This is a genomic window from Aeromonas genomosp. paramedia (assembly GCF_023093515.1).
Taxonomy (GTDB): domain Bacteria; phylum Pseudomonadota; class Gammaproteobacteria; order Enterobacterales; family Aeromonadaceae; genus Aeromonas.
In genome coordinates, this window is record NZ_JAAROG010000011.1 from 115,343 (window position 1) to 171,529 (window position 56,187).

Annotated in this window: 56 protein-coding genes and 1 pseudogene (2 of these 57 only partly in view); 21 read left to right on the plus strand and 36 right to left on the minus strand. The window is 62.9% G+C overall.

Translation table 11 applies throughout. The features are described from left to right. The 4 genes from rplT to thrS all read right to left on the minus strand — a co-directional run. Positions 1–29, minus strand: the 5' end (the start) of a protein-coding gene (gene rplT / locus HB860_RS07035) for a 50S ribosomal protein L20 (protein ID WP_010674800.1). 328 nt of this gene lie to the left of the window's left edge; 29 of the gene's 357 nt are visible here — the first part of the coding sequence; it begins with the start codon at positions 27–29; its stop codon lies beyond the left edge, outside the window. 14 nt (positions 30–43) lie between these two features. Then, positions 44–241, minus strand: a complete 198-nt coding sequence (gene rpmI / locus HB860_RS07040; RefSeq protein ID WP_005315535.1) for a 50S ribosomal protein L35 — start codon at positions 239–241, stop codon at positions 44–46. Between the two features lie 85 nt (positions 242–326). Further along, positions 327–875 carry a translation initiation factor IF-3 gene (gene infC / locus HB860_RS07045; protein WP_041204270.1) on the minus strand — a complete coding sequence of 183 codons (549 nt, stop codon included), beginning with the start codon at positions 873–875 and terminating at the stop codon, positions 327–329. 3 nt (positions 876–878) lie between these two features. Continuing rightward, complete coding sequence (thrS, locus tag HB860_RS07050; RefSeq protein WP_247626172.1) at positions 879–2,807, minus strand: threonine--tRNA ligase; 1,929 nt, start codon at positions 2,805–2,807, stop codon at positions 879–881. A gap of 373 nt (positions 2,808–3,180) precedes the next feature. On the opposite strand from thrS, the gene HB860_RS07055 reads away from it, so the two are divergent. After that, positions 3,181–3,396 carry a hypothetical protein gene (locus HB860_RS07055; RefSeq protein ID WP_139434406.1) on the plus strand — a complete coding sequence of 72 codons (216 nt, stop codon included), beginning with the start codon at positions 3,181–3,183 and terminating at the stop codon, positions 3,394–3,396. A gap of 4 nt (positions 3,397–3,400) precedes the next feature. On the opposite strand, the gene HB860_RS07060 is transcribed toward HB860_RS07055, so the two are convergent. Next, positions 3,401–3,991, minus strand: coding sequence for a tetratricopeptide repeat protein (locus tag HB860_RS07060; protein WP_247626173.1), 591 nt, complete (start codon positions 3,989–3,991; stop codon positions 3,401–3,403). Between the two features lie 175 nt (positions 3,992–4,166). On the opposite strand from HB860_RS07060, the gene HB860_RS07065 reads away from it, so the two are divergent. Further along, entirely contained in the window at positions 4,167–5,222 is a 1,056-nt protein-coding gene (locus HB860_RS07065) for a PA0069 family radical SAM protein (protein WP_202043642.1), read from the plus strand. A 19-nt stretch (positions 5,223–5,241) separates the two neighbouring features. Here the strand turns inward: HB860_RS07065 and HB860_RS07070 are convergent, their stop codons facing one another. Both HB860_RS07070 and gyrA read right to left on the minus strand, forming a co-directional pair. After that, positions 5,242–5,415, minus strand: coding sequence for a hypothetical protein (locus HB860_RS07070; RefSeq protein WP_247626174.1), 174 nt, complete (start codon positions 5,413–5,415; stop codon positions 5,242–5,244). A 281-nt stretch (positions 5,416–5,696) separates the two neighbouring features. Beyond that, positions 5,697–8,495: a DNA topoisomerase (ATP-hydrolyzing) subunit A gene (gene gyrA / locus HB860_RS07075; protein ID WP_247626175.1), complete on the minus strand. Its 2,799-nt coding sequence runs from the start codon at positions 8,493–8,495 to the stop codon at positions 5,697–5,699. A 199-nt stretch (positions 8,496–8,694) separates the two neighbouring features. Between gyrA and ubiG the strand changes: the two genes are divergently transcribed. The 5 genes from ubiG to yfaE all read left to right on the plus strand — a co-directional run bounded on the left by ubiG (position 8,695) and on the right by yfaE (position 14,641). Continuing rightward, the gene (ubiG, locus tag HB860_RS07080) at positions 8,695–9,411 is read left to right on the plus strand and encodes a bifunctional 2-polyprenyl-6-hydroxyphenol methylase/3-demethylubiquinol 3-O-methyltransferase UbiG (protein WP_202045796.1); all 717 of its coding nucleotides are present in this window, start codon (positions 8,695–8,697) and stop codon (positions 9,409–9,411) included. After that, the gene (locus HB860_RS07085; protein WP_247626176.1) at positions 9,411–10,094 is read left to right on the plus strand and encodes an HAD family hydrolase; all 684 of its coding nucleotides are present in this window, start codon (positions 9,411–9,413) and stop codon (positions 10,092–10,094) included. Before ubiG ends, HB860_RS07085 begins: the two co-directional genes overlap by 1 nt. Before the next feature lie 668 nt (positions 10,095–10,762). Continuing rightward, positions 10,763–13,030, plus strand: coding sequence for a class 1a ribonucleoside-diphosphate reductase subunit alpha (nrdA, locus tag HB860_RS07090; protein WP_162519121.1), 2,268 nt, complete (start codon positions 10,763–10,765; stop codon positions 13,028–13,030). Between the two features lie 83 nt (positions 13,031–13,113). Next, complete coding sequence (gene nrdB, locus HB860_RS07095) at positions 13,114–14,247, plus strand: class Ia ribonucleoside-diphosphate reductase subunit beta (RefSeq protein WP_247626177.1); 1,134 nt, start codon at positions 13,114–13,116, stop codon at positions 14,245–14,247. Between the two features lie 73 nt (positions 14,248–14,320). After that, complete coding sequence (yfaE, locus tag HB860_RS07100; protein WP_247626178.1) at positions 14,321–14,641, plus strand: class I ribonucleotide reductase maintenance protein YfaE; 321 nt, start codon at positions 14,321–14,323, stop codon at positions 14,639–14,641. Positions 14,642–14,752: 111 nt separating this feature from the next. Here the strand turns inward: yfaE and mltA are convergent, their stop codons facing one another. Then, the gene (mltA, locus tag HB860_RS07105; RefSeq protein WP_202045800.1) at positions 14,753–15,904 is read right to left on the minus strand and encodes a murein transglycosylase A; all 1,152 of its coding nucleotides are present in this window, start codon (positions 15,902–15,904) and stop codon (positions 14,753–14,755) included. Between the two features lie 150 nt (positions 15,905–16,054). On the opposite strand from mltA, the gene HB860_RS07110 reads away from it, so the two are divergent. Continuing rightward, complete coding sequence (locus HB860_RS07110; RefSeq protein ID WP_139434392.1) at positions 16,055–16,306, plus strand: DUF1289 domain-containing protein; 252 nt, start codon at positions 16,055–16,057, stop codon at positions 16,304–16,306. Positions 16,307–16,385: 79 nt separating this feature from the next. On the opposite strand, the gene fruA is transcribed toward HB860_RS07110, so the two are convergent. Genes fruA through fruB form a run of 3 tightly spaced genes read right to left on the minus strand, consistent with a single transcriptional unit; the run spans position 16,386 to position 20,208 of the window. Beyond that, positions 16,386–18,122 carry a PTS fructose transporter subunit IIBC gene (fruA, locus tag HB860_RS07115; protein WP_247626179.1) on the minus strand — a complete coding sequence of 579 codons (1,737 nt, stop codon included), beginning with the start codon at positions 18,120–18,122 and terminating at the stop codon, positions 16,386–16,388. Beyond that, entirely contained in the window at positions 18,119–19,108 is a 990-nt protein-coding gene (gene pfkB, locus HB860_RS07120) for a 1-phosphofructokinase (RefSeq protein WP_247626180.1), read from the minus strand. Before pfkB ends, fruA begins: the two co-directional genes overlap by 4 nt. Then, entirely contained in the window at positions 19,108–20,208 is a 1,101-nt protein-coding gene (fruB, locus tag HB860_RS07125) for a fused PTS fructose transporter subunit IIA/HPr protein (RefSeq protein ID WP_247626181.1), read from the minus strand. Before fruB ends, pfkB begins: the two co-directional genes overlap by 1 nt. A gap of 306 nt (positions 20,209–20,514) precedes the next feature. Between fruB and cra the strand changes: the two genes are divergently transcribed. The 3 genes from cra to HB860_RS07140 all read left to right on the plus strand — a co-directional run bounded on the left by cra (position 20,515) and on the right by HB860_RS07140 (position 23,602). Further along, a complete protein-coding gene (cra, locus tag HB860_RS07130) occupies positions 20,515–21,513 on the plus strand; it encodes a catabolite repressor/activator (protein ID WP_247626182.1) in 999 nt (332 codons plus the stop codon). A gap of 303 nt (positions 21,514–21,816) precedes the next feature. Further along, positions 21,817–23,010 carry an aromatic amino acid transport family protein gene (locus HB860_RS07135; RefSeq protein WP_247626183.1) on the plus strand — a complete coding sequence of 398 codons (1,194 nt, stop codon included), beginning with the start codon at positions 21,817–21,819 and terminating at the stop codon, positions 23,008–23,010. Between the two features lie 205 nt (positions 23,011–23,215). Then, entirely contained in the window at positions 23,216–23,602 is a 387-nt protein-coding gene (locus tag HB860_RS07140) for an MAPEG family protein (RefSeq protein ID WP_247626184.1), read from the plus strand. A gap of 91 nt (positions 23,603–23,693) precedes the next feature. Here HB860_RS07140 and HB860_RS07145 read toward each other — a convergent pair whose 3' ends face one another. Continuing rightward, on the minus strand, positions 23,694–25,094 hold the full coding sequence (locus HB860_RS07145; protein ID WP_139434368.1) for a DEAD/DEAH box helicase: 1,401 nt from the start codon (positions 25,092–25,094) through the stop codon (positions 23,694–23,696). A gap of 318 nt (positions 25,095–25,412) precedes the next feature. On the opposite strand from HB860_RS07145, the gene HB860_RS07150 reads away from it, so the two are divergent. Further along, positions 25,413–26,225, plus strand: a complete 813-nt coding sequence (locus tag HB860_RS07150; RefSeq protein ID WP_427229279.1) for a substrate-binding periplasmic protein — start codon at positions 25,413–25,415, stop codon at positions 26,223–26,225. Between the two features lie 83 nt (positions 26,226–26,308). On the opposite strand, the gene aroC is transcribed toward HB860_RS07150, so the two are convergent. After that, positions 26,309–27,397: a chorismate synthase gene (gene aroC, locus HB860_RS07155; protein WP_247626185.1), complete on the minus strand. Its 1,089-nt coding sequence runs from the start codon at positions 27,395–27,397 to the stop codon at positions 26,309–26,311. A 16-nt stretch (positions 27,398–27,413) separates the two neighbouring features. After that, positions 27,414–28,349, minus strand: coding sequence for a 50S ribosomal protein L3 N(5)-glutamine methyltransferase (gene prmB, locus HB860_RS07160; RefSeq protein ID WP_139434364.1), 936 nt, complete (start codon positions 28,347–28,349; stop codon positions 27,414–27,416). 65 nt (positions 28,350–28,414) lie between these two features. Here prmB and smrB point away from each other — a divergent pair, with 65 nt between their 5' ends. After that, entirely contained in the window at positions 28,415–28,939 is a 525-nt protein-coding gene (gene smrB, locus HB860_RS07165; protein WP_042650147.1) for an endonuclease SmrB, read from the plus strand. 42 nt (positions 28,940–28,981) lie between these two features. Here the strand turns inward: smrB and HB860_RS07170 are convergent, their stop codons facing one another. The 7 genes and pseudogenes from HB860_RS07170 to HB860_RS07200 form a co-directional block, all read right to left on the minus strand. Then, positions 28,982–29,392: an SRPBCC family protein gene (locus HB860_RS07170; RefSeq protein WP_247626186.1), complete on the minus strand. Its 411-nt coding sequence runs from the start codon at positions 29,390–29,392 to the stop codon at positions 28,982–28,984. A 128-nt stretch (positions 29,393–29,520) separates the two neighbouring features. Next, positions 29,521–30,120, minus strand: coding sequence for a histidine phosphatase family protein (locus tag HB860_RS07175; protein ID WP_247626187.1), 600 nt, complete (start codon positions 30,118–30,120; stop codon positions 29,521–29,523). Between the two features lie 73 nt (positions 30,121–30,193). Continuing rightward, positions 30,194–30,403, minus strand: a complete 210-nt coding sequence (locus HB860_RS07180) for a DUF4287 domain-containing protein (RefSeq protein WP_202045812.1) — start codon at positions 30,401–30,403, stop codon at positions 30,194–30,196. A 30-nt stretch (positions 30,404–30,433) separates the two neighbouring features. Then, positions 30,434–30,832 (minus strand): GFA family protein, encoded by a 399-nt coding sequence (locus HB860_RS07185; RefSeq protein WP_247626188.1) that lies wholly within the window; start codon positions 30,830–30,832, stop codon positions 30,434–30,436. 157 nt (positions 30,833–30,989) lie between these two features. Continuing rightward, a complete protein-coding gene (locus tag HB860_RS07190) occupies positions 30,990–31,355 on the minus strand; it encodes a VOC family protein (protein ID WP_247626189.1) in 366 nt (121 codons plus the stop codon). A gap of 161 nt (positions 31,356–31,516) precedes the next feature. Further along, the gene (locus tag HB860_RS07195) at positions 31,517–32,962 is read right to left on the minus strand and encodes a chitinase (protein WP_247626190.1); all 1,446 of its coding nucleotides are present in this window, start codon (positions 32,960–32,962) and stop codon (positions 31,517–31,519) included. 161 nt (positions 32,963–33,123) lie between these two features. Continuing rightward, positions 33,124–34,352: pseudogene (locus HB860_RS07200) on the minus strand (methyltransferase). A gap of 156 nt (positions 34,353–34,508) precedes the next feature. Between HB860_RS07200 and HB860_RS07205 the strand changes: the two are divergent. Together HB860_RS07205 and HB860_RS07210 are read left to right on the plus strand one after the other, a co-directional pair. Beyond that, positions 34,509–35,087 (plus strand): PhnA domain-containing protein, encoded by a 579-nt coding sequence (locus tag HB860_RS07205; protein WP_139434355.1) that lies wholly within the window; start codon positions 34,509–34,511, stop codon positions 35,085–35,087. Positions 35,088–35,687: 600 nt separating this feature from the next. Beyond that, the gene (locus tag HB860_RS07210; protein WP_247626192.1) at positions 35,688–36,323 is read left to right on the plus strand and encodes a LysE family translocator; all 636 of its coding nucleotides are present in this window, start codon (positions 35,688–35,690) and stop codon (positions 36,321–36,323) included. Positions 36,324–36,443: 120 nt separating this feature from the next. Here the strand turns inward: HB860_RS07210 and HB860_RS07215 are convergent, their stop codons facing one another. Further along, entirely contained in the window at positions 36,444–37,313 is an 870-nt protein-coding gene (locus HB860_RS07215) for a PhzF family phenazine biosynthesis protein (protein WP_247626193.1), read from the minus strand. Between the two features lie 201 nt (positions 37,314–37,514). Here HB860_RS07215 and HB860_RS07220 point away from each other — a divergent pair, with 201 nt between their 5' ends. Both HB860_RS07220 and HB860_RS07225 read left to right on the plus strand, forming a co-directional pair. Then, a complete protein-coding gene (locus HB860_RS07220) occupies positions 37,515–37,718 on the plus strand; it encodes a hypothetical protein (protein WP_106886705.1) in 204 nt (67 codons plus the stop codon). Positions 37,719–37,904: 186 nt separating this feature from the next. Then, positions 37,905–38,501, plus strand: coding sequence for a hypothetical protein (locus tag HB860_RS07225; protein ID WP_247626194.1), 597 nt, complete (start codon positions 37,905–37,907; stop codon positions 38,499–38,501). A gap of 79 nt (positions 38,502–38,580) precedes the next feature. On the opposite strand, the gene HB860_RS07230 is transcribed toward HB860_RS07225, so the two are convergent. From HB860_RS07230 to xapA, 5 genes are all read right to left on the minus strand, one after another. Then, positions 38,581–39,072: a SixA phosphatase family protein gene (locus HB860_RS07230; protein ID WP_247626195.1), complete on the minus strand. Its 492-nt coding sequence runs from the start codon at positions 39,070–39,072 to the stop codon at positions 38,581–38,583. Positions 39,073–39,110: 38 nt separating this feature from the next. Further along, a complete protein-coding gene (locus HB860_RS07235; protein WP_247626196.1) occupies positions 39,111–40,028 on the minus strand; it encodes a DMT family transporter in 918 nt (305 codons plus the stop codon). Between the two features lie 47 nt (positions 40,029–40,075). Next, positions 40,076–40,882, minus strand: a complete 807-nt coding sequence (gene deoC, locus HB860_RS07240; protein WP_247626197.1) for a deoxyribose-phosphate aldolase — start codon at positions 40,880–40,882, stop codon at positions 40,076–40,078. A 61-nt stretch (positions 40,883–40,943) separates the two neighbouring features. Further along, positions 40,944–42,203, minus strand: a complete 1,260-nt coding sequence (locus HB860_RS07245) for a NupC/NupG family nucleoside CNT transporter (RefSeq protein ID WP_139434348.1) — start codon at positions 42,201–42,203, stop codon at positions 40,944–40,946. 25 nt (positions 42,204–42,228) lie between these two features. Further along, positions 42,229–43,056 (minus strand): xanthosine phosphorylase, encoded by an 828-nt coding sequence (xapA, locus tag HB860_RS07250; protein WP_139434347.1) that lies wholly within the window; start codon positions 43,054–43,056, stop codon positions 42,229–42,231. A gap of 318 nt (positions 43,057–43,374) precedes the next feature. Here xapA and HB860_RS07255 point away from each other — a divergent pair, with 318 nt between their 5' ends. Next, a complete protein-coding gene (locus HB860_RS07255) occupies positions 43,375–44,313 on the plus strand; it encodes a LysR family transcriptional regulator (protein ID WP_247626198.1) in 939 nt (312 codons plus the stop codon). A 44-nt stretch (positions 44,314–44,357) separates the two neighbouring features. On the opposite strand, the gene HB860_RS07260 is transcribed toward HB860_RS07255, so the two are convergent. The 9 genes from HB860_RS07260 to cmoM all read right to left on the minus strand — a co-directional run bounded on the left by HB860_RS07260 (position 44,358) and on the right by cmoM (position 53,982). Continuing rightward, a complete protein-coding gene (locus tag HB860_RS07260) occupies positions 44,358–44,666 on the minus strand; it encodes a putative quinol monooxygenase (RefSeq protein ID WP_247626199.1) in 309 nt (102 codons plus the stop codon). Positions 44,667–44,682: 16 nt separating this feature from the next. Next, positions 44,683–44,886 carry a hypothetical protein gene (locus tag HB860_RS07265; RefSeq protein WP_247626200.1) on the minus strand — a complete coding sequence of 68 codons (204 nt, stop codon included), beginning with the start codon at positions 44,884–44,886 and terminating at the stop codon, positions 44,683–44,685. Next, positions 44,871–45,338: a GNAT family N-acetyltransferase gene (locus HB860_RS07270; RefSeq protein ID WP_247626201.1), complete on the minus strand. Its 468-nt coding sequence runs from the start codon at positions 45,336–45,338 to the stop codon at positions 44,871–44,873. The genes HB860_RS07265 and HB860_RS07270 overlap by 16 nt, the downstream gene beginning before the upstream one ends. Positions 45,339–45,373: 35 nt before the next feature. After that, positions 45,374–45,847 carry a cupin domain-containing protein gene (locus HB860_RS07275; RefSeq protein WP_247626202.1) on the minus strand — a complete coding sequence of 158 codons (474 nt, stop codon included), beginning with the start codon at positions 45,845–45,847 and terminating at the stop codon, positions 45,374–45,376. A gap of 177 nt (positions 45,848–46,024) precedes the next feature. Beyond that, positions 46,025–46,423, minus strand: coding sequence for a septal ring lytic transglycosylase RlpA family protein (locus HB860_RS07280; protein ID WP_247626203.1), 399 nt, complete (start codon positions 46,421–46,423; stop codon positions 46,025–46,027). A 132-nt stretch (positions 46,424–46,555) separates the two neighbouring features. Next, positions 46,556–50,983 (minus strand): chromosome partition protein MukB, encoded by a 4,428-nt coding sequence (mukB, locus tag HB860_RS07285; RefSeq protein ID WP_247626204.1) that lies wholly within the window; start codon positions 50,981–50,983, stop codon positions 46,556–46,558. A 45-nt stretch (positions 50,984–51,028) separates the two neighbouring features. Further along, positions 51,029–51,766, minus strand: coding sequence for a chromosome partition protein MukE (gene mukE, locus HB860_RS07290; RefSeq protein WP_139434340.1), 738 nt, complete (start codon positions 51,764–51,766; stop codon positions 51,029–51,031). Continuing rightward, positions 51,747–53,066 carry a chromosome partition protein MukF gene (mukF, locus tag HB860_RS07295; protein ID WP_202045826.1) on the minus strand — a complete coding sequence of 440 codons (1,320 nt, stop codon included), beginning with the start codon at positions 53,064–53,066 and terminating at the stop codon, positions 51,747–51,749. Before mukF ends, mukE begins: the two co-directional genes overlap by 20 nt. A gap of 139 nt (positions 53,067–53,205) precedes the next feature. Then, a complete protein-coding gene (gene cmoM, locus HB860_RS07300; RefSeq protein ID WP_139434338.1) occupies positions 53,206–53,982 on the minus strand; it encodes a tRNA uridine 5-oxyacetic acid(34) methyltransferase CmoM in 777 nt (258 codons plus the stop codon). A gap of 128 nt (positions 53,983–54,110) precedes the next feature. Between cmoM and elyC the strand changes: the two genes are divergently transcribed. From elyC to pfkA, 3 genes are all read left to right on the plus strand, one after another. After that, a complete protein-coding gene (gene elyC / locus HB860_RS07305; protein ID WP_247626205.1) occupies positions 54,111–54,881 on the plus strand; it encodes an envelope biogenesis factor ElyC in 771 nt (256 codons plus the stop codon). 135 nt (positions 54,882–55,016) lie between these two features. Continuing rightward, a complete protein-coding gene (tpiA, locus tag HB860_RS07310; protein ID WP_139434336.1) occupies positions 55,017–55,772 on the plus strand; it encodes a triose-phosphate isomerase in 756 nt (251 codons plus the stop codon). A gap of 142 nt (positions 55,773–55,914) precedes the next feature. After that, positions 55,915–56,187, plus strand: the 5' portion of a protein-coding gene (pfkA, locus tag HB860_RS07315) for a 6-phosphofructokinase (RefSeq protein ID WP_005326082.1). It continues 699 nt past the right edge of the window; only the first 273 of its 972 coding nucleotides appear in the window; the start codon lies at positions 55,915–55,917; its stop codon lies off the right edge, out of view.

Below are 56,187 nucleotides of genomic sequence, written 5' to 3' on the forward strand. Positions count from 1 at the left end.
GCAGTCACACCACGTTTAACTCTTGGCATTTTTCACATCCCCCTTATGCGTACGGCAGACAAGCGACAACACGTTTGTGGTCGGCAGCAGAAACCATGAACTTCGGCCCCAGCTTACGCTTACGCTTACTGCTCTTCTTGGTCAGGATGTGACGCAGGTGGTTGTGCTTGCACTTGAAGCGACCTGAGCCAGTCTTCTTGAAGCGCTTTGCAGCACCCCGGTTGGTTTTCATCTTCGGCATTTCATACTCCGCATTGTGAGTGACAACAAAATCGCAAGGCGAACCGACTCATGGGGCGAACCCATGAGTCAATTTCTTGTGGGCCTTAAGATTTCTTCTTGGGTGCGAGGACCATCACAGCTTGACGGCCTTCGACTTTCGGGAACGACTCGACTACGGCCAACTCTTCCAGATCGTTCTTGACTCGCTCCAGAACCTTGATACCAAGATCCTGGTGGGCCATTTCACGACCACGGAAGCGCAGGGTGACCTTCGCCTTGTCCCCGTCTTCCAGAAAGCGAACCAGGTTGCGTAGTTTTACCTGATAGTCGCCTTCGTCAGTGCCAGGACGGAATTTGATTTCCTTCACCTGGACGACTTTCTGCTTTTTCTTCTGTTCTTTGGTGGTCTTGCTCTTTTCGTAGAGGAATTTGCCGTAATCCATGATTCGGCAAACGGGCGGCTCAGCGTTAGGACTGATCTCGACCAGATCCACTCCGGCTTCAAGGGCCAAGTTCAGGGCATCCTGGATGGTGGTGATGCCAATGGCCTCACCGTCCAAACCAGTCAGACGAACTTCTTTCAGACGGATCTCTTCATTGATCCGGTGAGCGCGGGCTTGCGGTTGCTTGCCCAGTTTTTTTCCGCCTTTTATAGCTTATTCCTCCACTTTCTTTTGTCCGCGGGTCTGAACTTCCTGGGTTAACAGAGCTATCAGCTCTTCAACAGGATAAGAACCCAGGTCAGCCCCTTTACGAGTCCGTACTGCAATCTTGCCGGCTTCTACTTCTTTGTCGCCGCAGACCAGCATGAAAGGCACTCGCTTCAAAGTATGCTCGCGGATTTTAAAGCCAATCTTCTCATTTCTCAAGTCCGCTTTTGCGCGAAGGCCCGCATCATTCAATGCCTTGGCAACTTTCACCGCATAATCGGCCTGATTATCCGTGATATTCATGACCACGGCCTGAGTCGGTGCCAGCCAGGTCGGGAACAGTCCGGCGTACTCTTCGGTCAGGATACCGATGAAACGCTCGAGGGACCCGAGAATGGCCCGGTGGATCATCACGGGGACGTGACGTTCGTTGTCTTCGCCCACATAAGTGGCGCCAAGACGGCCCGGCAAGGCAAAATCGAGCTGCACGGTACCACACTGCCAGGCACGATCAAGACAATCGTGCAGGGTGAATTCGATCTTGGGACCGTAGAAGGCCCCCTCCCCCGGCTGCAGATCGTACTTCAGGCCATTGAGCACCAGGGCTTCCGCCAGGGCGGCTTCCGCGCGATCCCAGGCTTCATCGGAACCGATGCGCTGCTCGGGACGGGTGGAGAGCTTGACCACGATGTTTTCGAAGCCAAAGGTGCCGTAGACGTCATAGACCATGCGAATGCAGGCCGAGACCTCTTCCATGATCTGATCTTCGGTACAGAAGATGTGAGCGTCATCCTGGGTGAAGCCGCGCACCCGCATCAGACCGTGCAGGGAGCCTGAGGGCTCGTTGCGGTGGCAGGAGCCGAACTCGGCCATGCGCAGGGGCAGGTCCCGATAGGACTTCAGACCCTGGTTGAAGATCTGCACGTGACCCGGGCAGTTCATCGGCTTGATGGCGTACTCGCGGTTCTCGGACTGGGTGGTGAACATGGCCTGGGCGTATTTTTCCCAGTGGCCGGAACGCTCCCACAGCACGCGATCCATCATGAAGGGGCCTTTCACCTCCTGATAGTCGTACTCCTTGAGCTTGCCGCGGATGAAGGTTTCCAGCTCACGGAAGATGGTCCAGCCATCATTGTGCCAGAACACCATGCCGGGAGCCTCTTCCTGCATGTGGTACAGGTCGAGCTGCTTGCCTATCTTGCGGTGGTCGCGCTTGGCGGCCTCCTCGAGACGCTGCAGGTAGGCCTTGAGCTGCTTCTTGTCGGCCCAGGCGGTACCGTAGATGCGCTGCAGCATCTTGTTGTTGGAGTCGCCACGCCAGTAGGCGCCTGACATCTTCTGCAACTTGAAGTGGTGGCAGTGACGCATGTTGGGCACGTGGGGGCCGCGACACATGTCGACGTACTCTTCGTGATGATAGAGACCGGGCTGATCATCGCGGGCGATGTTCTGATCCAGGATTTCGACCTTGTAGGTCTCGCCGCGGGCCTCGAACACGTCGCGCGCCTCCTGCCAGGAGACCTTCTTCTTGACGACGTCGTAATCCTTGGCGGCCAGCGCCAGCATGCGCTCTTCCAGGGCAGCCAGATCTTCATCGGTCAGGGTGCGGTCGAGATCGACGTCGTAGTAGAAACCGTTGTCGATGACGGGACCTATCGCCATCTTGGTCTGGGGCCAGAGTTGCTTGATGGCATGACCCAGCAGGTGGGCGCAGGAGTGGCGCAGAATGTCCAGACCGTCTTCGTCTTTGGCGGTGATGATGGCCAGGGAGGCATCGGCGTCGATCAGCTCGCACGCATCCACCAGTTCACCGTTCACCCGGCCGGCAATGCACGCCTTGGCGAGACCGGGACCTATGTCGGCGGCGACGTCCATGACGGAAACGGCGTGGGGAAATTGACGTTGGCTGCCGTCAGGCAGAGTAATGATTGGCATTAGGTGTTTCCTTATACAGTGGTGCCCCCTACCAAAGGGCACATGCAGATTGGAGAAAACCTTTCATTTCAAGCAGTTCACCCCTGAGTTTCACCGTTCACAATACGGTTGCTACACAGCAGTGGTACACACCCTCTTGGGTGCGCAAGGCCATCAATTGACAGGTACAACGGGGGATTGTATCAGACGTCACGACCCAGACAAGTTGCCTTGCCGATTTTGTATACCATGAAGGGGAAAGCAAGGTGCGCCGTCATCAGTTGATTTGCCTGGCGTCACAGAGCAAATCGGGACGACGCATATGCGATACGGGTCCCGCCGCGCCCTCTCTGTGCTAGGTTTCCAGTGAGGCGTCTGCCTAAATGAGGAGAGCATGATGTACACCTATGACATTTCGTTTCCGGAGCATGCGGAGAAGATTGTCCACCCGGATCACCTGTTGACGACACACTGCCCCGTTCATCTCGGGGAGTTGGTGATCCTGAGCGATGGCAGCAAGCGCGAGGTATGCAGCATAGTGCACAGCGCCGATCGCAGCACCCTCTACGTCACCGACGTGACACCGGGCAAGATCACCGCCAGCCGCTGAGGGGCTAACCCTCCCCCAGCAGTGACTGGCCGTTGAAATCGAAGGCGCTGCGACCCTCCTCGGCCAGCGCCAGCTCCTGCAATACCGTCAACGCCAGCTTGTTGCCTTTTTGCGAGGCCTGATAGAGCCACTGCTTGGCCTCGGCCATGTCGACCCGACCGTTGGCCCCCATCAGATGCAGCACCCCCACCTTGAGCATGGCGGGCACGTCTCCGTTGCGGGCCGCCCGCTCCATCCAGTGAAAGGCGATACGCAGATCCCGTGGCACCCCTACCCCGCGCAGATAGAGCTCCGCCAGCCGGTACTGGCCAAACGCATCCCCCGCCTCGGCGGACTGACGATAAAGGCGGATGGCCTGCGCCAGATCCTGCTCGCTCCCCTGCCCCAGCTCATGGCTCCACCCCATCAGGGCCTGCGCCCTGGGTTGACCCTGCTCGGCCAGCGGTTGCCAGATGCCGGTCGCCTGCTCGAAGTGGCCCACCCGCCAGGCGCGGTTGGCCGCGGCCAGCGCCTGCTCGGTGGAGAGCGGGATCAGACGCCAGGCGACCAGGGCAATGACGGCGATAAACAGCCAACGGTAAGTGGTGGGACTCATGATGATTTCCGTGATCCAGTTCGCATTTTGTCTATGTAAACGAAATGTAGCGACAGATCAAGCAGGAGATCCCGTTCTTTGGCCGAGTGAAATAAGGGAAGAGTGGCCGGACTTGATGTTTGGCACCATCCCGAGCAGAATAACTGTATGTATAAACAGTACATGGTATGATGAGATGGCAGGACGAGGCAGCACCCACAATATCGAGCACCGTTTCAGCGGCCCGCAGATCGATGCCGTCGACGATGGCTGGCAGGCCGTGGAATGGGAGGCGGCATTTCGTGCGTCCCAACCCCGAACCGAGGTGCGGGAGATCCAGGCCAAGAGCATCATCAGCCACAACCTCTCGCCGGACGTCCCCTTCGGCCGCTCCATCAATCCCTATCAGGGGTGCGAGCATGGCTGCATCTACTGCTATGCCAGACCCAGCCACGCCTACCTGGAGCTCTCCCCCGGCCTGGATTTCGAGACCCGGCTGTTTGCCAAGCTCAATGCCGCCGCGCTGCTGCGCCGGGAGTTTGCCAAGCCAGGCTATCAGCCGCAGACCATAGTGCTCGGGGCCAATACCGATCCCTACCAGCCCATAGAGCACCACTATCGCCTCACTCGCGAGCTGCTGGAGGTGATGCTGGCCCATCGCCATCCGGTGGGGATCATCACCAAGAGCGCCATGATATTGCGCGATCTCGATCTGCTGGCCGAGCTGGCCCGGGAGGGGCTCTGCCAGGTGATGGTGTCGGTCACCACCCTGAACGAGACACTGAGGCGACAGCTGGAGCCCCGCGCCAGCACGGGAGCGGGTCGGCTCAAGGTCATCGAGAAGCTGGCACAGGCCGGGATACCTGTGGGAGTGCTGGCGGCCCCCATGATCCCGCGGCTCAACGAGCCCGAGCTGGAGCAGATCATCAAGGGCGCCGTGGAGGCGGGCGCCGGCTGCGCCGACTATATCCTGCTGAGACTGCCCCACGAGCTGACCACCCTGTTTTGCGACTGGCTGGAGGAGCACTACCCCGGCCAGAAGGAGGCCATCCTGAACCAGTTGCGGGCAAGCAGAGGGGGGGCGCTCAACAGCCCCGCCTTCGGGACTCGTATGCGCGGAGAGGGGCAATTCGCCGACTTGCTCGCCCAGCGCTTTCGGCTCATCAGCAAGCGACTGCAACTGGGCAAGCGCCATGTCGCGCTCAACACCTCTGCCTTCATTCGCCCCAACGAGCAGCTGCGCCTGTTCTGATGACTGCGGCTATCGCGGCTCAGCCCCTCGGCCTTGGCGGATGGGGGGGCATCGGCTTGCCCTGCGCGATAAGCTCCGCCGGCAGGCGCGAGGGCTCATAAGCCACCTCCTCCTGCTCGTCATGTGACATTGCCCTGGCATCCTCTCCCCACATCCGGCTCCACCAGATCTCCCACATGATCCAACTGGTCATACCCTGCTCCTTCTGGATGATATTGCCAACGCCGGACTCGGGCATGGTCGTGCCCTTGCCCCACCTGAACAGCCGCAGTCTGTCCCGCCGGGATGACAGCCAGATGACGCCGGGATGAAGGATTGAATGAGCAAGAGAGCCCGGAGCGGGAAAATCCGGCGCCAGCACAGGAGATGAACGCAGGCAGTTTCGGATGACCGAGCGCCGCAGGAGGGAGTGAAGGCAAGACAAACAAAAAGAGCGACCCAAGGGCCGCTCTTTTTTATCGAGGCAGGTAACGATTATTCGTCGTCAGCCGCACCCGCTTCGCTGGAGCCTGCATCGTCGGCAGCACCGGCGTCTGGCGCAGTCTCTGCACCTTCCGCCTGCTCGCCGTCGATGGCCATGCCCTCGGCGACCAGAGCGTCGTTCTCTTCCTCGTCGCTCTCGGCAATGCGCTGCAGGCCGACCACAGTCTCGTCTTCACCGGTACGGATCAGACGGACACCGCCGGTGTTACGGCCGATGACGCTCACCTCGGCAACACGGGTACGCACCAGGGTGCCGCCGTTGGTGATCAGCATGATCTGGTCGGTATCCTCGACCTGGATCGCATCGATCACCTTGCCGTTGCGCTCGTCCACCTTGATGGAGCGAACGCCCTGGGTACCACGGCTCTTGGTCGGGTACTCGTCCAGTGCGGTGCGCTTGCCGTAACCGTTCTCGGTGGCGGTGAGGATGGCACCTTCACCGCGCGGCACGATGAGGGAAACCACCTTGTCACCGGCGCCCAGCTTGATGCCGCGCACACCGGCGGCGGTACGACCCATGGGACGCACGCCCTTGAAGGTACCCTTGCTCTCGGTGCCTTCAGTGCCTTCGCCGTTGTCGCTGCCATCCTCGTCGTTGCCGGCGTCATCGTCGGTCTCGACGTCATCGCTGGCATCCGCATCGGCTGCATCGGCACGGCCGCTACCTTCATTGAAGCGAACCACCTTGCCCGCATCGGAGAACAGCATGATCTCGTTGCTGCCGTCGGTGATGTCTACCCCGATCAGCTCATCACCCTCCTTGAGGTTGATGGCGCGAATACCGGAGGAGAGCGGACGGCTGAAGTCGGACAGGCTGGTCTTCTTCACGGTACCGTTGGCGGTGGCGAAGAAGACGAACTTCTCGGCATCATACTCCTTCACCGGCAGGATGGCGGTGATACGCTCACCCTCTTCCAGCGGCAGCAGGTTGATGATGGGACGACCACGGGCGCCACGGGACGCTTCCGGCAGTTGGTAGACCTTGAGCCAGTAGACCTTGCCACGGGTGGAGAAGCACAGAATGGTGTCGTGGGTGTTGGCCACCAGCAGACGCTCCACAAAGTCCTCTTCCTTGATCCGGGTGGCCGACTTGCCACGACCACCGCGGCGCTGGGCCTCGTAGTCGGAGAGCGGCTGATACTTCACATAGCCCTGGTGAGACAGGGTGACGACCACGTCTTCCGGGGTGATCAGATCTTCGATGTTGATCTCGGCACTGGACATGCTGATCTCGGTGCGACGCTCGTCGCCATACTGCTCGCGCACGGCCAGCAGTTCATCGCGGATCACTTCCATCAGCCGTTCCGGGCTTGCCAGGATGAACAGCAGCTCGGCGATCAGATCCAGCAGAGACTGGTACTCTTCCAGGATCTTCTCGTGCTCGAGGCCGGTCAGCTTGTGCAGACGCAGGTCAAGGATGGCCTGGGCCTGGATCTCGGTCAGGAAGTACTGCCCTTCACGGATGCCGAACTCCGGCTCCAGCCACTCCGGCCGTGCCGCGTCGTCGCCCGCTTTTTCCAGCATGGCGGCCACGTTGCCGAGTTCCCAGCCCTTGGCAACCAGGCCCGCTTTCGCATCCGCCGGGGTCGCACTGTGGCGAATGAGCTCGATGATGGGGTCGATGTTGGCCAGCGCCACCGCCAGACCTTCCAGGATGTGCGCCCGATCCCGCGCCTTGCGCAGCTCGAACACGGTCCTGCGGGTCACCACCTCGCGGCGGTGCAGCAGGAAGGCATCCAGGATCTCTTTGAGGTTCATCACCTTGGGCTGGTTGTTATCGAGCGCCACCATGTTGATGCCGAACGTGGTCTGCATCTGGGTGTGCTTGTAGAGATTGTTCAGCACAATCTCGCCGGACTCGCCGCGCTTGATCTCGATAACGATGCGCATGCCGTCTTTATCAGACTCATCGCGCAGGGCACTGATGCCCTCGACCTTCTTCTCTTTGACCAGCTCGGCGATCTTCTCGATCAGCCGCGCCTTGTTCACCTGATAGGGGATCTCGTGAACGATGATGGTCTCGCGACCGCTCTTCTCGTCCACTTCCACCTCGGCCTTGGCCCGCACATAGACGGAGCCGCGACCGGTCCGGTAGGCCTGCACTATGCCGGAGCGCCCGTTGATGATGCCGCCGGTGGGGAAATCCGGGCCGGTGACATAGGTCATCAGCTCGTCAATGGTGAGGGCGCCATTCTCGATCAACGCCAGACAGCCGTTGACTATCTCGGTGAGGTTGTGAGGAGGAATGTTGGTCGCCATGCCCACCGCGATACCGGAGGAGCCGTTGATCAACAGGGTGGGTACCTTGGTGGGCATGACAGCCGGGATCATCTCGGTGCCGTCGTAGTTCGGCACCCAGTCCACGGTCTCTTTGTCCAGATCGGCCAGCAACTCGTGGGAGATGCGCGCCATCCGCACTTCGGTGTAACGCATGGCCGCAGCGTTGTCGCCATCGACCGAGCCGAAGTTGCCCTGACCATCGACCAGCATGTAACGCATGGAGAAATCCTGCGCCATCCGGACAATGGTGTCATACACGGCGCTGTCGCCGTGCGGGTGATATTTACCGATTACGTCACCGACCACACGGGCCGATTTCTTATAGGGCTTGTTCCAGTCGTTCCCCAACTCGTTCATAGCAAACAGAACGCGGCGGTGAACCGGTTTCAAGCCATCACGCACATCCGGCAGAGCTCGTCCTACGATCACGCTCATGGCGTAATCCAGATAGGAACTCTTGAGCTCTTCTTCGATGTTGACCGGCGTGATCTCTCTGGCCAGATCGCTCATAGAAAGCCTTAATCCCTAATTAGTTGTTCTTTGGCTTAAACAGCGCGACATGGTAACACACTGAGCCAAATACCTTAAGCCACAAATCCGGGTAACACGTCGGGCTGGTGTGCCCAAGTCCGTCCGTTATAATGCCCGCCAGGACAATAGATTGCGCGCGCCCTGCCCGCTGCGCGCCCTGCCACAGGATCATCAAAAAATGAATAGTGATGCCAATGTCGATCTGACAGAAATCGCCAAATTTGAAGCCATCGCCTCCCGCTGGTGGGACATGGAGGGCGAGTTCAAGCCCCTGCACCAGATCAACCCGGTGCGCCTTGACTGGATCACCGACAAGAGCGGCGGCCTGTTTGGCAAGCGCGTGCTCGACATCGGCTGCGGCGGCGGCATCCTCTCCGAGAGCATGGCCCGCCGGGGTGCTCGCGTGACCGGCATCGACATGGGCAAGGAGCCCCTCGGGGTCGCCCGCCTGCACGCCCTGGAGCAGGGTGTGGAGCTCGAATACCGTCAGATCACCGCAGAAGCTCATGCCGCCGAGGCCCCCGGCCAGTATGATGTGGTCACCTGCATGGAGATGCTGGAGCATGTGCCGGATCCCGCCTCCGTGCTGCGGGCCATCGCCACCCTGGTGCGCCCGGGGGGCAAGGTGTATGTCTCCACCATCAACCGCAACCCGAAAGCCTACCTGATGATGATCCTGGGGGCCGAGTACCTGCTGAAGATGGTGCCCAAGGGCACCCATGATCACAAAAAGTTCATCACCCCCGCCGAGCTGTGTCGCATGGGGGAAGCCGCGGGCCTCTTGGTGCGGGACATGAGCGGGGTGCACTACGCGCCGCTCTCCAACAGCTTCAAGCTCGGCAGGAACGTCGACGTCAACTACATGGTGGCCTTCGTGCGCCCGGAGTCAGTCTGATGAGCACCGACAAGGCGCCCCTGCGCTGCGTGCTGTTCGATCTGGACGGCACCCTGCTCGACACGGCCCCGGATCTCGGCGCCGCCGTCAACCATGTGCTGGTGAGCGAAGGCTTTGCCCCGCTGCCCGAGGCCATCATCCGCCAGACCACCTCCCACGGGGCCCTCGGGCTGCTCAAGGCGGGCCTGGGGGAGGATCTGCTGGAAGAGCTGGGGGCCACGCGCCTTCGCACCGCCCTTCTCGACCATTACGCCGCCAACCTCTGCGTCGGTACCCGTCCCTATGAAGGGATGCTGGATCTCATCGAATGGCTCGATGAGAAGAAGCTGCCCTGGGGCATAGTCACCAACAAGCCGGGCTTTCTCACCGAGCCGCTGCTGGCCGCCCTGCCCGAGCTTGCCAGCTGCGGCGTCACCGTCAGTGCCGACACCCTGCCGGTACGCAAGCCAGACCCCGCCCCCATGTTCTTTGCCTGCGAGCGGCTCGGGGTCGAGGCGAGCCACTGCCTTTATGTAGGGGACCATGTGCGCGACATCGAGGCGGGGCGCAACGCCGGCATGCTTACCGCGGTGGCGGGCTGGGGCTATCTGAGCGATGACGAGGATACCGCCGACTGGGGCGCCGACCTGCACTTTGATACGGTACAGGCTCTGCACCACTGGCTGCGCTACGAGCTGACCTGAGCCAAACCAGCATTGCACTGCATAAACGGTATAAGTGGACCATCGGGGTGCGGATCTGCAGTTCGATGCCGTACGAGGTAGGCCCTGCACCACTGGCTGCGCTACGAGCTGACCTGAGTCATCCCTGCTCTGTATGACGCCATAGATGGATCATCCGGGCAGCTTTAACGCCAAAGGGTTCCCAGATGAGCACGACGTTCACTCACCGGGCCGCACATTGGCAATGACAAGGGGCGCAGATGTGCCCCTTGTTTTGAGAGGATGACAAGTGCGCGCCTGCGGGGACAGGACAGCTTTTGACCCTGGCTGCACAAGGGATAACCAGGCTGAATTTGCTAGTAAAAACACCCCGTTTTCGCAAGCAAAAAAAGTTATTTAAATTTTCCATCTTCGATCATCGGACTTGCATTTGCCGGATCGGACGGATGAAAACCCACTCACTGTGAGCAGTCACTAACTCGAACCCGAACACCCACAATTTATCCACAGCTAATGCGTTATCCACAGATTGCAATGCCGTGCCGACCTCACTATCTTGTAGTTCGAATTTAAAATAACACTATATCTTGTGATTCATGGCGCACTTCGCCCCCAGGCCACCCTCAAGAAGGGAACCCTGGATGCTGGGCGCCATGGTTTTTCGGGAATCAACTAAAGGTCATCAGCCAATGAACTTGTTTGTGACGAAGCGTAACGGCCACAAAGAACCCATCGATCTGGATAAAATTCACCGCGTGCTCGACTGGGCCGCCGAGAAGCTCGACAACGTGTCGGTCTCCCAGGTGGAGCTCAAGTCCCACATCCAGTTCTATGACGGTATCCGTACCGCCGACATCCACGAAACCGTCATCAAGGCCGCTGCTGACCTGATCTCCGAACAGAGCCCGGATTACCAGTACATGGCCGCCCGCCTGGCCATCTTCCACCTGCGCAAGAAGGCCTACGGCCAGTTCGAGCCGCCCCACCTCTACCAGCACGTCGCCCGTCTGGTGGACATGGGCAAGTACGACAAGCACCTGCTGACCGACTATACCCAGGCCGAATTCGAGGAGCTCAACGCCCACCTCGACCACTGGCGTGACATGGACTTCTCCTACGCGGCGGTCAAGCAGCTGGAAGGCAAGTACCTGGTGCAGAACCGCGTCACCGGCGAAATTTACGAGAGCCCGCAGTTCCTCTACATCCTGGTGGCGGCCTGCCTCTTCTCCAAGTATCCAAAAGATACCCGTCTGGACTACATCAAGCGTTTCTACGATGCGGTCTCGACCTTCAAGATCTCCCTGCCCACCCCCATCATGAGCGGCGTGCGCACCCCGACCCGTCAGTTCAGCTCCTGCGTGCTGATCGAGTGCGATGACAGCCTGGATTCCATCAATGCCACCGCCAGCGCCATCGTCCGTTATGTCTCCCAGCGCGCTGGCATCGGCATCAACGCCGGCCGCATCCGTGGTCTGGGCAGCCCCATCCGTGGCGGCGAAGCCTTCCACACCGGCTGCATCCCCTTCTACAAGTACTTCCAGACTGCCGTGAAGTGCTGCTCCCAGGGCGGTGTGCGCGGCGGTGCGGCCACCCTCTTCTACCCCCTGTGGCACACCGAGGTGGAGAGCCTGCTGGTACTGAAGAACAACCGCGGCGTGGAAGAGAACCGGGTCCGTCACATGGACTACGGGGTGCAGATCAACAAGCTGATGTATCAGCGTCTCATCAAGGGCGGCGACATCACATTGTTCTCCCCGTCCGATGCACCTGGCCTGTACGACGCCTTCTTCGCGGATCAGGACAAGTTCGAGCAGCTCTACGTCAAGTACGAGCAGGATCCGTCCATTCGCAAGAAGACCCTCAAGGCGGTGGATCTCTTCTCCCTGATGATGCAGGAGCGCGCCGGCACCGGTCGCATCTACATCCAGAACGTGGATCACTGCAACACCCACAGCCCCTTCGATCCGGCCGTGGCCCCGGTGCGCCAGTCCAACCTCTGCCTCGAGATTGCGCTGCCCACCAAGCCGCTCAACAACGTGGATGACGAAGAGGGCGAGATCGCCCTGTGCACCCTGTCTGCCTTCAACCTGGGTGCCATCGAGAAGCTGGAAGACCTGGAAGAGATGGCGGATCTCGCCGTGCGCGCCCTGGATGCCCTGCTCGACTATCAGGACTACCCGCTCAAGGCCGCGATGAAGGGCAGCATGAACCGCCGCACCCTGGGGATAGGCGTCATCAACTACGCCTACTACCTGGCCAAGAACGGTGCCCGCTACTCCGACGGTTCCGGTCTGGCCCTGACTCACCGCACCTTCGAGGCGATCCAGTACTACCTGCTGAAGGCGTCCGTGCAGCTGGCCCGCGAGTTCGGCCCCTGCCCGGCCTTCAACGAGACCACCTACGCCCAGGGGATCCTGCCCATCGATACCTATAAAAAGGATCTGGATGTGCTGTGCAACGAGCCGCTGCACCTGGACTGGGAAAGCCTGCGTGAAGAGATCAAGACAGTGGGTCTGCGCAACTCCACCCTGACCGCCCTGATGCCGAGCGAGACCTCCAGCCAGATCTCCAACGCCACCAACGGCATAGAGCCGCCCCGTGGTCTGGTGTCGGTCAAGGCCTCCAAGGACGGCATCCTCAAGCAGGTGGTGCCCGAGTACCATCGCCTGAAGGATCAGTACGAACTGCTGTGGAAGCAGCCGAGCGTCGATGGCTACCTGCAGCTGGTCGGCATCATGCAGAAGTTTGTGGATCAGGCGATCTCCGCCAACACCAACTACGACCCGGCCCGTTTCGAAGGCAACAAGGTCCCGATGAAGCAGCTGCTCAAGGACTTGCTGACCGCCTACAAATACGGCCTCAAGACCCTCTACTATCACAACACCCGTGATGGTGCGGACGACGCCCAGACCGATCTGCAAGACGACGGTTGCGCCGGCGGGGCTTGTAAAATATAAGTCGCAGCACGATCTGATGAACCGGGCGGGAGCATGAAGCTCCCGCCCTCCTGTTTCCTCTCATTCAAGACATTCAAATCACCATGGCTTATTCAACTTTCTGCCAGACCCAGAACGACCAGCTCAAGGAGCCGATGTTCTTCGGCCAGTCGGTCAACGTGGCCCGTTATGATCAGCAAAAGCACGACATCTTCGAGCGGCTGATCGAGAAGCAACTCTCCTTCTTCTGGCGTCCGGAAGAGGTGGATGTGTCCCACGATCGCATCGACTACCAGGCCCTGCCGCCCCACGAGCAGCACATCTTCATCTCCAACCTCAAGTACCAGACCCTGCTGGACTCCATCCAGGGTCGCAGCCCGAACGTGGCGCTGCTGCCCCTGGTCTCCATCCCGGAGCTGGAGACCTGGATCGAGACCTGGGCCTTCTCCGAGACCATCCACTCTCGCTCCTACACCCACATCATCCGCAACATCGTCAACAACCCGGGACAGGTGTTCGACGACATCGTCACCAACGAACAGATCCTGAAGCGCGCCGGCTCCATCAGCCACTTCTACGACGATCTGATCGAGGCAACCGCGCTCTATCACCTGCACGGTGAAGGGAGCCACAAGGTGGGCGGCCGCGAGGTCTCCATCAACCTGCGGGAGCTGAAGAAGAAGCTCTATCTGTGCCTGATGAGCGTCAATGCCCTGGAGGCGATCCGCTTCTACGTCAGCTTCGCCTGCTCCTTTGCCTTCGCCGAGCGCGAGCTGATGGAGGGCAACGCCAAGATCATCAAGATGATCGCCCGCGACGAGGCCCTTCACCTCACGGGGACCCAGCATATGCTGAACCTGATGCGTACCGGCCAGGACGACCCCGAGATGGCCGAGATTGCCGCCGAGTGCGAGCAGGCCTGCTTCGAGATCTTCAAGGAAGCGGCCGAGCAGGAGAAAGAGTGGGCAGAGTACCTGTTCCAGGATGGCTCCATGATCGGTCTGAACAAGGACATCCTCTGCCAGTACGTGGAGTACATCACCAACCTGCGGATGGCGGCGGTCGGCCTGCAGCCAGCCTTCATTGGCGCCAAGCAAAACCCCATCCCCTGGATCAACACCTGGTTGTCCTCCGACAACGTGCAGGTGGCCCCCCAGGAAGTGGAGGTGAGCTCCTATCTGGTCGGCCAGATCGACAGCGAAGTACACGCAGACGATCTCGGTGATTTCGAGCTGTGAGTCAGCTGCCCGAACCGCTGGCCAGTCGCACTCGCAGCGAAGTGCACCCAGACGATCTGGGGTACGCCGCGCCGTGAGTGACGCCACCAACACGCTGTCCCCCGCCCCCTGCTCTGCCCCCGCGCAGAGCGAGGCGGGCTCGCCACGGGTGCATACCCGGGATGACGTGCTGCACGCCCATCCCGGCGAGAGCCTGCTGGAGACCCTGGAGCGCCACGGTCACAGGGTGGAGTTTCAGTGCCGCAGCGGCTATTGCGGCGCCTGCCGTACCCCCTTGCTGGCAGGCACAGTGCACTACCCCAGCGTGCCGCTGGCGTTTGTCTCCCCAGGGGAGTGCCTACCCTGCTGCTGCAAGCCGGTCGGGGCCATCCGGCTGGATATCCAGAAGGGCTGACGCCCAAGCTGGCAACTCGAGCAAAACAAAAAGCCGCCGGAGCAATCCGGCGGCTTTTTGTTGCGTCATCTGCAGAGGGCGCCCTGTGCAGGCGCCCGAGCCATCAAAGGGTCACAGCCAGGGGGCGGCGGTCGGCCCGTGGTGCAGGCCCAGCTTCCAGACCCGGCCGAAGTGCTTGTAGTGACCGGCGGCCACCCCGGCCTTCTCCCCCATGCCGTGATAGAGATCGAGGTGACCCTTCTTCACGGCGCCGCCCACGTCCAGCGCGATCAGCAGGCGCAACTGGTGTTTGCCGGTCCAGTTGCCCGCCTTGTCGAGCAAGGGCACTTCCGCGAGGATCGGGGTCCCCATGGGCAGCAGGGTCTTGTCGGCGGCCACCGCCGCCATGGGCAGCAGCGGAATGCCGGCGGCGCCCACCACATCGTTGGTGGGGCGACGCTCGAAGAAGACGTAGGAGGGGTTCTGCTCCACCAGCTCCTTGACGTTCGCCTCCGGCTGGCGGCTCGCCCACTCCTTGATGGCCTTCATGGACATCTGCTCCTTGGGCACCTCGCCGCGGTCGATCAGCACCCGGCCGATACTCACGTAGCCGTGGCCGTTCTTGCCGCCGTAGCCCAGGTATTGCAGCCTGTCGTCATCCCCGTAGTGGACGAAGCCCGAGCCCTGCACGTCCATCAGGAAGTTGTCGATGAGGGACTTGCTGTAGCCAAGCTCCAGCCCACGGTTGGCCAGTGCCCCCTGATGGATCTCGGCCCGGCTCGGGCAACGACCGCCACATCTGGGCATGGCATAGATGGGGTACTTGTACTTGGCATCCGGGCGATGACGCACCTCCAGCACCGGCGAGTAGTAGCCGGTGAAGAGCACGTTGCCCATGCGATCGGCGCCGCCGAGCTGGGCCAGGCTGATGCCGTACTGGGTGATATGGGCAGGATCACCGCCATTGGCCACCCAGCGGGAGAGCTGGCGATAGAGCTCGCCGTAGCGACGGGTCATCTTGCCGGAGCGCTCCAGCACCAGCCGGCTCTGGGGGCCGAACTTGCTGTAGTCGGCGCGCTGATGGCTGTTGACCCGCTCCACCCGCACCAGATCCCCGGGCAGGGCACCATCCAGATACTGCTTGCCCAGATTCTCCGGCACCTCGCAGTTCAGAAAACATCCGGATTCCGCCTTCTTCTGGGGCACCTTGGCGGGTTCAGGGTTGCCCGCACAACCGGCCAGTCCCACCACGGCGGCGGCCAGCCAGTACGCATGTTTATTCATATGTCCTCATATAACACCGAGCATCATGTTCGGCGGGGAAGATGCCAAATTTGCCGGGGGAAAGCAAACGCCATCCGCCCCCGGACGCCCTATTTCTCCAAAGGGGATCTTCTGGGTTATAACAAGGTGACAAGATGTGAGAGGTCGTGGATGGAACAGCTCGAAATCTTCCCCCTGACAAGCCCCTGTGTCGGGGTCTGTGAAGTGAACAACAAGGGATATTGCAAGGGGTGCCTGCGCAGCCGGGAGGAGCGCTTCAACTGGCTCGTCATGACCCCGACCCAGCAGCAGGAGGTGATGCGCCTGTGCCGCAATCGCAAGGCGCGGGTCGAAGCCGCCCGTCGCAAGGCCAGAGAGGGTGAGCCCGTCGAGCCGCCATCGCAACCTGGCTGGGATTTCTGACCCCTTCCCTGCCCTCTTTCTGCCCACCAAAACAGAGGCGGCCCAAAGGCCGCCTTGTCATTCATCGGATGGATACCCGTCAGGCCGTTGCCAGCCTGGCCTGCTCCTCGCCGCGCTTGAGCATGGCGTAGGAGACGCCGGTCAGGAGCGACCCCGCCGCAATCGCCAGGATATACATCATCACGTGGCTGATGGCGTTCGGGATGAAGAGCACGAACAGACCGCCGTGGGGCGCCACCAGTTCGCAGCCGAACAGCATGGAGAGCGCACCGGTCAGGGCACCACCCACCATGCAGGCCGGGATGACCCGCATCGGATCCTTGGCCGCGAAGGGAATGGCCCCCTCGGAGATGAAGCACAGACCCAGCACGAAGGAGGCCTTGCCCGCTTCCTGCTCCGCCTTGATGAACTTCTTGCTGGCGAGGAAGGTCGCTATCCCCATCCCCAGGGCCGGCACCATGCCGGCGGCCATCACCGCAGCCATGGGGGCATAGGTCTTGGAGGCGAGCAGGCCGACCCCGAAGGCGTAGGCCGCCTTGTTGACCGGGCCACCCATGTCGAAGCACATCATGGCGCCGATGATGACCCCCAGCAGCACGGCGTTGGCGGAGCCCATGTTGTTGAGGAACTCTGTCATGGCATTCATGATGCCGGCCACCGGGCCGCCCACCACGTAGATCATCACGAGACCGGTGAACAGGCTGGCCACCAGCGGAATGATGAGGATGGGCTTGAGCGCTTCCAGGGTCACCGGCAGGCGCACCTTGTCGCTCAGGTACTTGGCGCTGTAACCGGCGAGGAAACCGGCGACTATGCCGCCAAGGAAACCGGCGCCGAGGGAGCTTGCCAGCATGCCGCCGATCATGCCCGGGGCGAGGCCCGGACGGTCGGCGATGGAGTAGGCAATGTAGCCGGCCAGCACCGGGATCATCAGGGCGAAGGCGGAGCCGCCGCCGATCTTCATCAGGGCCGCCGCGAGCGTCCCCTCTTCCTTGAACGCCTCGATGCCGAAGATGAAGGAGAGCGCGATGATGAGGCCACCGGCCACCACCATGGGCAGCATGAAGGAGACACCGGTCAGCAGGTGCTTGTAGGGGCCGGCCTTCTCCTCTTTCTTGGCCGCGGCGGCGCCGCTGTGGCGATAGGTCTTCGCCTCTGTCCACGCCTTGTCGAGCTCGGCGCGGGTCTTCTTCAGGGCCGCCCCCGTGCTGGTCCGATAGACCGGCTTGCCATCGAAACGGGCCATGTCCACCTCGATGTCGGTGGCGAGGAACACCAGATCGGCGGCGGCGATCTCATCGGCGGTCAGGGCGTTCTGGGCACCGACCGAGCCCTGAGTCTCGACGCGGATCTGATGACCCAGCTGTTTGGCCATGGTCTCCAGCGCTTCCGCCGACATGAAGGTGTGGGCCACCCCGGTCGGACAGGCGGTGACCGCAACGATGCGCTTGGCACCGCTGGCCGCCTTGGCGGCAGCATTGGCAACCACGGGGGCGGCCTGATGGCGATAGAGGCTGGCACCGCTCGCGGCGGCCTCCAGCAGGGCGGCAGGATCCTGCAGCGCCAGATCCATGCTGCCCTGATAGAGGCGCTTGCCGTCATAGGCGGCGAGATCCACCGGGGCACTGGCGACTACCAGCACCAGGTCGGCGGCGGCAATCTGCTCTTTCGAGGGAACCTGACGGGGTTGTACGCTGGAGCCGACGTCGAGAATAAGCTCCCAGCCCGCCAGTTTGGCCTGCTGTTCTATCCGTTTTGCAGCGAGAAAGCTGGTGGCAATGCCCGCCGGGCAAGCCGTAACCAGAATTGCTTTCATTGGGCATCTCCTGAGTGTGTCATCGAAAGGGGATTGGATTGAGCCGGTGCCAGCGCATCCAGACGCTGTACGCGCACCTGCTCGAGTAAGGGGTTGAGCACCTTGATATCGTCAAAGCCGACCGCCACCTGGCTCACCGCCAGGGCAGAGACGGCGGTAGCCAGGCGCAGGGTCTGCTCCGGCGCCCAGCCAAGGCTGAGACCATGGGCCAGCCCCGCCACCAGAGAATCGCCGGCACCCACTGTGCTGACGACCTTCATGCGCGGCGGAATGGCCTGCCAGACGGCATCGGGCGCAAACCAGATGAGGCCGTCGGCGCCATTGGAGATCACCACGTGGGGGATCCCGCTGGCCTGCAGGGCACGGGCACACTCGGCCTGATCGGCGAGGGTCTTGATGGGGCGACCTGCCCACTGCTCAAGTTCTTCCAGGTTGGGCTTGACCAGGGTCGGCGCCGCCTTGATGCCCTCGCTCAGGGCCGCGCCGCTGCAATCGAAGATCACCTGCTTGCCCTTGGCCTTGAGCAGGCGAATAAGCCGGGCGCAGTAATCGGGGGCCACCCCTTTGGGCAGGCTGCCCGCCAGCACGAACCAGTCGGCGCGCGGCGCCAGCCGCTCTATTTCGGCCTCCAGCGCGGCCACTTCCCCCTGATGCACGTCAAGCCCAGGCAGATTGAGATCCGTGACCCGGCCCGATTGCTCGGAGATCTTCACGTTGATGCGGGTGTTGCCCGCCACGCGCACGAAATGGTCTTCCAGATCGCGCGTCTCGAACAGGGAGACGAAGCTCTGCTGGTTGCCCTCGCCGAGCCAGCCGGTCAGGCCCACGTCGCGGCCGAGATCTTTCAAGACCATGGCGACGTTGATCCCCTTGCCCGCGGCGCGCATGTTGGCTTCGCTCACCAGGTTCACCTCGCCGAGGCTCATGGCGCCCAGGCGGGCGGTGAGATCCAGCGCGGGATTGGGGGTGATGGTAACGATGTCCATCAGTGCGCCCCCTCGCCCAGACCGGCGGCAATGGCCTCACCTATCCCCTTGAGGGCCGCCTCGGCATCCGCCCCTTCGGCGCGAAACGCCAGACGGTGACCACACTTGACGCCAAGACCAATGACCTTCATCAGGCTCTTGGCGGAGACGGCTTCACCGCTGCCATCCAGGTTCGCCACGCGAATGTCGGATGCATACTCCTTGGCTACCTTGACCAGCATGGCGCCCGGACGGGCGTGCAGGCCATGGGGGTTGATGATGGTGAAGGTGTCGGAAAGCCCGCTCGCCGGACCTGCCTGCAACATGGCCAGACCGTCGCTCCCTGCGAGCGTCCCGAGCTGACCGGCGGCAGCCAACTTGGCCAGGTTGTCCAGCTGGGGCAGATGGCTGCTATCTGCGGCGCACAGCAGCAGCAAGGCGCTGACCGGTTGATCCCCTGCGTTCAGTGCAGTGCTAGGCGTTGCCAGTACCCAGCCGGTCTGGGCCGCTTGCGCACGGGCCAGCCAGACCCCATCCCCCAGATAGGCGGGCTCGTTTGCCAGCAGGGAGGTCACCATGGCGGCCTCCCCCCAACCGGCAGATTTGGCGCGGGCGGCGGCCCCCAGCAGCAGCTGGTCGCGATCGTCGGCCGGGAAGTTCGCCAGGGTCAGGAATTGCACCTCTTTCGCCGCGCTCGCACCGGTGAGGATGTTGATAATGGTCTCTTCATCCGTGGCCTCCCTCAACTGCGCGGCTGCCTGCTCGTCACCCAGCACATGGGTGAGCTGGCGCAAGATGCCCAGATGCTCATCCGACTTGGCGGCGATGCCGATGGCGACGTAGGCAGTCTGCCCCTCATCCCACTCGATACCCTGGGGGAACTGGGCCACCATGACGCCGGTGCTTTTGACCAGATGACGGGTGTCCGTGGTGCCGTGGGGAATGGCGATGCCGCTGCCCAGGTAGGTGGCGTGCAGGGCTTCCCGCGCCAGCATGCCGTCCACATAACCGGCCTCCACCAGACCCGCGTCGGTCAGTTTGCCTGCCAGCAGGGCGATGGCTTCCGCCTTGGTCGCCACCGATTGTCCCAGCAGGATTTGCTGTCGCGCCAACTTCAACATAGAGATTCTCCATCAGGTCCGGCTTCGCCTCGCGGCACACCGGCTCAACTCAACTTGGATTTCGGGTAATTTGCCTGCTGACAATAGACGGGAATCTCCCCCCGGGTAGGCCGTCTCGGCATTTCCTGGTCGAACATTCATCGTTTACTGACAAGCTGAATCGTTTCACTTACACTCAGACTGAATCGTTTCAGCCAATTGTTCAAGATCCCACTGAGAGTGCTTTTCAATGATATGATCCCGCGCACACTTTTCGGTGCCCCCACCTGAAACCGTCGCGGGCCTTGCAACTCAAACAGAGCCAATATGATGAAACTGGATGAAATCGCCGCCCTGGCCGGTGTCTCGCGTACCACCGCCAGCTATGTGATCAACGGCAAGGCGGATCAATATCGCATCAGCCAGGCCACCCGTGACAAGGTGATGGCCGTGGTCCATGCCCACAACTATCAGCCGGACAGCCGCGCCGCCTCCCTGCGCGGCGGCCAGACCAGGACCCTGGGCTTCATCCTGCCGGACCTTGAGAACGCCAGCTACGCCAAGCTCGCCAAGCGCCTCGAGCAGGGGGCGCGGGCCCAGGGCTATCAGCTGCTCATCGTCTGCTCGGAAGACGAGCCACAGACCGAGAAGGAGCTGGCCCGGATGCTGGTCAGCCGCCATGTGGATGCGCTGCTGGTGGCGAGCTGCCTGCCGCCGGCGGATCCTTTCTATCGGGAGCAGCAGGCCCATGGTGTGCAGATCCTGGCCATAGACCGGGCCCTGGCCGCCGACCACTTCATCACGGTGGCGAGTGAAAACCAGAAGGCGAGCTGCGATCTCACCGCCTCCCTGCTCACCCCCGCCCTTCGCCATGTGGCCCTGATCACCGCCCTGCCAGGCCTCACGATAAGCCAGGAGCGCCGCGCCGGTTTCGAGCAGGCGCTGAGCAGCCACGCCAGCACCGCCCTGCTGACCCCCCATGTCTGCGAGGGGGCCCACTTCTCCCGCGCCGAGGGTTATCGCCTGATCAAGGAGCTGCACCAGCGGCTCGGCCAGTTGCCCGAGGCGCTGGTCGCCACCTCCTACATATTGATGGAGGGGGTGCTCGACTATCTGCTGGAGCTGGAGGCCGACATGAGCCGGATTGCCATGGCCACCTTCGGGGACGATCGGCTGCTGGACTTCCTCCCCTTTGGCATCAACTCCCTGCCCCAACAGCACGACGCCCTGGCCGCCCAGGCCCTTGCCCTCGCCTTCGAGGCCATCAACGGCCACTATCGCGCTGGCCTGCACTGTGTGAGCCGCACCCTCAAGCGTCGCCGCTGACGCCCCTCACGTGCCGGCGCTCTCCTGCCACGCCGGCGCGCTTTTCCACCAGTCAACACCGCCTGCTGTCATCTTTTATTTCCACCTATTGCCACCTCGCAGTACAAAATCCGCCTTTACAGGCTTGTTTCCACTTTTTTGATCCGTTAACGTGGCAACCATCTTTTACAACCCACAGATTTTTCGTAACGATGCGTCCACTCCGATATTGCTAGCCTCCGGTCCCGCCCCCGGAGGCACCTGGCCGACACCGCCACTGGCACGCTTTTTTTACTACGCAGTTTCTCTATCTGGATGGACACCATGAATACCAAAACCCTGGGTTGCACCCTGCTCATCGCCGGCACCACCATAGGCGCCGGCATGCTGGCCCTGCCGCTGGCCTCCTCGTCCCTGGGCGGCCCCGCCACCCTGGCGCTGATGGTCGGGCTCTGGGCCCTGATGGCCTTCACCGCCATGCTGCAGGTGGAGGCCAGCCTCAATACCGGCAAGTGGTACCTGCACCAGCTGGCGGATCACCTGCTCGGCCCCTGGGGCAAGCGCATCGCCTCCTTCTGCATCCTGATGCTGTTCTACTCCCTGGCCTCCGCCTACATCAGCGGCGGCAGCAGCCTGCTGGCCCAGGCGCTGGCGGATGCGGGCACCACCGTCAGCCAGGAGCAGGCGGCCTGGGCCTTCACCCTGCTGTTCGGCGGCATGGTGTGCGTGGGCACCAAACAGGTGGATTACCTCAACCGCCTGATGTTCACCGTGAAACTGGTGATCATGGTAGGGGTGCTGGCGCTGCTGCTGCCCCGCGCCGAGGGGCAGCATCTGCTCTCCATGCCGCTCGGCCAGGGCTTGCTGCTGGCGGGCCTGCCGGTCATCTTCACCTCCTTCGGCTTCCACGGCTCCATCCCGAGCGTCATGCTCTACCTCGGCGACTGCCCCAAGCAGCTGCGCCGGGTCTTCGTGTGGGGCTCTGCCCTGCCGCTCATCCTCTACGTGCTGTGGCAGGTGGCGATCCTGGGCCTGCTCGGCCAGCAGAGCCTGATCCAGACCGGCGGGGCGCTGGACAGCCTGCTGGCCAGCGTCGGCAACCTGGTGAACTGGCCCGCCTTCAATCAGGCGATGCACCTGTTCGCCGATCTGGCGCTCGCCACCTCCTTCCTCGGGGTGACGCTCGGGCTGTTTGACTTCATGGCCAAGGTGACCCGCCGCAAGGACAGCTGGCAGGGCCGCAGCCAGACCGGCATGATCACCTTCGTGCCCCCCCTGCTGTTTGCCCTCTACTTCCCGCAAGGTTTCATCATGGCGCTGGGCTACGCCGCCATCGCCCTGGCGGTGCTGGCGGTGCTGCTGCCGGTGGCCCTGGTGTGGCAGAGCCGCAAGCAGGCCGAGGCGCACCATTACCGTGTCCCGGGCGGCGTGGTTGCGCTCGGTCTCGCCGGTGCCATGGGGGTGTTGATCGTCGGCGTCCAGGTGAGCGTCAGCCTCGGTATGCTGCCCGCGCTCTGATCCTTATCGGCATTGGATGCCCCAGATTGAAAAGCCCCGCCAGCATAAGTTGGCGGGGCTTTTTATTCTTCGGGCCCAGGCGCCGTCGGCAGCTGGTTGCGCCCTGGTTCGCCTATTCGCCACATCTTGCTGCTACCCTCAGAGGCAAGCCATTGAGGCGCCAAGCAATATCCAGGCAGATACATCCACTCGAGAGCCAGATACCATGACCATATTACCCATCTACGCGGCCCTGCTCGCCCTGCTCTTTGTCTTGCTGAGCATACGCACCATTCGCACCCGCCACAGCCGCGGGGTGGCACTGGGGCACGGGGATGACCCCGCCATGCTGCGGGCCATGCGGGTGCACGCCAACTTTGCCGAGTATGTCCCCCTGGCCCTGCTGCTCATCTATTTTGTCGAAACCTCCAGCCAGACCCCCTGGCTTGTCCATCTGCTGGGGGCCAGCTTGCTGTGCGGCCGCCTCTGCCACGCCTTTGGCATGAGCCGCACGCCGGAGAACTTCCGCTACAGGGTAACGGGAATGGGGCTGACCTTCGGCGTGATCCTGATAAGCGCGGCCCATATCCTGATCTCGGCGCTTATCCCCTGACCATTTCACTGCCAGCCAGAAAGAAAAAGCCCCGCCAGATTGGCGGGGCTTTTGTCAACCGAACAGCCGAGGAGCCTGGCTCCCGAGCCGCTTACTGGTTGTGGCTGGCGCGGCGGGGACGACGGGCCTGGGCCGGTTTGGCGGCACCATCTGCGGGACGCTGGCCACCTTGCGGCTTGGGCTTGCCACCGTTGCCGGTGCGGGCACCGCCTGCGTTGCCACCATTGGCGGAGCGACCTGCACCCTGACGCTGGCCCTGACCTTGCGGGCGCGGCGCACGGCGCTGCTCGCTCGGATCGCGGGGCTCTTTGCGCAGGGGCGCGCCGATACCACGGCTTATGTTATCGAGCGTCTCGCGGGAGGCTTCAAAACCGGCCACCTGCTCGCAAGGAATGTTCTGCTTGGTCAGACGCTCGATCGCCTTGATGAGCTTGCCTTCATCGGCAGCCACCAGGGAGATCGCATGACCGGCGGCGCCGGCACGACCAGTACGGCCGATGCGGTGCACATAGTCTTCCGCCACGTTGGGCAGCTCGAAGTTGACCACCTGCGGCAGCTTGTCGATGTCCAGACCACGGGCGGCGATGTCGGTTGCCACCAGCACCTTGACGCTGCCTTCCTTGAAACCGGCCAGGGCACGGGTACGAGCACCCTGGCTCTTGTTGCCGTGGATGGCGGCGGCGCTGACGCCGTTCTTGTCGAGGGTCTCGGCAACGCGGTTGGCCATGTGCTTGGTACGGGTGAACACCAGTACCTGCTGCCAGTCGTTGCTGGTGACCAGGTGGCTCAAGAGCGCGATCTTGTTGGCCTTGTCGCACGGGTGCACCAGCTGCTCGATACGTTCGGCGGTGCTGTTGCGCGGAGCCACTTCGATCACCGCCGGGTTGTCCAGCAGACCGGTGGCCAGCTCGCGGATCTCTTCGGCGAAGGTGGCGGAGAAGAGCAGGTTCTGACGCTTCTTCGGCAACAGGGCCAGGATGCGGCGGATGTCACGGATGAAGCCCATATCGAGCATGCGATCCGCTTCGTCCAGTACCAGGATCTCCACTTCGTCGAACTTGACGGCGTTCTGGTTGTAGAGATCCATCAGGCGACCCGGGCAGGCCACCAGCACGTCCAGACCACGGCGGGTTGCCATCATCTGCGGGTTGATGCTGACGCCGCCGAAGACGACGTGGCTGCGGATCGGCAGGTGCTTGCCGTAGTTGCGCACGCTCTCGCCCACCTGGGCGGCCAGCTCGCGGGTCGGTGTCAGCACCAGGGCGCGAATGCGGTTCGGGGATACCTTGCGCTTGCTCTCGGTGAGGCGCTGCAGCATCGGCAGGGTAAAGCCTGCGGTCTTGCCGGTCCCGGTCTGGGCGGCGGCCATCAGGTCACGGCCAGCCAGGACGGCCGGGATCGCTTGTTGCTGGATGGGAGACGGGGTGTCGTAGCCTTGCTCGGCAACGGCACGCAACAAGGGTTCGGCCAGACCGAGGGAAGTAAAACTCATAGTTACCTGCTAGGGATAGGGGCGCCGGGGATCTGTGGTGGGGCTCCTCTGCTGAGCCGATGCCATCTCACAGGATCTGGGCCTATAGAGAAAACAACGATTTCCCCGGGGAGCAGAGCAAAGGGGAAAGAATAGAGGCGCAGTCTAACGGAGTTGGCGCACTTACACGAGGAAAATGTGATGCGCCTCCCAGCACGGCTGGAAATACCAACGCTGGCGGGGCAGAATGGCGATAGTGATGCTCGCCAGGGTCCGTCCCTGCCCCTCCTGGGGCGCGAATTCATACCCTCACGACACGGAACAGGGAGGTTCTGCTTGATCAGGAGACATATTCAGGTCGCCATGCGCTCTGCCTTGAGCCTGGGCCTGCTGCTCACACTGAGCCTGCCTCTGGGCGCCAGGGAGACACTGTCGGTGGCCTGGAGCCACTGGCCCCCCTTCAGCCAGATCGATGCCGACGGCGAGCTAGGCGGGCTGGACGTGACCCTGACCCGCCAGATCCTCCGCGGCGCCGATCTTGAGCCCGCGTTTCGCAATCTCCCCTGGGCCAGGGCCCTGCACCTCATGGCGCGCCAGCAGCTGGATGTCGCCATGGGGGCCCTGAAAACCCCGGAGCGGGCACGTTTCGCCCGCTTCTCGGCCCCCTACAGACGCGCCAGCTTCGTGCTGCTCAGCCACAAGGCGACCCCCGGGAGCCCAGATCGCTGGCAGGGGATAACGCACCTTGCGGATCTGTGCCAGCAGACGGGGCTGCGCCTTGGCAAGCTAAGGGGCACCCGCCCCCTGCCCCTGAGCGACGCCTGCCCCGCCCTTCGGCAGGCGAGCGAATACAACTCGGACGACAGGCTGATCGCCCTCCTGCTGGCGCGGCGCCTCGACGGGGTCATCATGGAGTGGCAATACGCCCGGCATCGGCTGGCTCAGCTGGGGGCAGAGGAGTTCACCCTGTGCCAGGTGCTGCTGCACCAGCAGCCGGTCAGCCTGATGTTTGCCAGCCAGGCGGTGAGCGACGCAGAGCTCGCCCGCATCGATGCCGCCATCGCCGCCCTTCCCCCGCCAGATGCAACCTTTGCCCCGCCGGTGTGCCGCCTCGATGGCAGCCAGCCCCGGGAGAAAGGCGCTCAGGGCTGAGACCCCCGCACAAACGAGAAAGGCGACCCTGGGGTCGCCTTTTTTGCAGAGCATGATGATCAGCCGACAGCGCGGCTTGCAGATCAGCGCAGCTGCGGGGTCTGGGTATGCACGCCCTGGTTCTGGGCACGGTGGCGCAGCAGGTGATCCATCAGCACCAGGGCCAGCATGGCCTCGGCGATGGGCACGGCACGGATGCCGACACAAGGATCGTGCCGACCCTTGGTGATCATCTCGGTGGCCTCGCCGCTGGTGTTGATGGTCTTGCCCGGCACAGTAATGCTGGAGGTGGGCTTGAGCGCCATGCTCACCACTATGTCCTGGCCGGAGGAGATGCCCCCCAGGATGCCGCCCGCATGGTTGCTGGCAAAGCCGGCCGGGGTCATCTCGTCGCGATGCTCCGAGCCTTTTTGCTCCACCACGGCGAAACCGTCACCTATCTCGACCCCCTTCACCGCATTGATGCCCATCATGGCGTGGGCGATGTCGGCGTCGAGCCGATCGAACACCGGCTCCCCCAGGCCCACCGGCACGTTGCGCGCAATGACAGCCACCTTGGCGCCTATGCTGTTGCCCTCTTTCTTCAGGGCCCGCATGTATTCATCCAGCGCCTCCAGCTTGCCCGCATCGGGGAAGAAGAAGGGGTTCTGCTCGATCTGGCTCTGGTCGAAGGCCTCGGCCTTGATGGGGCCGAGCTGGGAGAGATAACCCACTATCTCGATGCCATGCATCTGCTTGAGATATTTCTTGGCGATGGCCCCCGCCGCCACCCGCATGGCGGTCTCGCGGGCCGAGGAGCGGCCGCCGCCGCGGTAGTCACGCTGACCGTACTTCTGGTGATAGGTGTAGTCGGCGTGGCCCGGGCGGAACAGGTCCTTGATCTCGGAGTAGTCCTTGGAGCGCTGATCGGTGTTCTCGATGAGCAGTCCGATGGAGGTGCCCGTGGTGCGCCCCTCGAACACCCCGGCCAGGATCTTCACTTCGTCCGCCTCGCGGCGCTGGGTGGTGTAGCGGGAGGTGCCGGGCTTGCGCCTGTCCAGATCGATTTGCAGATCCGCTTCGCTTATCTCAAGCCCGGGGGGGCAGCCGTCGACCACGGCGCCGAGCGCCAGGCCGTGGCTCTCGCCAAAGGTGGTGACCCGAAAGAGTTGGCCAAAACTGTTCCCTGCCATGGGTGCTCCTTGCTGCTTAGCTCTTGTAAATCGCGAAATGGGCCTGGTACTGCTCGAGCTCTGCCTTGGTCATCACGAAGACGCCGTGACCGCCGTTCTCGAACTCGACCCAGGTGAAGGGCACGTCGGGGAACTGGGCTTCCAGATGGATCATGCTGTTGCCCACCTCGACCACCAGCACGCCGTCATCCTTGAGGAAGTCGGCGGCATTGGCCAGGATGCGCTTGGTGAGCTTGAGGCCATCGGAGCCCGACGCCAGGGCCAGCTCCGGCTCGTGACGAAACTCTTCCGGCAGGTCCGACATGTCCTCGGAGTCCACATAGGGCGGGTTGGAGACGATGAGATCGTACTTGTCGCCGGCCGGCAAGTCGCGCATCAGATCGGAGCGGATCGGGATGACCTGCTGCTCCAGACCGTGATCGTTGATGTTGCGCTCTGCCACATTGAGGGCATCGACGCTGATATCGATGGCATCCACTTCCGCATGGGGGAACTCGTGGGCCATGATGATGGCGATGCAACCGGAGCCGGTGCACAAGTCCATGATCCGGGTCGGCTCCTCTTTCAGGAAGGGGGCGAAACGGTTGGCCACCATCTCGGCGATAGGGGAGCGCGGAATGAGCACCCGTTCGTCCACGTAGAACTCCCAACCCGCGTACCAGGCCTTGTTGGTCAGGTAGGCGGCAGGTACCCGCTCCTGCACCCGGCGGATGATGAGCTCGGCGATGCGGTGGCGCTCGCTGGTGGTCAGGCGGGAGTGGCGCATGCCGGGATCCACGTCCGGCGGCAGATGTAACGCGGGCAGCACCAGTTGCACGGCCTCATCCCAGGCGTTGTCGGTACCATGTCCGTAGAAGATCCCGGCGTCGTTGAAACGACTCATGGCCCAGCGCAACATGTCCTGGATGGTGTGCATTTCGGCAACCACCTCGTCGATAAATATCTTGTCCAAATCCACCTCCAAGTCGAGTAATATCCGGCCCGAGAATTCTATACAGCGAGCAAGACGAGTACCTGATGAAAAAAACGCCCTCACCCACAGACGAGGAAAGCCTGCTGTTTCGTGATGCTGTCAAAGGTACCCGGAAAATTAAGCAAGATACCATAAGGGCCTCCTCAAGCCCGGTCAAGCAGAAACGCGAACTGCGTGAAAGCCGCGAAAAGCTTGGGGTTGACCACTTTTTCAGCGACGAGTACCAGCCTCATCTGGACGAAGAGGGCCCGACCCGTTTTGTGCGTGAAGACGTGTCAAAATTCGAGCTGAAAAAGCTCAAGCGCGGCCTCTATCCGCCGGAGATTTATCTGGATCTTCATGGCATGAGCCAGCTCCAGGCCAAGCAGGAGCTGGCCGCCCTGCTCACCCTGTGCCAAAAAGAGAACATTCACGTCGCCTCCGTGATGCACGGCATCGGCAAGCATGTGCTCAAGCAGCGCATTCCAAGCTGGCTGGCCCAGCACCCCAATGTGCGCGCCTTCCATCAGGCCCCGCGGGAATGGGGGGGCGAGAGTGCCATCCTGGTGCTGCTGGATATCGAGGAGTAACCCGGCGCCGGGCAATAGAGAAGGTTGAACGAAAAGCGCGCCTCAGGGCGCGCTTTCCATATAGCGTTTGAAGTTGTCGAGTATGCTCTGCCAGCCGGCACGCTGCTGCTCGCCGCTGTGTTCGGATTCGGCGTCGAACTCCTCGTGTACCCAGGTGCCTCCCTGATCCTCCACGAACCTCACCCTGACGGCCCGGCCGTCGTCCATGACGTAACCCAGGGAGGTTGGCGGCACCACCTCGGTGAAGGTGCCCTCGAAATCGAACCCCATGCTGCCATCCCGGGCGGCCATACGGTGACAGAAAAGCCCGCCGACCCGCAGATCCACCCGGCTGCCGGGGCAGTGCCACTCGGGGGAGGCGGCATTCCATGCCATGATGCTGGCGGGGGTGTTCCACCCCTCCCATACCAGAGCGAGTGGCCGCTCGACCCGGACGCTGACGCTTATCTTCATCGATCTTCTCCTCTTGCCTCGATTCCCGACGCCCATGTGAAGCAGGGGTGTCGCCCCTTGACGGTTGTTCCCGTGAAGCCCGGCCACAGATGGTCGCCTCCCCTCGTCTGCGCAGGGCAAGGCGCGGGTTAATCCTGACCGGCCGGACGGTGAAACCGGATCGGTGACTGAGCCCGGAAAATATTGACCACCAGTCTGCCACCGTTATGCAGTTGCCACTCGAAGAAGTCGGCAAACCCCTTGGTGGTGACGGCCCGGATCACCTTGGCCACCACCCCATGTGCCACCAGCAAGACCCGCTCGCCCTGCGCCTGATCGGCGAGTGCGATCAACCCTGACGACACCCGTGCTATCACCGCATCCAGCGACTCACCGTCGGGCGGCCCCTCGGCCCAGCGCCGGGTGATGTTGCGCATCCATAGCTCGGGGTAACGGCTCCTCGCCTCTGCCTGGGTCAACCCCTCGAACACCCCCACATGACGCTCACGAAAGGCGGGGACTATCCGGGCAGGCAACGCCAGTGCCCCGGAGATCAAGTCCGCACTCTGCCTCGCCCGCAACAGGGGAGAGGTCAACAAGCGCTGAAACGGCGCCCCCTTGGAAAGCGCCTGCGCCAGCGCGTCGACCTGCGCCCACCCCGTTTCGTTGAGCCCCATATCCAGCGCCCCCAGATAGCGCCCCTCGGCATTGGCCCGGGTTTCACCATGGCGGATGACCACCAGTTCCATCTTCTGTCCTTGTTTCTTCAGCAGTGGTCGAAAGCCCTGATACACGAACGCGATCAGGGCCGATACGGACGGTTCAACCCTGCGCCAGATGGTGGGCCACCAGGGCATTGGCATGGCCGTGGCCCATGCCGTGCTCGGCCTTGAGCCAGGCCACCAGCGCCATGTGTTTGCGCTCCTCCCGCCCCGCCAGCAGGGCCAGCCAGTGGGCAATCGGCTGCCCGTAGGTTTTCTCGATGGCGGGGAAATAGGAGGCAGGCCCCCTCACCTTCTGTTGTTCATCCATGATTGGCTCTCCAGAGTTGCGGCGACAGGTTCAGGGCTTGGGGGCGAACTGCTCGAACACCTGCTGCCCGGTCAGGGTCGGGGTGTCGTTTTTGAGCGCATAAAAATCAGGCTTCTCGTCGATAAAGATCTGCCCGGTGAGCTCGAACCCCTGCTCCTGAAACAGGCCGGCAGAGAGGATATACTCGTCCGTCGGCAACAGATGGTAGAAAAGGTGGGTGCCGCAGGTGGGACAGAAGCCGCGCTCCGCCCACTCGGACGAGCGGTAGGCCACAGGGGTGAGCCCCTTGAAACTGACCCCCTTGCCACCATGCACCGCGAACATGGGCCCGCCGGACCAGCGCCGGCACATGGTGCAGTGACACAGGTTGACCTCCTTATGATCGCCGCTCGAGACGGTGATACCGCCGCACAGACAGGTTCCTTGCATATCCAGCTCCTCTCTTCAGGGTGCGAGCCGACTGTATGCTGGCCGCATTTAGCATCATATGAGTAGCCGCTCCCCCCGGGTTTCGCCACTGCCGAAGGGGCATCTCCCCCCACCTGGCAGGCGGACCCATCGAGGGATGCCCTCATCGGCATCAGGTTCAGCTCTGCTCCTGCAGGGCGATGCGATTGCCTTCGGGATCCCTGAGCTCGGCCACCCGGATCCGCTCGCTCACCCGGGTAACGGGATAGAGACACTCCCCTCCCGCTGTCAGCGCCCGGGCCATGGCCAGCTCTATGTCCGCGACCTTCAGATAGACCCGGGTGCCGTCCAGGCTCGGCACATAGCTCTCTCCCTTTGCCAGGGCGCCGGAACAGCCGGGCGCCTGCTCATCGAGGGGAAACAGCGCCATCTCGTTGCCATCTATGTGCGCCCGCTCGAGAGCGATCTCGAAGAGCGCCTCATAGAAGCGGATGGCCCTCTCCAGATCCTGTACCGGGATTTCAAAGTGGATGGCGATATTCATGTGTCACTCCTCTGTGCGGGATAAGCACCCGAACACCCTCGACTTGTTCCATGGGCCAGCGGGCCCGTCATAGGCCCCTTGCGCCGGCCCCCCATGAAAGAGGGGAAGAGAGGCCCATCCCCCCCTTCCCCATCATGACCGATGACGCGCCCTCGCCGGGATCAGGTCACCGGCGCCCAGGGGTCTCCCTTGCCCGGCTCGTTGCCCTGGGTCCACCACTTGGCCTGATACACCACGCCCTTGTGGCTCACCTTGTTGCCGGCGGTGTAGACCTTGCCAGCCTCCCAGGCGGGCACCCCGCCCACAGGCGGCGTGGTCGGATCGACGGGCGCAGGATCGAGTTTGGCCACCACTCGTACCTTGGGCCAGTTGGCGTGGGAGCCGTAGAGGTTGGTCACGCACTTCTCGTAATCCCCCGGCACCAGGGCCGAATAGGCGGTCTGGAATCCCACCAGCTCGCACTCGAACGAGTAACCACCTGGCCTGTCGGCATAATATTTCCAGTTGCCGTCCCAGTTGGTGTAAAGCACGTCGGTGGCGCCGTTCAGGTTGAGGCTGCCATAGGGAGTCTGCTGCCAGCAGGTGTTCTTCTCGTCCGGGAGCTGCGGGATCCCGTAATGGGCGGCCAGTCCTTCCCAGTAACGGATGCGGTTGACCGGCTGCCCCTTGTTCTTGTTCTGCTCGCCACACTCTATGCCGCCGTTGATGACGTTGATGGTGGTGCCAAAGCCATAGCCGATGCCCGCCGCGAGCTCACGCTGGGAGGGCACCCAGGTTCTGTCGATGACGTGCAACATGGCGGGTTTGGGGGCTTGCGGTGTCAGGAAGAACCAGATGGCGGAGGCGAGGTTGAGCCAGGAGTCGGCCACCAGACCGGGGTTGTTCAGCAGCACGGTGGCGTTGCCGTCAAACATCGCCTCGGAGAAGGCACCGTAGTTGAAGTGATAGGAGAGCTGTTTCGCGCCACGGCCAAAGTAGCCCTGCCCCGTGCTGCAGGGCCATTTCCTGTTCTGCCAGTCATTCTGGCCACAGCCGGTGGTATAGCCGAGTTGCCCCTCGGCCCAGCCCATCTCGCGCACATGCACCAGCGCCTGCTGCCACTCCTCGAGCCCCAGCGGGTTGTCGGAGACATTCTCCCTGGCGATGTGGCCGCCGGTCTCCTGGGCGAAGTGGGCGAAGGCGGTGACGATGGATTTTTTGCAGATGGCGTCCGCATTGCGCCCGTCCGTGTAGTCGCCGCAGAAGGCGGGGAACTTGCCGACCGCCCGCAGGAAGCGCTCATAGGTATATTCGGGGGCCGCCATCTGGGTCAGAAATTCCCAGTCCGACTCGGTAAAGACCCGCTCGACCCGTTTGACGTTGTCCGGGTTGTCGGCTCGCCTCGGCACAATCGCATCCACCAGGATGTTGGGTCGGGTAGCCAATGCCTTTGACCAGATGCCGTACATGGGGTTGGCCGTCTTGGCCTTCTCAACGGCCGCGATATCGGAGGCGGCAATCACATAGCCACCGCTGTTTTGCGGGTCGGGCTGAATCGTCATGGCCGCAAAAGCTGGCGAGGCGCAGAGCCCCGCAACCAGCCAGGCGGTGCGCTTGAGCATGAACATGGGTAACCATCCTTGTCTTGAAAATGTCAGGGCGAGCATAGGCATCCCGACAACTAAATTCACGACAAGAATTAAGAATTTGGCGAAATTGTGAGCCATGCCACCATGCACTCAGATGAAACCGCGCAACAGCCTCATTTTGACCTCAAGGTACTCGCGTTTTATGCGCCGTGAACGCGCACCGCCCGGATCAGCAGATTGCGAGGGGTCATGGGTTTGTCACAGAACGCCCCCAGCTCGACCTGGTAGCCCTGCTCCTCGAGGAAGAGAGCCCGATCCAGGGCGAGCCAGATCTCCAGCGGACGGCGAAACAGATGGCGCACCAGCTCCATGCGGGCGACGTCCCCAAAGCGCCGCTCCCCCCTGGCGAGGAAGTCGCCATGATCTATCCCCCGAGGCAACATCATCCCCTTGCGCTCGGCGGCCCAGTCACAGAAGGCCTCGAAACTGCCCGCCAGCAGGCTCTTTTGCAGGTTGGGCACCGGCAGGTACTCATCCACCCCGCGCACCTCACGCTGCAGGCAATCGAAGGCGAGACGCCAGATCACCTCCTGCTCGCGCAGGCGGGAGATGCGGGCGCCGCCGGTCACCGTCTCCTGCAGCGGCAGCTTCAGGTCGCTCTTGCCAAGGTGCAGGGCGCTGGCCTTGGCGGCCTGCGACAGGGGGCGGTAATGGCTGGTGCGGATCAGGTGATAGCAACAGGGGGAGAGGGTCACGCCCCGGGCACCGCGCTCGGCCACCTGCTCCAGCAGATGGGTATGCAGCTCACCGCAGGCATGGAGCGCCATGGCGTGATGGTGCGGGGCGATGAGCGCCCCCGACTCGGCGGCGAAGGCGTCGGCCTCCACAAACTGCATGCGGGCACCATCCCGTGCCGCGAGCTGCCGCCCCTCCTCGCAGAGCGTGCGCTGCAATTCGAGGCTCAGGATCTCGGCCCCCCGGTGCAGGGAGACCAGGCGCCCCAGGTGGCCCTTGCCGGCGCACCACTCCAGATAGGGGCCCTGATGGGCGGGCAGACAGCCGGTGAAGGCTTCTATCTGCGCCTGCTTGCGTCCCGGCATGTACATCGCCATGGTCCTGGCACAGTGAATGGGTTCGGGGACAAAGGTGTCGAGCTCGCTCAGGGCATGGAGCTCGGCCCCTGCCGGGATCCAGGGGGCAAGCAGGGTGCAAAGCGCCCCCATGTCGGCGTCGAGCCGGGCTATCTCGTCAAGGCCGAGGCCATTGAGGCAGGCGGCAAGCTCGGGGGCCTCATCGGCGAAGGCCAGGCTCAGATGATGATAGGGCTGGTATTGCCACCAGCGTCTCTCGTTGGTCAGCAAGCAGTCCAGTTGTCGAAAACGGTGAGCCAGCACGGTGAGCTTGTCCTGCTATCAAAAGGGAGGCTCATTCTAGCGATCTGCCATCAAAAAGCACTCGCCAGCGCGCCTGCCCCCACCCCTTGCTGGTAGCCTGACAAAAAGCAGGGATTTGTGCTATATTCCGCCCCCTCATTAGCGCGACTCGCCCACGCGGGTCGTTTTACCCCTATGAACGGAACCAAAACATGACCATCAATGCCATCCTGCAAGCGCGTGCGGACGCCAAGTGTGAGCTGTGTGGAGCAGAACATGCGCTGACTGCCTTCCCGGTGCCACACTCCCCCGCCAGTGACGATGACCACAGCGTGGCGCTGTGCGCCACCTGCCGTGGCCAGCTGGAGCAGCCGGACACCACTGAGGTCAACCACTGGCGCTGCCTGGGTGACAGCATGTGGAGCCAGGTGCCGGCGGTGCAGGTGATGGCATGGCGCCAGCTTAAAAACCTGTCCGCCCGGGGCGAGATCTGGGCCCAGGACATGCTGGACATGATGTACATGGAAGAAGAGACCAAGGCCTGGGCCGAAGCGGGCAGCGCCAGCGACGATGACGACAGCGTGCCCACCGTCGACTCCAACGGCGCCGTGCTGCAGGAGGGGGATTCCGTCACCCTGATCAAGGATCTGGACGTCAAGGGCGGCGGCTTCACCGCCAAGCGTGGCACCCTGGTCAAGGGCATTCGCCTCACCAGCAACCCGCTGCACATCGAAGGCAAGGTCAACGGCGTGCAGATAGTGCTGGTCGCGGCCTACCTGAAGAAGGCCTGATCCCTTCGCCTGTGCTCGGATGATGCAAGAAGCGCCCCCAGGGGCGCTTTTTTGTTACCGGGTCACAGCCTATGTCGGCACGGCCGAAGTGGCACCACCGGGAAACTGGACTATCCTGCAAACCAGCCCCGATGAGCGAGCCACCCCTTCGCCGGATCTGTGTCAGGGGAGCATCCGCTCCCGACACCCTGATGCACTGGCCCGAATGGAATTCATGTGGCACTCTGGGCTCTTCAGATGGAGAGATCCTGAACATCTGATCCCATGATGTTCTCTTGACACAAGGAGCACGACCTATGGCCAAAGCCAGCAAGAAAGATATCAAGAAGAAAATCGCCGCCCGCCAGGAGAAAATTGCCAAGCACGAAGGCAAGATCAAGAAGCTGAAGAAAGCCCTGAAGTAAGGGCCGGCAGCCTGGATAAACCGTCCTTCGTGGACGGTTTCTTATTTTTCCGGGCAGCAAAGCCCCCTGAGCCCCCCTTCCCCCCATGGCAACCACTTAAGTTAAGCACCTGAAAAATCTCCACATCCTGGTGGCAGTCGTCACTGGACGCGGCCCCGGGGGCGGAGCATGATGTGCTCCTTACCAAGGAGATATCATGAGCCTGGATACATGGATGTTGTTCCTGCTGGCCTATCTGCTGGCGACCCTGACCCCGGGGCCCAATGTGCTGCTGGTGATAAAGAACGGCCTGCAGCTCGGCTGGCGCCCGGCCCTGCTCACCATAGGCGCGAATCTGTTCTGTCAGGCAATTTTCATCTGTCTGGTCGCCATGGGGGTCGGCGCCCTGCTGCAGACCTTGCCGCCCCTCTTCCTCGCCCTCAAGCTGGCGGGCGGCGGTTACTTGATCTATCTCGGCTACAAGGCGCTGCGGGCAACCGACGCTGGGAGTCAGGAGGCGCAACGGGTTGGCGCCAGCCACCCGTCCCGGAGCAAGGGCTCCCTGCTGCGGGAAGCCTTCCTGGTGTCGGCCAGCAACCCCAAGACCATCATCTTCCTCTGCGCGCTGCTGCCCCAGTTTCTCGATCACCAGAGCCCGCTGCCCATCCAGTTCTTCACCATGTACCTGACCATCTGCGTCATCGTCACCCTGGTGCACCTCTGCTATGTAGCCCTGGCCAGACGCGCCGGCAGCTACTTCAAGCCGGCGCACGGCCAGCGTCTGTTTAGCCGCATCACCGGGGGGATCTTTATCTCTCTGGGCGGCGCCATCTTGCTCAGCGGTCGGCCCTGAGCGCCCATAGGCCCCTGATCAGCGGATGATCAGGGGCCCATCTTGCCCTCCAAGGGCTCTTTCCCTTCATACCCCAGCCAAGACGGCGGCCGGACAGGCTGTCACTCTCGCATCACGGCATCACATCAGCCGTGCCCCGCCGGACACCCGCACAGAGCTGCCGGGTTCGGCCGGGATCTCGGCGTGCAGCCGCGACGGCATGCCCATGTCTTCCCCCTGCACTATGTCGATGGCACCGCCGTGGGGCCAGTGCAGGTCGCGCAAGTAGCCGGCGAAGGCGGCGGTCGCGGCGCCTGTGGCCGGATCCTCATAGACGCCGCCGTAGGCAAAGGCATTGCGGGTGTGGAACAGCCGATCCCCTTGCACATGGACCAGCAGAATGGTCACCAGGCCCTCCCGGCGCATCAGCAGGCGACCCTGCGCCAGCGAATAGTGCATGGCCGAGAGCGCAGCGCGATCCTTGAGCGCCAGCACCAGATGATCGGCGCCGCCGTGGATGAGCGCTGGGGGAATGCGGGGATCCAGGCTGGCCGCGTCATAGCCAAACAGCGCCAGGGCTTCGCGCATCAGATCCGCCTGCGCCGGTTTGCTGCGGGTCGACGGGGATTGCAGTGCCGCCTGCCATTGGCCCTGCTCATCCTGCCAGCCCGAGACCCGGATCTTGGTCTGGCTGAGGTGCAAGGCATGATCCCCTGCCCCGAAGCGGCGCGCCAGCGCCACCCCGAGGGCGATGGTGGCATGGCCGCAAAACGGCACCTCCGCCTCGGGAGAGAAGTAGCGCACCCGCCATTGGGGCACCTCTGTGCCTTGCTCCTCGCTGTGCAGCGGGGCGGCGAAGGCCGTCTCCGAAAATCCGACCTCTGCGGCGATCCGCTGCATCTCCTCCGCCGTCGGCAGTTGGGCCCCGATCCAGACGCCGGCGGGATTGCCCCCCCGGGGTCCATCGGAAAAGGCGGCGATCCGCACCAGCTCAGTGACCAGCTCCGTCATGACAACTCCTTGGCTTCTTGCTTCATGAAAAGTAAGGTTCATAGGCTCATCCTGGCGGCCCCTTCCGGGGGCGCGCATCAGGGGTTCAGCTTACCCATAAAATTAACGGCCGCACAGGTGTCGCTTGAGCGCCGCGGATCCGGGCAGTGGCGACTAGAGTTGGGAAACGTGTCTGTATATGCGCCTGCAGTGGAGTGCCATATGTATTCATACACCCTCATTTTCAGGGAAGAGGTCGACAAGCTGACGGCCCCCGAGCACGAGATCCTGTTGCAAAGCCCGGCCCAGGCCGGGGATTTCGTCATCCTCTCCGACGGCAGCCGCCACCAGGTGATGTTCGTCACCCATCGCGCCCACTACAGCAGCCTCTACCTCGACAAGGGAATAAGAGTGCCCCAAAGCTGAGCTGGCGGGCTCAGGGGTAAGGTGGATGGCATCGATTTGCTGGCTCACCTGTGCGAGTCCAGCGCCAGGTGCTAACGTGAAACAGGCCTGCCACCTCGCACCCATGATGTGCGCAAACCCAGGCCGTTGCTCATGGCCGCCGAGGCTGAACTGAATCGGCAAGACTCACATTTTGAGGGATGAATTATGTCCAGGAATGCTGCTCTGATCGTGACCCTGACCCTGACCCTGCTTGGCATGGCCCCGGCGCACGCCATCAACGCAAAATATGCCCAGCAGCTGGAACGCTCCGGCTGTACCCAGGTGACCGAGGCCCAGGGCTGCGATATTCACAAGACCAAGGCGGAGAATGCCAAGGCGGGATTCGGTGCTGCCGCCCCGGCTGCCGACAGCGGTCTGAACATGAGCTACGCACAGAAGCTGGAGCGCTCCGGCTGCACCCAGGTGAGCGAGCTCAATGGCTGTGACATCAACAAGACCCAGGCCGAGAACGCGGCCGCCGGGTTCGGTGATGCTCCGGCGGCCACCAGCGCCAGCCCCTACGCCGGCAACTGGGTCGCCACCTTCCCCGAGACGGGCGCCACCGTCGCCACCATCCGCATCGATGACAAGGATCAGGTGTGGGTCAACGACAAGAAGGTCAGCGCCAGGAAATCCGACGGGGCCCTGGTGTTCAAGGAGGGCATGGTCATCTACACCATCCAGGGGGACCGTCGTCTCAAGGAGGAGGATGGCTGGGTCGACAACGACGCGGGCACCAAGGGACCGATCGCGGCCAAATAACCCCGTTACCATCACAACAAGGGGAGCCGAGGCTCCCCTTGTTGTTTCTGTCTGCTTGCAACCGGGACCCTCTCTACCCCTACCCTTTTTTCGGATAATCCAGCACGGCCGTCACCGGCGTTTGCGACGCGGCGGCCGACCAGGAGGGGGCGTCGAAGGTGAAGCGGGCGACGGCGCAGGTCGGCATCCGGGTGATCCTGCCGGAAAAGCGGTGGGCAAGGTCGGTGAGCTCGGGATCGTGACCAAAGAGCATGACGCACCTGAACGCGTCCCCAAGCTCAGCCATCACCTCAAGCAGAGTCCCGACATCGCTGCCATAGAGCCGCTCGTCCGTGACTATCTCCTCTGGCCGGTAGCCGAGCACCTCGGCGATGATGTTCGCCGTCGACAGGGCCCGGCAGGCGGGGCTCGACAGGATAAGATCGGGTCTCACCCCCTCCCTCGCCAGGCGCACGCCCATCAGGGGGGCGTCGCGCAGGCCCCGTGCGGCCAAAGGCCGCGCCCTGTCAGGCAGCCCCTGCTCTTCCCAGCTCGACTTGCCGTGGCGCACCAGGATCAGGGTTCTTCTCATGACGCTCTCCTTCTTGATAACGGCCACAGGCAGCCCCTTCAGACCGTTCCCCGTTTGCCGGCATGAACGGGCAGCAGCACCATGACCACCATGGTCAGCAGCACGCCCCCGACACCCCAGCCCACCTGCTCCCAGTGTATGGCCTCCCCGGTCAGCATGCCGGTGAGCAGCACCATCACCGGGATGAGGTAGGTGTAGGCCGACACCTGCTCCGGTTGCAGCGCCACGCTCCCCTGCTGGAACAACAAGAAGCTGAGCGCCGTGGCAAAGAGGGCCAGGTAGCCAAGCCCCAAGCCCACCGGCAGGGAGACCCGGATCCAGTCGGTCGCCAGCAATCCGGGCAGCGCCACCGGGGTGAGCAGCAGGGTGGCGCAGATCAGGGTCCAGCCGGTCAGGTGAAGGAAGGACTCCCCCCGGTAGTAGCGCTTGATCAGGATAGGGTTGAGGGCCATGGCCACGCAGCCGAGCAGGTAGATGCGATTGCCAGGAGTGAGGCTGAGGTTCGCCACCAATCCCAGATCGCCGCGAAAGATGATGAGGGCCGCTGCCACCATGCCCCCCAGCAGGGCCAGCCCCATTCCCCAGCCGATGGCGCGGCGGAAGATCAGCATGCCGGCCAGGGCGCTGATCAGCGGCACCGTGGTGTAGAGTGCGCTGGCATCGAGGGCGCTGGTTTCCTGCAGCGCCACGAACATGGCGACGAAGTAGCAGAGGGCCGGCAGGGAGATCAGGGTATAGCGCCCCAGATCCCGCAGGGAAGGCAGCGCGAAACGCCCCTGATACCCCAGCACCCCGACGAAGATAAGGGAGGCCAGCAGGTAACGCACCCAGGTGACCACCAGGGGATCCAGCAACGCCGTCAGGGCGCTGCCGATGGGAAACGAGAGGCTGATGAGCAGGGTGAACAGCAGCACCTTGCCGTGGGCCTTTGCGAGAGAAACAGGGGGATAAGACATGCAATGCACCTGTACCAAGGGGCGCCCGCAGGCGCCGCCGGAAGAGATCAATAACCGTGGTCGGTAGCAGGGGACATCTTGCCCTCGCCAAGCGTCACCAGCAACTGGTCGAGCAGGCTGGAGGCGCCGAAGCGAAAACGCCCGGCAACCAGCCACTCATCGCCAAAGTGCCCGGCCGCCATGGCCAGATACTCCCCCGCCTCCCGGGCGCTTTTCACCCCGCCTGCCGCCTTGAAACCCACCCGGTTCTGAGCGCCGCACTCGGCGATGGCCGCCAGCATGACGCGGCACGCCTCCGGGGTGGCATTGACCGCCACCTTGCCGGTAGAGGTCTTGATGAAATCGGCCCCCTCCTCGATGGCGAGCAGGGAGGCGGCGCGAATAAGCGCAGGGCTCTTCAGCTCGCCGGATTCGATGATCACCTTGAGCACCCGGGTTCCGCACAACCCCTTGCAGCCACGCACCAGCGCCCGGGCGGGCGCCTCGTCCCCGGCCTTGAGCGCACGCCAGGGGATCACCAGATCGATCTCGTCGGCGCCATCCGCGAGGGCTGAGCGGGTCTCGGCCAGCACGACATCTAGCTCATCGTCCCCATGGGGAAAGTTGACCACGGTGGCGACCTTGACGTCAGGGGTGCCCTGAGCCGCCAGGGTGAGCCTGGCCAGCCCCACGAAGCGCGGGTAGATGCACACAGCCGCGGTGTTGCCGACGGGGGTCCGGGCCTGATGGCAGAGAGCGATGATGCGCGCGTCGTGATCATCGTCGTTGAGGCTGGTGAGGTCCATCAGCGAGATGGCCCGGATGGCGGCCTCGGTGGTGGCGCAGGCAGGTTGAAAGGCAGTCACTGGGGTCATAAAAGGCTCCTGTCGGGATAAGAGAGGGGCGCCGCAGCGCCCCGGAACAAGGGTGAGAGGCTCAGGTCAGGGAGAAGAAGACACCGGCGATGGCGGCGCTCATCAGGTTGGAGCAGGTGGCCGCCAGCACGGTACGCAGGCCGTAGCGGGCGATGAAGTCGGTGCGCGACGGGCACAGGGTGCCGAGGCCGCCAATGAGGATCCCCATGGAGGCCAGGTTGGCAAAGCCGCACAGGGCGAAGCTGATGATCACCTTGGACTTCTCCTCCAGCACCTGCAGGCCGGCGGCGGTGACCGTGCTCGCGTCTTTCAGGTAGGGAGCCAGATCGCTGTAGGCCACGAACTCGTTCACCACCAGCTTCTTGCCGATCATGGCGCCGGCGATACCGATATCCGCCAGCGGCACTCCAAGCAGGAAGGCGAGCGGCGAGAAGATCCAGCCCAGGATGAGCTCGAGGGAGAGCGGCATGCCCACCATCTCCCCCACCCCGCCCAGCAGGGTGTTGACCAGGGTCACCAGCCCGATCATGGCGATCAGCATGGCGCCGATGGCCGCCGCCAGCTTGAGGCCACTGCTGGCTCCCTCGCCTGCCGCCGCCAGCACGTTCTCCGGCTTCTTGCCATCAAACTGGATGCTGTGGTCGAACACATAGTCCGGCTGGCTGGTCTCGGGGATGATCAGCTTGGCAAACAGGATCCCGCCTGGCGCCGCCATGAAGGAAGCGGCCAGCAGGTACTGCATGTCCACTCCCATCATGGCGTAACCCGCCAGCACGGTGCCGGAGACCGAGGCCATGCCGCCGCACATGACGGCGAAGAACTCCGAATCGCTCATCCTGGGCATGTAGGGCTTGACCACCAGGGGCGCCTCGCTCTGGCCGACGAAGACGTTGGCCACCGCCGACATGGACTCGGTCTGGGAGGTGCCGAGCAGCCGCGCCATGGCACCGCCGATGAAGCGGATCACCAGCTGCATGATGCCGAGGTAGTAGAGCACGGCGATGAGCGCCGAGAAGAAGACCACCAGGGGCAGCACGTTGAGGGCAAACACGAAGCCGATGCCCTCCACCGAGAAGTTGACCAGGTTGCCAAACAGGAAGTGGATCCCTGCCTTGCCGCTTGCCAGCACCGCGTCGACCCCGTGGGCCATCCCCTCCAGCGCCCGGCGCCCCAGCGGGACATAGAGTACCAGGGCGCCGATGGCGACCTGCAAGGCCAGCGCCAGCCCCACGGTGCGCAGGCGAATGGCCCGGCGGTTGGTCGAGGCGAGCACGGCGATGAGGATCAGCGCCGCCATACCGAGAAATCCTGCTGCAAACATATCTGACCTCCTGGTCGTTCCCTGCTTACTGGAAGTGGTGCTGGATGAAGGCGTTGATGAGGCGGATGAAGTCCGCTTCCGCGAGCTTGGCGCACTTGAGGGTCTGCTCGTGGGAGAGCTGCACGTCGCCAAGCCCCTCCGCCATGTTGGTGATGGCGCAGATGGCCAGCACCGGCAGCGCGCAATGGGCGGCGCTGACCACCTCGGGCACCACCGACATCCCCACCACGTCGCCCCCGATGATCTGCATCATGCGGATCTCGGCGGCGGTCTCGAAACAGGGGCCGCTGTAGGAGACGAAGACCCCCTGATTGACGGCGATCCCCTCCCGCTCGGCCAGCGCCAGCGCCTCGCTGCGCAACCCCTTGTCATAGGCATTGGCCAGGCTGAAGAAGCGCGGGCCATAGGCCTCGTCATTGGCCCCCGTCATGGGGGTGCCCGGCATGGTGTTGATGTGATCGTTGAAGATGACCAGGGAGCCGACCCCGATCCGCTCCGGGCGCAGCGATCCGGCCGCATTGGTCACCAGCAGCAGCTCGCAGCCCAGCCGCTTGAAGGTGCGCACCGGGGTGGTCATCACCTTCATGGTCTCGTGTTCGTAGTAGTGGCCGCGCCCCTTCATGCAGACCACGTCCACCCCGTGCAGCTTGCCGAGCACCAGCTCGCCGCTGTGGCCCGCCACCGTGCTGACCGGGAAGCCGTCCAGCTCCTCGTAGGGGATGGTGACTTTCTCCTCCAGCGCATCGGCCAGCACGCCGAGGCCGGAGCCCAGGATCATGGCGGCGCGGGGGGCAAACCCCGGCTTGCGGGCGAGAATGGTGGCGACGGCGTTGAGTACGGGATCTTGTTGCATGAGTTGCACCTCTTGAGGCTGTGAATGAGACATGGCGCTCACTCTAGGAGAGGTATTGGACGACAAAAATCGCTAAAATCGGCCTGATTATCCCGATATAAAGCACAATGGCCGGTGTGATGGGGCGATGGCGCGCCTGAAATGGCCCAAAAACCGCCGCGTCATGCCATTTCTCCGTCAAACGGAGCGCCGGAGGGAGAAAATCGCTGGGACCCTGTGTGATGTGGATCGCGCTTTCAGGAGGGACCCGCCTCGCTGCCCCGCCATATCCGTGCCCGATCTTTGACGGCGATCTCACCCCTCAAGCCTGGAGAGACCATGTTCCCGGACAGCCAATGGCGCGATCGCGTCACCCTCAAGATGCTGCGCTACTTCCATGAAGTGGCGAGCCAGGGTCACTTCAGCCGGGCCGCCCTGCGGCTCAATGTCTCCAAATCGCCGCTGAGCGCTCACATCAAAGAGCTGGAATCCCTGCTGGGAGTGACCCTGTTTGATCGCCACACCCGTCAGGTGAACCTGACCCCCACAGGGCGTCTGCTGCAGGCCGAATGCGAGCGGCTGTTCGATGTGCTGGAGAGCGGCCTCAACCGGGTGGTGCAGGCGGGGCGCATGGAGCGCAACCAGATCCGCATCGGGTTGGTCAGCTCCATCTTCTGGGCTGGCTTTGGCGAGGTGATCCGCCAGTGCCACCAGCGCCACCCCGAGTGCGAGATCACCTTCACCGAGCTCTCTCCCGAGCGCCAGAAGCAGGCGCTGGCCAGCAAGGAGATAGACATCGGCCTCGCCCGCTTCGCCGACACCCTCAACATCCACCCGCTGCAGGCCGAGATCGTCTATCGGGAGTCCATGGTGCTGGTGGTATCGGACGAACACCCCCTGCGGGATCGCAAGCGGGTCTCCCTGCCCGAGCTCGCCGCAGAGCCCTTCGTGCTGATGAACCGCGCCAACTCCGCCTCCACGGATCTCATCATCAACGCCTGCCTGGTGGAGGGCTTTTACCCCCGACTGCGCCAGGAGGTGGTGGAGCCCAATACCCTGATGGCAGTGGTGGCCACCAGCCAGCAGGTGGCGCTGGTGCCCGCGAGCTACGCCCGTCAGAAGTGGCCCCATGTGCGCTTCATCCGCCTCGAGCAGGGGATCCCCGCCGATCTCTGCGTGCTCCATGCCCCGCCCCTGGCCGGACAGCCCGCGACCACCGCCATCCGCCACTTCATCGACACCATGAGCGAGCAGATGAACCTGCCGGAGCGAGGCTGAAGGCAAACAGCCCGATGAGGGATCATCGGGCTGTGTGGCAGGGGTCAGGGACTCACTTCCTCCATGAAAACGAGCCGAAGGGGCTCGGCCAGCAGCTCGTCCGCCTGGCGGGCGAAGGCCTGAAAATAGTCGCTCGCGCAGTGGGCATCCAGGGCGGCCTGGCTCACGAAGGCTTCGCGCATGTAGAAGGTGCCGGGTTCCTCCTTCAGCTCGAACAGCACGTAATCGAGGTTGCCAGGCTCCTGGCGGGTGGGCGCTATCAGCGCGAGCAACCCCTGGCGCAGGCGCTCCCTCATGCCGGCGCGGGCCTTGAGCACGGCGATCGACACTATCTTGTCCGACTCTCTCTTCATCCCTGTTTCTCCACTGTCACATCATCAAGAGACCGGGAGGTGCCTGCCTTCTCATGGCAGCCGCCTCCCCCAACATGGCGCCCAGTGTAGGCATGGCGGTCAGGCCGATATAGATGGCCAGGATGGACAGAGTGTTCAACAGGGTGAACAAAGAGGCGGCGGCAGGGACAGATGCGCGGCCAGAGGCGAGCGCCTGGCTCACCGTCAGGGCCTGCTCCAACTCTGAACCCTGAAGTAATAGCTGGTGAAGGAGTGCCCGGAGAGTGTCGTCTTCTTCACCCTGGTGGCGCGCCTGACGAGGGATCTGTATGGGGGGCGGGTGCCCAGCAGATGAAAGACCACCTCCTGATGGCCCATGGTGCGCGCCCAGCCCATCATCTCGTGGAAGATGGCGAGCCCCCTGCCCCAACCCGCCCTGGCGATCACGATGGCAATCTCGACCCCCTCCTCATCGGGCTGGAGGCCGCACCACCCCACCAGGGCGCCATCGATGAGGACGGCGCGCACGCGGCAACCGGGCAGCGCGTCTATCTCCATCTTCTCATCCATCCAGGCCCGCACCCCGGCGGCATCGAAGGTGGGGTGGTCAATCAGGTGCTTTCGCAGCGTCTCGTCGTTGACCAGGGGCAGAAAATCCTCTGCGCGCACGTCACCAAAGGGGATGAATTTCATAGGCTTGTCATGCTTTCCCAAAGAGTAAGGAGTCCCTAATAGGGGGACCCGTCCTTGTGTCTGGCTACCCAGGCGCCATCGGCGCCCTGCACCAGGGCCAGATCGTCGTCAGGGTATTGGACTGTGTCCCCCGCCAGCCTGTCCCCCACCTCGAGATAGACCGCCTCCACCTCACCGTGGTTGAGCAACTGGTGGGCCAGGCCGTTGCCGCCCTTGAAGCCGATGCACTCCCCCGGCGACATCAGATACTCCTCCTCCCCATAGCGCAGGGTGGGGTTGCCCGAGAGCACATAGATGAACTCGTCCTGCAGACCGTGATGGTGTTTGAGCGCCGAGATGGCCCCCGGCGCCAGGGTCGTCAGGTTGACCCCAAGATTGGCGAGACCGAAGTGGTCCCCCAGCCAGCGCCGGGTGCGGTGCTTGACCAGGGAGGCAAAGGGCTCCGGATAGAGGGACCTGGCCTTGTTCTCCGGGATCTGTGTGGCCTGAATGGGCGTGCGGTTCGTCATCTCAACAACCTCCGTATTGGCGCCCTGGCGAGGGCAGCAAGAGATCAGCCGGGTGCCTGCCTGAGTGGCAGTCACGCAATCACACAGATACGGCTGAAGGCGGGAGGCTGTCAACGCCGAGATGCAAAGAGCGGGCTCCCGCCATCTCCCACTGTGCAATGGTCCGTCTGCAACCCCCTACAGCACCTCGACCTTGACCTTGATAAGACCGGATCGGGTGTTGCCTATGGTACTGAATGCAGCCCTTGAGAGATCGATCACTCGCCCCCTCGGGAAGTTGCCCCTGTCATTGACCCGCACCACCACGCTCTTGCCGTTGGCAAGGTTGGTCACCCTCACCATGGCGCCGAAGGGCAGCGTCATGTGGGCGGCGGTGTTGGCGCTCTTCTGGTAGGGCTCGCCGCTGGCGGTTTTCTTGTTGTGGTAGCGATCGGCATAGTAGGAGGCCAGCCCCGTCTGGGTATAACCCCGCCAGTTGCCCGCACTGCCTGCATCAGGCTGGCTGCTGCAGGCCGCAAGCAGCAGGCACAGGGAGGCCAGCAGCCCTCTTTGTACCTTGCCTCTCATATCTTCCATCGCCACTCTCATCATCACTTTCAGCACCAATCTGGATCCCGCGAACAGGGGCCTACTCTCTCATATTTCCCATGGAAAACGGGAGGCCCAAGCCTCCCGTTTGTGTGTTCACCCGTCAGTCTGTGTCAGGGATCAGGCGATGAGCTTGTCATCGGCGAAACCGAAGCCCCGCAGCCCCACCACATGCACGTGCTCGTGCTTGCCCTGCACCTTGCGGATGAGCTTGTAGGTGGTGCCCTTCTCGGGGCTGATGTTCTCCGGCGCCGCGATAAGCAGCTGCATGTCCTGCCGCTCGCACAGCTCGAACAGGGTGGCGATGGACTTGCCATCCAGGCGCGCCGCTTCGTCGAGGAACAGCAGACGGCAGGGGGCGATGTCCTTGCCGCGCAGGCGGCGGGACTCCTCCTCCCAGCTGATGAGCACCATCAAGAGGATGGCCTGACCGGTGCCGATCGCCTCGCCGGTGGAGAGGGCACCGCTCTCGGCACGCAGCCAGCCATCGGCACCGCGCTGTACCTCGATTTCGAGCTCCAGGTAGTTGCGGTAGTCCAGCAGCACGTCCCCCATCACCTGATAGTTGCGCTCCCCCTGCTCTATCTGCGGGTTCAGGCGCTGGAACAGCTTGGCCATGGCCTCGGAGAAGCTGAGCTCCTTGTCGGCGAACAGATCGTTGTGCATGGCACTCTGATCGGCGAGCGCGGTCAGCAGACGAGTGTGGGCCTCGCGGATATTGACGTTGAGGCGCACCCCGCGCACCAGGCCGAAGGCGATGTTCTGCAAGCCCTGGTTCAGTACCCGGATGCGGTTCTGCTCCCGGCGGATGATGTTGGTGATCTTGGCCGCCACCTCGTGGGAGGAGAGGGACAGGTGATTTTCCCGCTGCTTGAGCTCGTCCGCCAGACGGGCCAGCTCGATCTCCATCTCCTCGATGGCCTCCACCGGATCGTCCGAGCGGATGATGTCGTTGCGGATGCGATCTTTGAGGTAACGGTAGACCTGCACGTAGAAGGCAACCTTCTGCTCGGTGCTGCGGTTGCCCTCCGACAGTCGCAGCGCATCGCGCAGGGCCTCGTCGTGGGCCACGGCGACCCGCAGGGCGCCGAGGGCCTTGTCCGACATGGAGCGCAGCTCGTCGCTGTCTAAGTAAGCCAGCTCCCGCTTGTTGAGGCGCTTCTCGACGTCGGTCTCCCGCGCCAGACGCACCACCCGCGACCAGCTCGCCTTGTGGCCCACCAGGGATTTGCGGGCACCGAAGTAGTCTTTGCCTTCCAGCTTGAGACGCCCGCCGAGGGATTCGATCTCGCGCTTGGTCACCTGCAACTGGGCCTCGGCGCTGGTGCGACGGGAGCGGGTACGGATGAGCAGCTCTTCGATCTCCTTCTTGTGGGCGCGGGATTTCTCCTCCATGTCGTCCGACAGGGTGAGCCCCATGGCCCCCAGCTCCTGCTCGAACTCCGCCAGGGTCTGGCCCTTGGCCGAGGCGCTGGAATCGAGCGCCGTGCGCAGTTGCAGCGCCTCGGTGTGACGCAGGGCTATCTGCTTGTGCTGCTCGCCGGCGGTGCGGGCGGCAAGCTCCGCTATTTTAAGCTTCTCTTTGAGGCGCTCGCTCATCTCGGATGCCTTGCCGAGCAGGTCTTGTGCGTCCTGATAGGCAAAGTGCGGCAGCCGGGCCACCAGCTGATCCAGCGCGTAGGCGCGGCGCTTCTGCTCCGCCAGCAGGTCGCTCGCCTCGTCGAAGGCTGCCTGCAGGGCAGAGAGATCCTGGGGATCCTGGCGCAGCACCTGCACCAGGGTCTCAAGCTTCTCCAGCCCCTTGCCATGCTGGGCCACAAAGGCTTCGGCGGTTTTAAGTGCCTCCACATCGGCGCGGGCCGCCTCGAGGCGGGCCGCCAGCTCTGTCTCGGCAAAGAGGTGGGCAAAGGGCAGCATCCCCTGCACCAGCTGGATATGGCGAGTCAGCTGGGCGGCGGCGGCCTTGGCCTCGGCCAGCTGCTTGTCGCACTCGGCCATGGTTTCTTGCAGCTTGCGCAGTTCGGCCTGCTTGGCCTGCACTTCGGCTTCCGGGTCCGGGCGGAAGGCGATATCCAGATGCTGGCCGATAAAGTCGCGGAAGTGGCCGTAGAGGCGGTGGTACTTCTGCTGCTCGAAGGCGGCCTTGGCGTAGCCCTCGATAAGATTTTCCCGCTCAAGGTCGAGCTGCTCGATCCGTTTTTCCCGGGCGGCGCGGCCAAAGAGCGGCAGCTCGGGGTAGCGGGAGAAGCGCACCTGACGCTTGCTGGTGCGCACCAGCACGGCGTCACCGAGCTCGTCCGCTTCCACCAGATCCTCGTCAAAGGAGTCGGGGTTGCCCTGAATGAGGTAGATATCCTCCGGGCAATCTTCCAGCTTTTTCAGCCGCTCGATGGCGCCTTCAAGGTCAAGCACCACCAGAGCGCTGCGAGCCGGGCCGTAAAGCGCGGAGTAGTAAGGGGCATCGTCGATGGAGATATCGTCATAGACATCGGAGAGCAGCACGCCCCCCACCTGCTCGGCGACGCGGGCCAGGCGCGGATCCGCCTCGCCAGCCCCCAGCTGCAGGTTGCGAATTTGCCGCTCCAGCGCCTGCTTCTGCCCCTGGATGCGGTTGCTCTCCTGCTCGAACTCCCGCTCCTTGTCGAGCACTGTCTGCATGCCGGCCGAGAGCGCCTCGGCAGTGTCCAAGGCCAAGCCACTTTGCTCGCGCAACTGCTCGAGTTTCTCGAACGACTTGAGCCAGCGCGGGGCCAGCTTGGTGAGATCGCTGATATCGCGGCCGAGCTGGGCGCCCTGATGCTCGAGGCTGGCGCGGCGCTGGTTCGCCTCCGCCTGCTGATCACTCAGCTCCTCCTGACGGGTGCGTTGGGCTTCCAGGAAGATCTCCAGCTCATCCTGACTGGCAATAAGCTGACCGGAAGCCTGCTGCAGCTCGTCGCGCAACTTGAAGAGCGCCTTCTGGCTGTCGCTCTCTTTCTCGAGGCGGGCCAGCGCGGCGCGCAGCCCCTGCCCCTGGGCAATGCGGGCTTTGTCTTCGATGTGACGCTTGAGTAGCGCCTGCGCCGTGGGCCAGGCCGCCTCGCGAGCGGTCTCGGGAGCAATGCTCAGCAGCAGTGTCAGCGCGGCCTGATGCTCGGCCACCGCCGCCTTGGCCAGCGCCAGTTGCTGCTCGGCCCCCAGCACCCGGCTGGTGAGGCTCTGCTCGGCGGCGCGGAACTGGTGCAGGGTGTCGCTCGCCTGCTCGGCGCTCAATCCCGGCAGCTCGCACTGCGTGCGGGCCGTCTCCAGCGCCTGCACCGCCTGGCGGTACTGGATGGCGCGGGTCTGCTGAATGTCCAGCGCCTGCTGATAGTCGGCGAGCTGGGTCTTGAGGCTGTCTACCTCTGCCTGGGCCAGCTCCTTGCGCTCCTCCATTTCCAGCAACTGGCCGTGGATCTCTTCCACCACCGCCTGCTGCTGCTCGAGCTTGTCGTTGAGCTCCCGCAGATCGGCGCGATACAGCTCTATCTTCTTTTGCAGCGCCACGGCGGCCATCACCTTGGCCAGGTGCTCGGCGGCGGACTCCAGCTCGTCGGTCAGGAGCTTCTCGCGGTTGGTGAGCTGATCCACCTCGTCCGCCAGATAGATGGCGCGCTGCTTCTCTTCCGCCAGCAGACGGCGTTTGCCGGCGAGCTCGGCACGGGCTTTGAGGGCCAGCTCGGAGAGACGGCTCTTCTCGGCGGCGCCCCGCACATACTCCGCCGCCACGTAGTGGGTGGTCTCGGTGATCAGGTTCTTGAACAGATCCCGCTGGCCCTGGGTCTCCTTGATGGCTTCCAGGGTGCGGCGGTTCTCGTAGATGGCCGCCTCCATGTCCTGGAACGCCTTGCGCACCCCGGAGTTCTCCGGCAACAGGTATTCCCGCAGGGAGCGGCTGATGGACGAAGAGATACCGCCATACAGCGAGGCCTCGATCAGGCGATAGAACTTGCCGCGATCCTTTTGATCACGCAATTTTTTGGGCGTGATGCCGAACTCGAACATGAAGTTGTGATAATCGGTCACCGTATTGAACTTGGCGACCTTGATGGCCCCCAGCTCGGCGGCGGCCCCCTTCAGATCGGCGAAGGCGCGCACCCGCCCCTTGCCGTCATGGAGTTTTTCCAGCAGCAGATCCGTGGGTTGCAGGCTGTCTGGCACGTCCACCAGGGCGAAGGGGGTGATGTTGACCTTGTTGTCCCGGTTCGCCACCTGCTCCAGGTGCACGCCGACCCAGATCCGCTGCTCGCGGCTGTTCATCACTTCCAGCAGCGAATAGCAGTGACCGCGCTGCAGCTTGCCGTAGAGCCCCTTGTCACGGGACGCGCTGGATGAGCCCGCCTCTGTGGTGTTGCGGAAGTGGAGCAGGGACTGATCCGGGATCAGGGCCGCGATAAAGGCCGCCATGGTGGTGGATTTGCCCGCGCCGTTGCCGCCGGACAGGGTGGTGACCAGCTGGTCGAGATCGAAGGTCCGGGCGAAGAAGCCGTTCCAGTTGACCATGGTCAGGGATTTGAATTTGCCTCTCACGCCGCACTCTCCATCAAACCGGCCGACGCCATCGGTGCCAGAACATTAACGTTGCAGATCATCTTCCACCTCCAGCTCCAGCTGCTCTTCGTCCAGATCCTCTTCAATATCCTCGAACAGCGAGTCGCTGCTCGGCATCTCGTCGTCGTGGAAGATGGCCTCCCCCTCCTGGATCATCCGCAGCTGCACGGCGCGGGGATCCTCGTCGGAACGCACATCGGCGGCGAAGCGGAACACGGATTCGTTGACCCGGAATTTGTCGCTGTTGCCAAGGGCGGTGATCATCCCGAGGCGCTTGAGACGGCGCATGGAGGTGCGGATCTTCTCGAGCAGCTTCTTCTTGTCGAGATCCGTGCCACCGGAGCGGCTGTTGACCATGCGCAGCAACTGCTTCTCGTCCGCCAGACTCAGCACCTCCTCCTGCAGCTCACCCATGGTGAAGACCCCTTCGGAGGCGAGGCGATCCGGGCTCAAATAGAGGTAGCAGAGCACCTTGCCCACCAGCATATCGAGCTCAGATAAAACGGTTGTTCCGATGTCGGCGCTCGGGCGCGGGCGCAGGTAGAAGAAGCCCTCAGGCGCCTTGATGAGCTCGACCTGATAGCGGCCGTAGAAGATCTCGAGCTCGCCATGGAACTCCACCAGGGCCGAATGCTGTTCGAAATCGTCGGCACTGATGTGGCGCCCCGAGCGCAGGGCGGTGTCGATGCGCGGAAACAAGGGGTTGGCGATGGCCTCTGCGAGCCGCAGGGGCAAGGGAAACTCAGAATTGATCAATGACATAGGCCTGAACCTTGGATCCAGCTTGGTTAATGGGTTTCCATGCGGGTTGGCGGTGCAGCTCGCGCTCACCGCTGGCATGGCCGAGGCGCACGGCCTGGTCTATCAGCAGACGCGCCACGTCGAAGTGGGCGTGGGCCGGGAAATCGAGCAGGTATTCTCGCAGCACGTCGGCGAGATCCAGTTGCTGCCCCTGCTCGGGATAGCGGGCCAGATAACGCTCGATGCGCTCCGCCAGCGCCTGGTTGATGTCCACCATCTCCATGAACTCCATCTCGAGGGGCACCTCGCCGGTCACCTCCTCGTCGTGGATGGCGATGGTTTCGTCCCGCAGCTCCAGGAGGCGCGGCTCCTCGGCGACTCTGAGCAAGAAGTTGTGCTGCTCGAAGTTGCGGATGGATTCCCGCAGCCGCTGGCTGAAGGCGCGGTTCTTGTCCATGTCGATGGCGTTGCGGATGAACTTGTGGACGTGCCTGTCATAGCGGGACCAGAGCTCGATGCACTGCTGACCCCAGGAGGTGATGACGTCGAGCCGCCCCTGCAGGGCATGGGTCAGCTCCTCGACGTGGAGGAGATCGTCGCGCCCCTGGGCCGCTTCCTGAATGTTGAGCAGCCCCGCCTGCAGGCGGTGGCCGGCGGCATCCAGGGTATCCTGCAGCTCGCGCAGGGTCTGGCCCGTCTCGCGCAGCAGCTTCTCGCAGCTGTGGATGGCGTCGATCCAGTTCTGGGTCAGCAGGGCCGCAATCTCGTTCTTGACCTGATTCTGCTGCTCGTCCATGGCGCGCTGGGTGAGATCGATGCGCCCCAGGGTCTCCTCCAGGGAGAAGGTGAGGCGCGGCAGCACTTCTGCGTCCCACTGCTCCCGGGTATTGGTCTCGAGCGCCGCCTCGCGGGCGGTGTCGAGCTCGGCCGCCAGGTGTTCGAGCAGGATGGAGAGCTTGATGGAGTCGACCTGGCGGTTCTCCATGAAGAAGTCGACGATGCCGACCCCGAGGCGCGACAGGCGATAGAGGCTCTCCCCCGCCACCATGTCGGTGGTGAAGCGCGACAGCAGCTGCTGGCGAATGAGATCGTTGATGGCGTTGTTGGCGCGACCCGAGAGGGTTTCGTCCATCTGGCCGAAGGCGCTGCTCACATAGCCGAAGGCGTCGTGCAGCGCGGCCTCCGAGAGATCAGACTCGTCCTCGGACAGCGTCTTGATCGCAATCAGAAAGGCCAGCCTGTCGGTGGGCAGATTCAAGGAGAGGCCCTCCTGTCTGACCCATCCCACCGTCTCTGGCAGGGTACGGGATGTACTCATCATGACGTTATCATCTCGTTGTTATAAACGGGGGTACCAGACCCCTCGTGGTGATTCGGACCCGGGGATGGGCAACCCCGGCGGCGGTATCCCGACCGCATAAACCCTTGCATCCCGGCCATTCAGGCCCCCATGACAGCCCTCAGCCGACCGGCTTCTGGGCCATCACATGGATGTAGCGCCCAAGGGAGACAAAGGGTTCCTGACGACAGTAGTGCTGCTCCATGGCCAGCAGATCGTCGAATTTCTCGACCTGCTCCTGCTTGTGGCGCATGTAGTCGTGAATGACCCGCACCCCTGTCTTGCCGATGATCTTGAGGCCCCCCCGGCCTATCCAGTCATAGACCTGTTCCGGCAACTGGGGGTTGGTGGGAGTCAGCGCAGTCTGACGCTTCTTGTTCAGCCCCTGGCGCACGTAGTCGAAATTGCCCACCACCAGGCTCTGGAACAAGAGGCCATGACGATTGTAAAAAAGCAGCGACAGTATGCCCCCTGCATTGACGAAAGGGAACAGACCGAGCAGGGTCTGGCGGGGCTCGGCGAGCCACTCCAGCACCGCATGACAGAGCACCAGATCAAAGGTGCCGGTCACATGGGCCTTGAGATCCTGAATGGGGCAATGGATGAGACGAATTCTGTCTTCCAGCCCCTTCTGGGCAATCTGCTCCCGGGCGAGATCCAGCATCTCTGCCGAGAGATCGCACAGCTCCACCTGGTGGCCCATGGCCGCCAGCTTCTGGGCGAAGTAGCCAAAACCACCGCCGGCATCCAGGATGCGCAGGGGCCGGTTGCCAAGGCGCGCCAGGCAGGCTTCGATGTCGCTCCACACCACGGCGGTGCGAATGCGCCCCTTGGTGGAGTCATAAATGTTGCGGGCGAACTTGTCGGCGCGCCCGTCAAAACTCTGATCTTGCTTCAAGACACACTCATCTTCGGCCGCCCCGCTGTTGAGGTTGAGGGAGAAACCACACAGGATTGGGCCACAGGAAAAAAGAGGGGTATTCTGTCACATCCCGGATCCGCTGAAAACTCAAGGACGACACCACAGTGTTTGAGCTTAAAAAATGGCTGGGCCAGTTGCTGATGCCGCTGCCCTTCTCCCTCTCCTTATTACTGCTGGCGTTGCTGCTGCTCTGGTTCACCCGCTTTCAGAAGAGTGGCAAGCTGCTGGCGACCCTCTCCCTGGTGATCATCGCCCTGATGGGGATGAGGCCCGTCAGCTATGAGCTGGCACGCAGCCTGGAGCAGACCTATCCGCCCTTCGAGATAAACCAGCACCCGGATATAGAGGCCATCGTGGTGCTCGGCAACGGTCACGTGAGCGATCCGGCGGTGCCCGAGCGCGCCTGGCAGAACAACATAGCCCTCGCCAGAACTCTGGAGGGAGTGCGCCTCGCCCAGGCCTATCCAGAGGCCGAGCTGGTCTTCTCCGGTTATGTGTCGGGTGATCCCCTCTCCAATGCCGAGGTCAACGCCCGCATGGCGACCAGCCTCGGCATCCCCCGCGCCCGAATGACGTTGTTTGAAAACAACAAAGACACCCATGACGAGGCGGTCAGCATCAGCGCCCACCTCAAGGGCAAGCGGGTCGCCCTGGTGAGCTCGGCCACCCATCTGCCCAGGGCCATGGCCCTCTATCGCGGTCAGGGACTCGATGCGGTGCCGGCCCCCACCGACTACACCGCCAAGCAGAGCCAGGAGCCGCAGCCCCTCTACAGCTACCTGCCCAAGGGGCGTTATCTGATGTATTCCGAGGCTGCCATTCACGAGTGGATTGGGGTATGGTGGGCCCGTTTGCGGGGGCAGGTTAACGAATGAGCGATCGGTTCTTGCATTCCTGATTTGGATCAGGAAAGCGAAAAAAAATTACGTCATTTGCCGCCGGGTCAGCTATCTTGGGCTCGGTTCAATTCATATAATGTTGCGCAATCAAATGCCTAGGAGATTGAGAAGATGAGACAGCACCTGGTAATGGGTAACTGGAAACTGAACGGCACCAAAGCTTCTGTCGAAGCTCTGATCAAAGGACTGACCCCGGCTGCTGCCGCTCATCCTTCCGTGCAAGTCGCCGTCTGCCCGCCGGTTATCTTTTTGGGTCTGGTTGAACAGCTGACCGCTGGCAGCAAGATCGCTTACGGTGCCCAGAACGCCGACGTTCACGAGTCCGGCGCCTTCACCGGCGAGAACGCCCCCTCCATGCTCAAAGCCTTCGGTTGCACCTACTCCCTGGTCGGCCACAGCGAGCGTCGCACCCTGCACGCAGAGACCGACGACGTGGTGGCTGCCAAGTACGAAGCCATCCAGAAGGGCGGCCTGATCCCGGTACTGTGCATCGGTGAGACCCTGGAGCAGTTCGAAGCCGGCGTGACCAAAAACGTGGTCGAGACCCAGCTCAAAGCCGTCATCGACCGTTGCGGCATCGCCTCCTTCGCCAACGCTGTCGTGGCTTACGAGCCGGTATGGGCCATCGGCACCGGCAAGACTGCCACCCCGGAAATCGCGCAATCCGTTCACGCTCACATCCGTCAGTACCTGGCCGGTTTCGACGCCGCCGTGGCTGCCAAGGTACAGATCCTGTACGGTGGTTCCGTCACTGGCGCGACCGCTGCCGACCTGTTCGGTCAGCCGGACATCGACGGTGGCCTGGTGGGTGGTGCGTCCCTGAAAGTGGACGACTTCTCCCAGATCATCGCTGGCGCCGCCCAGTAAGTGACGCAAGAGAGGGGCCTGGCCCCTCTCTTGATATCGCTTTCCTATGGGGCCCCTTCTTCCATAGGAAAGCCGATATAGTAAAAACGGCTGGCCCCATTTTCAGATATTGATATTCGACAACTCAGATCCAGAGGCACTCATGACCAAACAAATCAAACGTATTGGTGTTTTGACCAGTGGTGGTGACGCACCGGGTATGAACGCAGCCATTCGCGCCGTGGTGCGCGCCGGTCTGCATCATGGCCTGGAAGTCTACGGCATCTATGATGGCTACCTCGGTCTGCATCAGGACAGGATCGTCAAGCTCGAGCGCCACAGCGTCTCCGACGTGGTCAATCGCGGTGGCACCTTCCTGGGCTCTGCCCGTTTCCCCGCGTTCAAGGACCCGAAAGTGCGCGCCGAAGCGATCGAG

Bases quoted from the DNA above. Each gene is read 5' to 3' on its own strand.
- thrS (WP_247626172.1), bottom strand. From the start codon at position 2,807: ATGCCAATCATTACTCTGCCTGACGGCAGCCAACGTCAATTTCCCCAC.
- mltA (WP_202045800.1), bottom strand. From the start codon at position 15,904: ATGAATAAACATGCGTACTGGCTGGCCGCCGCCGTGGTGGGACTGGCC.
- HB860_RS07230 (WP_247626195.1), bottom strand. From the start codon at position 39,072: ATGAGAAGAACCCTGATCCTGGTGCGCCACGGCAAGTCGAGCTGGGAA.
- mukF (WP_202045826.1), bottom strand. From the start codon at position 53,066: ATGATGAGTACATCCCGTACCCTGCCAGAGACGGTGGGATGGGTCAGA.
- gyrA (WP_247626175.1), bottom strand. From the start codon at position 8,495: ATGAGCGATCTGGCCAGAGAGATCACGCCGGTCAACATCGAAGAAGAG.
- HB860_RS07215 (WP_247626193.1), bottom strand. From the start codon at position 37,313: ATGACGGAGCTGGTCACTGAGCTGGTGCGGATCGCCGCCTTTTCCGAT.
- HB860_RS07110 (WP_139434392.1), top strand. From the start codon at position 16,055: ATGGAACAGCTCGAAATCTTCCCCCTGACAAGCCCCTGTGTCGGGGTC.
- HB860_RS07085 (WP_247626176.1), top strand. From the start codon at position 9,411: ATGAGCACCGACAAGGCGCCCCTGCGCTGCGTGCTGTTCGATCTGGAC.
- rpmI (WP_005315535.1), bottom strand. From the start codon at position 241: ATGCCGAAGATGAAAACCAACCGGGGTGCTGCAAAGCGCTTCAAGAAG.
- tpiA (WP_139434336.1), top strand. From the start codon at position 55,017: ATGAGACAGCACCTGGTAATGGGTAACTGGAAACTGAACGGCACCAAA.
- HB860_RS07195 (WP_247626190.1), bottom strand. From the start codon at position 32,962: ATGTTCATGCTCAAGCGCACCGCCTGGCTGGTTGCGGGGCTCTGCGCC.
- nrdA (WP_162519121.1), top strand. From the start codon at position 10,763: ATGAACTTGTTTGTGACGAAGCGTAACGGCCACAAAGAACCCATCGAT.
- pfkB (WP_247626180.1), bottom strand. From the start codon at position 19,108: ATGGACATCGTTACCATCACCCCCAATCCCGCGCTGGATCTCACCGCC.
- HB860_RS07245 (WP_139434348.1), bottom strand. From the start codon at position 42,203: ATGTTTGCAGCAGGATTTCTCGGTATGGCGGCGCTGATCCTCATCGCC.
- HB860_RS07235 (WP_247626196.1), bottom strand. From the start codon at position 40,028: ATGTCTTATCCCCCTGTTTCTCTCGCAAAGGCCCACGGCAAGGTGCTG.
- fruA (WP_247626179.1), bottom strand. From the start codon at position 18,122: ATGAAAGCAATTCTGGTTACGGCTTGCCCGGCGGGCATTGCCACCAGC.
- HB860_RS07255 (WP_247626198.1), top strand. From the start codon at position 43,375: ATGTTCCCGGACAGCCAATGGCGCGATCGCGTCACCCTCAAGATGCTG.
- HB860_RS07225 (WP_247626194.1), top strand. From the start codon at position 37,905: ATGTCCAGGAATGCTGCTCTGATCGTGACCCTGACCCTGACCCTGCTT.
- HB860_RS07135 (WP_247626183.1), top strand. From the start codon at position 21,817: ATGAATACCAAAACCCTGGGTTGCACCCTGCTCATCGCCGGCACCACC.
- fruB (WP_247626181.1), bottom strand. From the start codon at position 20,208: ATGTTGAAGTTGGCGCGACAGCAAATCCTGCTGGGACAATCGGTGGCG.
- ubiG (WP_202045796.1), top strand. From the start codon at position 8,695: ATGAATAGTGATGCCAATGTCGATCTGACAGAAATCGCCAAATTTGAA.
- aroC (WP_247626185.1), bottom strand. From the start codon at position 27,397: ATGGCAGGGAACAGTTTTGGCCAACTCTTTCGGGTCACCACCTTTGGC.
- HB860_RS07180 (WP_202045812.1), bottom strand. From the start codon at position 30,403: ATGGATGAACAACAGAAGGTGAGGGGGCCTGCCTCCTATTTCCCCGCC.
- HB860_RS07190 (WP_247626189.1), bottom strand. From the start codon at position 31,355: ATGAATATCGCCATCCACTTTGAAATCCCGGTACAGGATCTGGAGAGG.
- mukE (WP_139434340.1), bottom strand. From the start codon at position 51,766: ATGTCATTGATCAATTCTGAGTTTCCCTTGCCCCTGCGGCTCGCAGAG.
- smrB (WP_042650147.1), top strand. From the start codon at position 28,415: ATGAAAAAAACGCCCTCACCCACAGACGAGGAAAGCCTGCTGTTTCGT.
- HB860_RS07185 (WP_247626188.1), bottom strand. From the start codon at position 30,832: ATGCAAGGAACCTGTCTGTGCGGCGGTATCACCGTCTCGAGCGGCGAT.
- HB860_RS07220 (WP_106886705.1), top strand. From the start codon at position 37,515: ATGTATTCATACACCCTCATTTTCAGGGAAGAGGTCGACAAGCTGACG.
- HB860_RS07275 (WP_247626202.1), bottom strand. From the start codon at position 45,847: ATGACGAACCGCACGCCCATTCAGGCCACACAGATCCCGGAGAACAAG.
- HB860_RS07065 (WP_202043642.1), top strand. From the start codon at position 4,167: ATGGCAGGACGAGGCAGCACCCACAATATCGAGCACCGTTTCAGCGGC.
- HB860_RS07070 (WP_247626174.1), bottom strand. From the start codon at position 5,415: ATGACCAGTTGGATCATGTGGGAGATCTGGTGGAGCCGGATGTGGGGA.
- nrdB (WP_247626177.1), top strand. From the start codon at position 13,114: ATGGCTTATTCAACTTTCTGCCAGACCCAGAACGACCAGCTCAAGGAG.
- HB860_RS07205 (WP_139434355.1), top strand. From the start codon at position 34,509: ATGACCATCAATGCCATCCTGCAAGCGCGTGCGGACGCCAAGTGTGAG.
- HB860_RS07280 (WP_247626203.1), bottom strand. From the start codon at position 46,423: ATGGAAGATATGAGAGGCAAGGTACAAAGAGGGCTGCTGGCCTCCCTG.
- HB860_RS07055 (WP_139434406.1), top strand. From the start codon at position 3,181: ATGATGTACACCTATGACATTTCGTTTCCGGAGCATGCGGAGAAGATT.
- HB860_RS07260 (WP_247626199.1), bottom strand. From the start codon at position 44,666: ATGAAGAGAGAGTCGGACAAGATAGTGTCGATCGCCGTGCTCAAGGCC.
- HB860_RS07145 (WP_139434368.1), bottom strand. From the start codon at position 25,094: ATGAGTTTTACTTCCCTCGGTCTGGCCGAACCCTTGTTGCGTGCCGTT.
- HB860_RS07060 (WP_247626173.1), bottom strand. From the start codon at position 3,991: ATGAGTCCCACCACTTACCGTTGGCTGTTTATCGCCGTCATTGCCCTG.
- HB860_RS07170 (WP_247626186.1), bottom strand. From the start codon at position 29,392: ATGAAGATAAGCGTCAGCGTCCGGGTCGAGCGGCCACTCGCTCTGGTA.
- cra (WP_247626182.1), top strand. From the start codon at position 20,515: ATGATGAAACTGGATGAAATCGCCGCCCTGGCCGGTGTCTCGCGTACC.
- HB860_RS07210 (WP_247626192.1), top strand. From the start codon at position 35,688: ATGAGCCTGGATACATGGATGTTGTTCCTGCTGGCCTATCTGCTGGCG.
- HB860_RS07140 (WP_247626184.1), top strand. From the start codon at position 23,216: ATGACCATATTACCCATCTACGCGGCCCTGCTCGCCCTGCTCTTTGTC.
- HB860_RS07175 (WP_247626187.1), bottom strand. From the start codon at position 30,120: ATGGAACTGGTGGTCATCCGCCATGGTGAAACCCGGGCCAATGCCGAG.
- HB860_RS07270 (WP_247626201.1), bottom strand. From the start codon at position 45,338: ATGAAATTCATCCCCTTTGGTGACGTGCGCGCAGAGGATTTTCTGCCC.
- deoC (WP_247626197.1), bottom strand. From the start codon at position 40,882: ATGACCCCAGTGACTGCCTTTCAACCTGCCTGCGCCACCACCGAGGCC.
- xapA (WP_139434347.1), bottom strand. From the start codon at position 43,056: ATGCAACAAGATCCCGTACTCAACGCCGTCGCCACCATTCTCGCCCGC.